The sequence below is a fragment of the Pusillimonas sp. ANT_WB101 genome, from assembly GCF_008369125.1.
GTDB lineage: Bacteria > Pseudomonadota > Gammaproteobacteria > Burkholderiales > Burkholderiaceae_B > Allopusillimonas.
On record NZ_VOAY01000001.1, the window covers coordinates 1549870 to 1607540 of the forward strand.

Sequence of the window (57671 nt, forward strand, 5' to 3'; positions counted from 1 at the left end):
GCCATGGCGCACCCCGATCCGAGCAAGGTATTGATCATCGGAGGCGGCGATGGTGGCGCACTCGAAGAGGTGCTTAAGTACCCCTCGGTCACTGAAGCCACCCTGGTCGAGCTTGACGGCCAGGTTGTCGAGATCGCTCGCGAGCACTTGCAGAGCATTAACCGAGGTGCGTTCGACGACCCGCGTGTCACCGCGCACATAGCAGATGGGGTTCAGTTTCTGGCGCAAACCCAGCAACGGTTCGATCTGGTTCTGCTTGATCTCACAGATCCCGACACACCTGCCGGTCCGCTGTATACCGAAGCGTTCTTCAAGGAATGCAAGCGGGTGCTGGCCCCCGGCGGTGCTGTTGTTTTGCACCTGGGTACGCCTTTTCATAATCCTGAACAAGTTAAACAATTAGCGGGCGAGCTGTCTGCGGTGTTTGATCAGGTACATGGATACGGCGTGCATATCCCCCTGTACGGCACCTACTGGGCGCTGGCCATTGCTTCAAACGAACTAAACCCACTGGCGCCCGGCCGCGACCAGATCCAGCAGCGTCTCACACAGCGCGGCATTGGTGATCTTCAGTATTACAACGCCGACATCCACGGCGCGCTGTTTGCCTTGCCCAATTTTTACAGGGCCTTGATGCCACAGGCCTGAGCAGGCCCTGGGCAGTTTAAAAAAAGCCCGCAGGCGCAATACCTGCGGGCTTAACAGCCTGATCCGCACACAGATCAGGCAGCACTGGCTGTCAACCGGTCAAAAACGCCGGTCGCTCGCGCTGCTATCGATTGGCATCAAAAAAGTCTTTAACCTCGCGTTCCGCCACTTCGCGGGTGCGGCCGTATCTTTCCTGGATCAGGCCTGCAAGCTGTTCGCGGTTGCCATTAATTTGAGTCAGCTCATCGTCGGTTAGATCACCCCAGGCGGCTTTTGCCTTGCCGGTAAGCTGTTTCCATTGTCCTTCCAGTGTGTCTTTATTCATATATACCTCCGTGTTTAGCTGAGCTTTTACCGTAGCCGGTTCAAGCAGAAGCCTCAAGCGCTAACTATCAACAAATGTAACAAAGGCGATGAAAACCCTTGAGGATCGGGCTACATTTCCTTAACACTCCTAGCGGTTTGTAACGGAGACATTACTGAATAATAGCTGTTAAACTGTATATACGAACAGTAATCAACACCCATAAACGGCTTATGCAGCCCTCGTGCGGCATTAATCCGGGTTTCCGTGCATGCGCCCACCTCCGCTAAGCAATCCCTGGTATTACCTTGATAACTTCGAGCGCGTGCTGCGCTGGGTGGCTGGTCGCTATGCCGATCTGTTGCTACCCGACGAACATGCATTTATTGCTCAGTTTCTGGCACTTGCACCAGGGTCTCGCGGCTTGCTGGTACGCATGATTATGCGCAAAGGGTTATTGTTTCGGGCCAGCAAACTTTCCTACACAGAAATCGGCGACCCCGGCCCGGCTGCGCATGCCCTCATCGACCATCAATGGCTAAACAATGACCCGCTCGTTACTGTTGATGAGCTATGCGGGCAACTTACCCGCAACGAAGTCATGGCAATGTTTGGTACAGCGCTAACGGCAGCAGGTGCGCGTAGCGCCAAAAAGCCCGAACAAATCGACGTGTTGTGCAGCCACTTTCCAGAAGCGCAACGTCACACGCAATGGCACAGTGTCCACCCAAGCAGCACCTTGCCACAGCTACGCCATGACACACTCTACGCACTTAGCCCGCACATAATCGCCCTGTGCGATCGTTTCAGGCTTATGTTTTTTGGCAATTTACGGCAAAGCTGGACAGACTTCGTGCTGGCTGACCTGGGGCTATATGTTTTTGAGCAGGTCAGTTTCCCGCCATCGGCCAGAGCCTTTCAGGCGCGTCAAGATATCGACGACTACCTTTATCTGCATTACTGTCGAGAACAATTTGACCAGGCCAGCAACAGCGAGCAACAAGACGCGCTTTTCCACGCATTGCCTAACGACGCCTACCAGAACGAATGGCTGGAAACACGCCGTGCCCGACTGCTGTATCACATGGGCAAGCACTATGAGCGCCAACAAAATTGGGCCAGCGCTGGGCAGTGCTATCAGCGTAGCAGCCACGCTGAAGCACGACAACGCCTGGTACGTGTGCTCGAACGTTCAGGGCAAAGCAACGACGCGCTCGCACTGGCTCAATTGTCGTTGCAGGCGCCGCACGACGAAGCCGAGCAGCAGCAAGTGCTACGCATGCTGCCGCGATTACTACGCCAATGCGGGCAGCCGGCAGCTGCCCCTAAACCTGCCAACATCACGCGCATCGACCTAGCGCTGCCGCTACATGCAGAAGGCCCGCGCGTCGAAGAGGCAGTAAGACAGCACTTGCACAGTGACGACGCGCCCGCGTTCTATGTCGAAAACACCTTGATCAACGCCCTTTTCGGGCTGCTTTGCTGGGACGCCGTTTTCGCTGCCGTACCAGGGGCTTTTTTTAACCCTTACCAGCGCGGGCCCGCCGACCTGCTGCGCAGTGGCTTTCACCAACGCCGCCAATCGCTGTTTGACGTATGTTTGGGGCAGCTTGATAACGAGCGTTACCTCGACACCATACGCAGCAATTTCGCTCGCAAGCAGGGCATACAGTCACCTTTCGTGGCCTGGCAAGCCATTAACCCGGCCTTGCTTGATCTGGCCTTGTCATGCATGCCACCGCAACACCTCAGGGTGGTGTTTGAGCGCCTGCTGCGTGATATACCCGGCAATCGTTCGGGCTTGCCCGACCTCATTCAGTTCTGGCCAAATCAGCAGCATTATCAGCTTATCGAAGTAAAAGGGCCTGGAGACCGGTTGCAAGACAACCAGATCCGATGGCTAAACTATTGCGCTGCGCACGGCATAGACGCCATGGTATGCCACGTTCAGCGAGTGGCAGCTTGAGCTATACCGTCTCTGTGCGTGCACTGTGCGAGTTTGCCGCCAGGCATGGCGACCTTGACCTACGCTTCACGCCATCACCCACCGCACTCGAAGGCATAGAAGGGCACGCGCTGGTGCGTGCCAAAAGGCCGGTCACGTATCAGTCAGAAGTGAGTGTGCAGGCAAACTGGGGTGCGCTTCTGGTGCGTGGGCGAGCCGATGGCTATGACGCAAGCGTGCCCCAGGTTGAAGAGATAAAAACCTATCGGGGCGACCTGAACAATATCCCCGACAACCACAGATCACTGCATCAGGCGCAAGCTCGCGTTTATGCCCATATGCTTTGCGAGCGCGACAGTCTGGCCGAAATACAGGTTGCCGTGGTCTATTACGACGTCGACCAGGGTCATGAAACAGTAGTGTCTGAAACCCTCAAGGCCGACTACCTGCAGCACTTTTTTGAATCGCTCTGCCGTTGCTTTGCCCAGTGGGCCGCGCAACAACTGGCACACCGAGAGAACCGGGATCTCTGGCTAGCTACACTGCGCTTTCCCCACGCAGCGTTCAGGCCGGGGCAGCGTCAACTGGCCGAACATGTGTACAAGGCTGCCCGCCAGCAACGCATGTTACTGGCACAGGCGCCTACCGGCATCGGCAAAACCATAGGCACGCTATTTCCCATGCTCAAAGCCTGCACACCTGAGGGCCTGGACAGGGTGTTTTTTCTTACCGCCAAAACCTCGGGACGACAGCTTGCCCTTGACGCCCTTACGCTGTTGATCAAAAACAATGGCAACGTTGACGACACGGCATGCACCACCTCAGCGCCGTCGGTGCGCGTGCTTGAACTAGTGGCACGCGAAAAAGCCTGCGAGCACCCCGACAAGGCCTGCCACGGCGCTTCGTGCCCGCTGGCACAAGGGTTTTATGATCGTCTGCCCGTGGCCCGGCAAGACGCCGCGCGCCACGGATGGCTCGACCAATCAAGCCTGCGTCGCATTGCGCTAAAACATAAAATTTGCCCCTACTGGATGAGCCATGATCTCGCGCAATGGGTAGATGTCGTCGTCGGTGACTACAACTATTACTTTGACAGCAGCGCCCTGCTCTACGGCCTGACCGAAAGCCGCCAATGGCGGGTTGGTTTGTTGGTTGATGAGGCCCATAACCTGCTCGAACGTGCCCGTACCATGTATAGCGCCAGCCTGAGTGCCAGTACGCTGCAAGCAGCAAAACGCACAGCACCCACTGAGCTGAAACGCAGCTTTTCTACGCTAACGCGAGCCTGGAACCTGTGCTGTCGCGATCAGGCCATGTCTTATCAAGCCTACACCGACATACCCGCCTCCTTCCATAAAAGCTTGATCAACTTCAGCTCGCGGCTTACGCAGTACGCCAACGCCCATCCTCTGGACCTGGGTGTCGAATTACAGCGGCTGCATTTTGATATTTTGCATTTCTTACGACTGGCTGATGTGTTTTCCAGCCACTCGGTATTCGACATTGATCTGGGCGCAGCGCCATCACCCACGGTGCCCCTGTCCGCCACCATAAGCCTGCGCAATATGATTCCAGCGCCGTTTCTGCAACCTCGCATCAACGCCAGCCACAGCAGCACACTTTTTTCGGCAACCCTAAGCCCCTGGGACTTTTACCGTGACACACTGGGCCTGCCTGAAGATGTCGCCTTTGTCGATGTGGAATCGTCATTCAATTCTGAGCAGCTGCAAGTAAAAATTGCACAGCACATTTCTACGCGCTACCACGACCGCAGTGCGTCACTGCTTCCGATAGCGCAGCTCATGGGCAAGCAGTATGCGGCCCAGCCTGGCAACTACCTAAGCTATTTCAGCAGTTTCGACTATCTGCGCAAGGCGGCCGAGGCATTTTCAAAGCACTTTCCAGATATCCCCGTTTGGTTGCAATCGCCAGGCATGGACGAAGCCAGCCGCCGGCAATTTCTGGATCGCTTTGTGCCAGACGGGCGTGGGGTAGGGTTTGCGGTGCTAGGTGGCGCATTTGCCGAAGGCATAGATTTGCCCGGCAGCCGCTTAATCGGCGTTTTTATCTCGACATTGGGCCTGCCCCAGATCAACCCGTTGACGCAGCAGCTCAAGGCCAGCATGGCCAACGCATTCGGCACCTCTCGCGCCTACGACTACGCCTTTCTTTACCCAGGCTTGCAAAAAGTGGTTCAGGCTGCCGGCAGAGTGATCAGGTCAGATACCGACCGCGGTGTGGTGTATTTAATTGATGATCGCTACAACCGGCCTCAGGTTCAGGCCCTGTTTCCGTCGTGGTGGAAAACAGAGGCCGTACCGGTCATAGAAGAAAGCCCCTAGGAAGGCTCAGGCCAGCCTGGGGGGCTTTTTCATCAGTAGATTTCACACTATGCATAAGCAGGTTTGCCGCCACGAGATGCGCCACGCCCACTCAAGCAGGCTTGCCGTTACGAGGCACGCCACACTTATTCAAGCAGGCTTGCGCCTACGGAGTGCGCCACAGGCCATTCATCTAGAAAACCCATCCTGCACGAACCTGCACACCATGATCGCGTGTGCTGCCTGCCATTTGGCCAGCATAATTCAAGCTAAAGCTGCTGCGTGCCGTGTTGGACCATGCAACACCCACCTCGGCGACCAACGCGTCTTGCGCCAAGGGCGTACCGCTGACGCGATAGGCATCCCCCGTCGCCAGCCTTAATTCACGCGACGGCTTACCGCCACTTAAGGCATGTCGCCAGCCCATGCCTGCCACGGCCTGCAACGCACCCGAAGTAGTGGTTTGCATATCCCATAAAGCACGCACACCCAGCGTCGAATAACCTACCTGGGAGCTGCTGCCACTCGCTTGCAGGCCTGCCGGGCTGTTCTTTTCAGTAAAGCCCTGTTGATGCAAATGCGTATAAGCCAGACCGGCGTAGGGTTCTAACGTGATCTGAGCAATAGGCTGGGCATAGGCTAACTCGGCAAATACCTGTGTGGATTGGGCATGAGCTCGGCTGCTTGCTGTGCCCCAGTCTGCATAGTTAAGGGAACGCCGGGTGTTTACGCTGTACCACGAGTACCCGACACCACCACGTAAAGACCACGGACCTGACTGCGCATTGCCATAGGCCAGAGCATGATAGCCATCGGCTTTTGCACTGTCTTCGCTGCGGCCTTTGAATTTAGAGTTTGTATAACCTACGGCCACACCGGCTTTAACGGTATCGGTTAGCAAGGTATCTACACCGAACAGCAGGCCTTGGGTAGAGCGGTTCAAGGCATAAGTATGAGCACTGCCCCCCAATTGCCCCCAGCTGCCCAGGGCCTGCCCCCACATGGCATGATCACCAGCAGATAACTGCAGGTCTGTGCCATTGCCATTCTGCCCGTATGTACCTGCACCAAGACGAACACGCGGGAAGGCAGTTCTGCGCAAACTGTCGTCTATATCCAGCAAAGCCGAAGCCGTCGACGCATAGATTTCGCCCGCCAGGGCATCGTAGAGCGCGGGCACACCGCTTGTAGTGCGCAAAACAACCAGCTCGTCATAGACCGAGCCACCTACGCCCTGGCTGTCTGCCGCCGCCGCCAGTGCACGCTGATTGGGTGACGTCGCTACGCTGGCAAACGACGTGGCATTGCGATGTACACCCAAAGTCATTGCCGCACCCGTGACAACCGGGGACAAATCAATGAACGCCCTGTGCAAATTGTCACCGGCGAAGGTGTTTCCGCTCCAGCTATCGGCTTCTATAAACGAGAAGGCCCGGCCAAGATGACTGGCGCGCAGCCCAATGACCTCAAGCTCACTGCCTGCCTGTATGTCGGCGTGACCTGTCACTTTCAAAACATCGCTGTCGCCGTTGGCACCCAGCTCAAGCTCAAACACAGAACCGGCATGCTGTGTGTAGTTACCCTTAACGGTAAGAGTGCCCACGGAGTTTCCCGGCGTGACCGCGCCATAGACTTCGGTGTTGCCCACAACCCCACTACCACCCAAAACGGCACCATGGCCTATGTGCAAGTGCGCCGAGCTTGCTATGGAACCATTTACCACCAGCTTGCCACCTACTATGGTGGTGTTGCCGGTATAGCTGTTTTGGCCCGTAAGGGTCAGCGTGCCTGCACCCGCCTTGCTCATGCCGCCCGTGCCGCGAATGTTGTTCCGCCAGACACTGTCGTACCCTTGGGTGTTGACCGAAAAAATAGGGTCGAACATGGCGCCAAACGTCATGTCATTAAAAACGACAGGGCCGTTAATGGACGTGCCCAAGTCCATCATGCCACGGCCGTAAATATCGCTGTCCGCCCATTCAGGCATGGAAGTGCGATCAGCGCTGGTAAGCATAATCTCAATCACCTGGCGCGCTGTCATATAAGGAAACGCTTCACGCATAACGGCAGCAGCGCCCGCAATCATGGGCGCAGCCATAGACGTACCATTGGCATAGCGGTAGCTTTCATAAGGTGCGGTAGACCACATCGCATCTGCCACACCTCCAGGGCCAAAAGAGTCACCACCCGGTGCGGCCATACACCACGCTTTCGCAGCACCGCACCAGTTACTGTACTTGGCGATTAGGCCTTGCGGGCCGGTAGCCACGGCCGCAATCAAACTGCCTTTCAGGCTGGAGAAATCAAACTCTTTGACTTCAGCCCAGCCCTCCGGATCAGAGCCGATTTCGCCCAAAAAAAGCGCAGGGCCATTGTCTGGGAGTTCGTCGAGAAACCGATATAAAGGCTTACCGGTTAAGGGGTCTGTATTTTCAGGCGTAATCAGCGGCAACATGCCATTACCAGTAGGGATAGCGGTATAAGCGCCAGGATGGTCCATACGCTCATTACCGGCTGAAAAAATCATAGCTACATCGGCATCCGCCAAACGCTGCAGCATAAGATATTCTTCATCCACCGCTGAGAACAAGGGCTGAAATTCCAACTGACCACGATATGGGACAGGAACGGCTGGATCTACGTCCCATAGCGTTGGAGGCCCATAACTGCCATTTAGAACTTTTGCGCCAGCCCGTATCGCCCGATCAAAAGCCCGCCGTAATTCGCCATCAGCAAAACTTGTCCGCAAAGGCAATACCGTGGCGTTATACGCAACGCCATGCATCTCTTTGCCATCTCGTGCCGCTGCCGCCAACCCTGCCACATGCGTACCGTGAAAATTAGAACCACTATCCAAGCCTGAATACACATCGCCAGCGCTAAAACCGGGCATATAGTTACGCATGTAAGGCGATACACGCCCGGCGAATTCTGAGTGATTTATATCCAGGCCTGAATCCACAATCGCAATAACAATGCCCTTTCCCGTATAGCCTGCTGCATAGGCATATTGCGCGCGTATCAGTTCCAGCCCATTGCTGCGTTTGAATTCAGGCGTGACGAAATCTTCAGGTGACTGTGCATAGGCAGTACACACCAGCAACGACAGCATCGCTATCGTGCCCCCCCTTTTGAACATACTCATTATTTTTTTATCTCAACTTAATTTTTTTTGAATTGAGGCCGTACTTTACTTTAATTTATTACGAGATAAAAGCAGAAGTTACTTAAACCTTTTACTGGAGAATACCTGGGTGCCTTCCTGCTGTTTGTCCCCAAAATGCGCCATGCTGGCTGCCTCCTGCCCTTGTTCCTGCGCCTTGTTCCTGCGCCTTGTCCCCGCGCCTTGTTCCTCTGTCTTGTTCCTCTGTCTTGTTCCTCTGTCTTGTTCCTCTGTCTTGTTCCTCTGTCTTGTTCACCTGCCTAGTGTCTTTGCTCGTGCCCGTTTGTCTACATGCGCTCAGACTCGTGCGCTTGCCCTTGTGTCCTTGGCCCCGTGTCCTTGGCCCCGTGCTCTCTGCTGCACACAGTTTCCTGACTGCATTGTTAACAGCCAGAACCTCACAAATACCGCAATCCCATCGACCATACTAGCAATGTGGTTCTCACCGGCTTTTGCTCTTGCTCTCCCTACAATCGTAGGACCATGCTTTTGTTGCCCGACGTGCCCAAGCAGTCGGGGGCAGGCAGGGCTTGTGAGCGATTGCGCTCACCCACACTCGAGCGACAACGCTCACCCAATTTTCTGAAAGGAAACCACTGTGTCCAGCGCTAACCCTGTTCCAATGTTTAACGAAGCCGTCTACCCGTTTGATGCACGCGGCGTCGCCAAGCGCTTCCGCCATGCTGCGATTTTCGGCGCGCTATCGGCGCTCCAACCTGGCGAAACCATGCGGTTCTGCAATGATCACGACCCACTTCCGCTGCTCCAGCAGTTGCAGGGCCATTTCGGCGATGCCATCCAAATTACCTATATCTCGCGCGAGCCAGGCGAGATTGTGATTGACTTCGGAATTGTTGCCTGAAAAAGCCCATAGTCTTACCTTGAGCCCACCATGGACCCTTGTCTGGCTGACGCCATACTTGAAGCCCGTGCGTTGGGCTTTAAAATTGGCCTGCACAGTGGCGGCACCCACCCCGAGCGGCTACGCAGCGTGCTGCCTATGCTCGACTGGATAGGCCTGGACATTAAAGCCGGCTTTGCCGACTATGAGCGCATTACACGCATACGCGACAGTGGCGTACCTGCATTAGCCTGCCTTAAAGAAGTGCTGGAAAGTGGCGTAGATTATGAATGCCGCACCACCGCGCATCCTGACCTGCTGCCCGAAAGCCAGCTTGATACGTTGGCCTGCACGCTGGCCGAAATGGGCGTGAACAATTATGCGCTGCAGGTGTTTCGATCTGTGGGCTGTAATGATGAAGCACTAAACGCCAGCGCGGTGCGCGACTACCCCAGTGCCGCGCTGGTACAACGCCTGTCGGGGCTGTTTCCCACTTTTACCTTACGTAAAACCTAAGCTTAAGTAACGTCTGATTTCTCAGACGCCAGACCATGCTGACCCCCGCTTTTTCCCGCGATGTCATGTCGCGGCTTTTTTGCCGGTTGTTCAACGCCAACGTGTACGCTTCGGCCAGCCTCTGAATACGAGAGGCTTAGCTTTTGAAACAAACTGGGTACATCAGTTGCGCGAGCGTCTAAACCCCGGCGGCATCGGCAGACGCTGCAGCAAGCCCTGGGGCAACATGCTGGCGGGCGTAAACACTGACATGTCGATGGCATCCAGCGTATTTTTTACCATCAGGCCCAGCTCAGTATCGCCTTCCATAGACAGACGCCGACTGAAAAACAGTGTATCGGGGTCTTCTTTGCGGTGTGCCATCAGCCAGAAATCACGCGTGCTCGCCGAGATGGTCAGAGCAACGTCACCACCAGGCTGCATGGCTGAGAACTTGCCATTGCGCCAGGTAAAGTCAAAGCCCACCGCAACGTCACGCGCCAATATGCGAAGTTTGCGGCCTTCGAGCGCACGCAGGGTGTCTTCGGGAAGATGCTTGGCGAGCGCCAGATTAAGCCCCGTCACAAACAATAGCGATCCGGGATAAGCCGGAAGTCGCGACAGCAGCTTGCCAGCCGCGGCGGGGAAAGCGTGTTCACCAGTGCTCATGTGCTTCTCTAACAAAAGGTTATCAGGCCACGTAATTAAACACAGCAAAATAATGGCAAGCACTTCCACCCAATACAAACAGGTGCCAGACGCCATGCCCATATCGCCACTTTTCGTCAGTGGCGTAAAAAATAATGCCGACGGTATAAAACAGACCACCAGCGGCGAGCCAGATGAAGCCGTCCCAGGTCAACGCGTTAATAAGCGGCCCAATTGCCACCACTGCCATCCAACCCATCAACACATATAAGATCAGCGACACTATGCGCAGGCCCTTGGCCAGCCAAATCTCCTGAACAATACCCAATATGGCCAGGCTCCAAATGGCGCCAAACAGCGTCCAACCCCATGTCCCGCGCAGGCTTACCAGCGCAAACGGCGTATAGCTGCCGGCAATCAGCAGGTAAATGGCGCAGTGGTCAAACTTGCACCAAATACGTTTGGCACGGCCACGCAGGCTGTGATACAGCGTTGACGTTAGATACAGGCTTAAAAGCATTGCGCCATAAATACTGAAGCTAACGATCTTCCATGGGTCGCCGGTGAGAGACGCCATCACGATAAGGGTCACGGCACCTATAGCCGCCAGCGCAGCGCCAACCAGATGGCTGATGCTGTTGAACTTTTCTCCGCGATACATACCTGTGCCTTTCGTTATGCAACCCGGTATTCAAGACCGGGTTTGCCATGCCAATACCCATTACAGGGGCCGGCCGGCATCAAGGGCATAATCTGGTCAAAGGCGGAAGACGTGGCAAGACTGCCCTGAATGGCCTGATGGAACAACGATATAACCTCGGCCGTGTGCTGTGATTGCGGGCTAATGCGCACTACATCGACGCCCTGGCCACGCAGGGCATCGACCTCGCGGATCAGGTTGTATACCAGCGCCGACTGGGTCTGGACACCATTGAGCACCAGAAAAGGCTGCCCTTCACGCGTGTTTAGCATTAAGCCATCTGGGTGATCCATACAAACATACTGGCAGTCATCTTTGGGAATATTGCGATTGCGTGCAGTAAAACAGCGGGCCGAAAACGCAAGCGGCATGCGACCATAGGCAAACACCTCAGTCTGCATGCCCTCGGGGCGGTCTTGTTGCAGTTCGGCCAGGCCGGCAGCGCCCATTTCGAGCGGCATCACCCAGCGCCTGGCACCCAGGTCAGACACAATGCGCAGCACCGGGCTGTTGTAAATATTAAGGAAAGGCCCAGCGACAAAGGGTAGCCCGTCCATACGGTTGACTGCACCCATATCATTGGCTTCGACCAGAAACTGACCATTTTCAGCGATCTTGCGCATGTCTTTCAGGTCTTTGCCAGACTCTAGCAATACCTGCGTAGAGAGCACCACTTCTTTGCCGGCGTCTGCCATCATCTGCGCGACTTCCAGCCAGTCTGGCAAGCGCAGTTCATGGCGGCGCGAACACACGGTTTCGCCCAAGTAGACGATATCGAATGGAGCCTGGCACATCGCTTCGTAAAACTGCAGCATGGTCACCCGCGACCAATAATACTGAACGGGACCCAGAGCGATCTTCATGAGTCACTCCTGATGGCCTGGGATTTTTTCATACTTTGCATCCTGTTGTTCACTGGCTGGCACAGGCCAGCACCCTACTTCGCCCCGACTCGGCATAGCCTTGCGGCCCACGGCCGCATTTAACGCATACGACCTACTTAAATGACGCGTGCCCGCATTACTTCCAGGGCCGGTGATACGCACCCAGCGTATGCTGCTGCCCTTCAGCCACCTTGTTTAACGCACTCATCCACACCGGCTTGACCGAGTAACGTGCGGCATTGGCCAGGCACTGATCTATGGCTTCGCGCCACACACGCGTAACTTGCGCGACATAAGCCGGACTGCGCTGACGGCCTTCGATCTTGACGGCGCGCACGCCAATTTGCGCCAATCGCGGCAACAATTCAAGCGTGTTCAGGCTGGTGGGCTCTTCGAGGGCGTAGTAGCTTTCTTGGGCCACATCAAAGCGCCCTTTACACAGCGTGGGGTAGCCGGCGTTTTCGCCATCGTCATAACGATCAATAAGCACACCGTTAAGACGCGACTCAAGCCCCTGTGGTGTTTCTTGCCAGCGCACCGCCTTGGCAGGCGAACACACCCCATGCGTGTTGGGTGACTCGCCTGTGGCATACGACGACAGCGCACAACGGCCTTCGACCATGACACACAGGCTGCCAAAACCAAACACTTCAATTTCGACCGGTGTGTTTTCAGCGAGCTGCTCTACCTGTGGCATGGAAAGTACGCGCGGCAATACGGCCCGCGATATACCAAAATGCTTGTGATAGAAATTGATGGCGTCGTGGTTGGTGGCCGAACCCTGCACCGAAAGGTGCAACCTCATGTGAGGATGGCGCTCACATGCATACTGCATGAGCCCCGGGTCAGCCACAATCATGGCGTCTATGCCAGAACCCGCCGCACGATCGACAGCCTCACGCCACATTTGCCAGCCTGAAGGCTGTGGGTAGGTATTTAGCGCCAGCAAGACCTTGCAGCCGCGCTCGTGTGCATACCGTATGCCTTCGTTGATGGTCTTCTCATCAAAATTGAGGCCAGCGAAATTACGCGCATTGGTGGCATCTTTGAAACCCAGATACACACAGTTTGCGCCATTGTCGACCGCTGCCTTAAGGGCAGGAAGACTGCCTGCAGGGCATACGAGCTCCATCTGCGGCTGATCTGCCGCAGATGCCGGAAAGTTTGTTTGCATGATTTACGCCGCTACTACTTAAATGCAATGAAATCGTTACAGAGATACGTGCTTAGGCAAGCGCCAGAGCCGGTTCAGCCTCATGCACTGTAGGCCTGGACACGACATTGAGTACAGGTTTAACACCGTTGAGCAGGTAGTCAGCGAGTTCACGCACCGAGCGAATGGCATTACCAAAGGGCAGCTTTTCAGAACCACGGAAAAACAAGCCACGCTCTATATCGCCCGCCAACGCGAAGGCAAGCCGCGTATCAATGCAAAACTGACCGTGCTTGGCAATGCCGTCACGCAAACCACACGAAACAAGGCAGTCAAAGCCAACCGTACACGGACGCTGTTTGGCGGCGCGCTGCAGTTTTTCTTCTCGTGCCAGATAGCTTGCAAGCCAGGGCGTGCGCACTGCGCGTGCAGGCAAACCTGCGACACTCATGAACGTAACGATGTCTTCGGGCCTGGCCTCAACCAGCACTTTCTTGAAATTGGGGTGTGCATCGCCTTCTTCGGTGACGGCAAACGCCGAACCCAGCTGCACGGCATTGGCGCCCATGCCCATCAGCAAACGCACCTGCTCGTGCGAATTAACGCCCCCGGCAGCGATAAGCGGGATATTTTCGCTTTCGAGGCCCAGGTCTTTGAACAGTTGACGAGTGCCCTCAAGCACATGCGGAAACGCAAAATTAGGATTATTCAGGCCTTCAGGCGTAGGCGCACCCAAGTGACCGGCTGCGTATTTGGGGTTTTCGATGACAATGGCGTCAGGCAATCTTTGCTTGCGCATCCACTTTTTGAGCACCAGCCCGATACCACGCACATCAGAAAGAATGGGGATAATGGCTACCTTCGAAAAGTTCGAGGTAAGTTCGGGCAGGTCTAACGGCAAGCCCGCGCCCACAACCACGGCGTCTGCGCCGCTTTCGCAGGCCTGGCGTACGTATGAGGCGTACTCGGACACGGCGCGCATGATATTTACACCGACCATGCCCTTGCCATTTGCCAGCTTGTGAGCGGCCTTTACTTCGCGATCGAGTGCCTCGAGGTTGGCCGCGTCAATCAGTGCCCTGTCCCGCGATTTACCAGTTTTTATCATGAGGTCGGGGTGATGGCGACGCAGATCGACGCTGGAGATGGTTCCGAACGCGTCGAGCGCTGCCACACTGCCGGCGAGCCTGTGAGCCGATACGCCCACCCCCATGCCACCTTGCACGATGGGTAACAGCGATTTGCCCTTAATCTTCAGCCGATCTAATACAGTCTGCAACACGATGAATGTCCTTACCAAATTTTTTGCACAATGGCGCAAGTGCCACTATGCAGGCAGTTGGCGCTTGATTCCTTAATTAATATCAAAGTTAAGGCGTTTAGACTAAGCCCTGTCTTACAATCGGGCATCTTTCACTCAACTCTGGTCCGGCAAGCCATGCAGCGCGCACTTTCCCTGAATAACTCTCCCGCACCAAGTGTTCCGCTGCGATTCATGTTCAGCACCCCTCTGTTTGTGCTGTTGGCTGCATTGCTGCTGCTGTGGACCGGCCCCATGGCGTTTGTTTCTCGCTGGACGCCACAGGCGCTGGCGCTGACGCATCTGTTTACGCTGGGCGCACTGGCGCATGCCATGGCAGGCGCCATGATGCAGATACTGCCTGTAGCCACCAACATACACATTCTTGCCCCACGGCTTACTGCCACCGTGGTACATATCGGGCTGGGCCTGGGCACACTGGCCCTGGTGGCGGCGTTTCTGGTTGGCACGCCCTGGCTGTACCACGTTGCCGTGGCGTTGCTGACCATTGCCTTGCTATGGCTTCCCACCGCTGTGGTGGGCGGCTGGTGGCGACATCGCAAAAACGCGTCTAAAGGTTCGGTTGAAATTCTGGCAGGTGTGCGGTTTGCGCTGGTTGCGCTGCTGGTCACACTGGTGATTGGCGCTTCGCTGGCCGGCCAGTTGGGTGCGTCGGTAACGCCCAACCGCGTATTTACTGATCTTCACGCCGCTTGGGGGCTGCTGGGCTGGATAGGCTTGCTGGTCATTGCCATGTCGTTTCAGCTTATCCCCATGTTTCAGGTTACCGAGCTGTATCCGAAGACCATTACGCGCTGGCTGACGCCAACAATTATCGTGCTGCTGCTCGCGCACACGTTTACGGTAATGGGCTGGGGCAGTGCCGACCTCGACATCATTGTGCAAATGCTTTTAATTGTGGCCTACCTGGTATTTGCCGGCGAAACCTTTTATTTGATCTGGACACGCAAACGGCCAGAGCCCGATGCCACCACCCTGTTCTGGCGCACCGCAATGATCTGCCTGGCGGCCTGTGCTCCCGTGTGGCTGGCACAGCAGCTAACAGGCACTGATATGTCGGTCACCCTTGCCGTGCTATTTATTGTGGGTTTTGCCTGGTCGGCGGTAAACGGCATGCTATATAAAATTGTGCCGTTTCTAACATGGTTTCATTGCCAGCGTGGCCTGCAGGTGGCATTGCCTTTCATCCCCAAGGTCAAGCAAATGATTCCAGACCAAAAGGCCAAACAGCAGTTTGTCGTGCATCTGCTGGCCGTATTGCTGCTTATCGCAGCCAGCTTGCAGGTTCCGTACACGGCACGGGCGGGTGCTCTGGTGCTATTGGTGTCAGCCGCCTGGCTGCTCATGCATATGCTGCACGCCTTACGGCTGCTGGTGTCAACCAAGCGAAAAATACGTGAAACGCTGGGGCAAGCCGCTCAGTCTTGATGGTTTTCCAGTGCAGCCCGGTCAGGGATAATAATTTCTCGCCCCTTGACCGTAATCAGCCCCCTGCCACCCAGGTCATGAAGAATGCGAGAAAAATGCTCAGGAGTCAGGTTTAGCCGCGATGCAATCACTGTCTTGCTGGTTTCAAGCCGGAAAGAACAATCATCTTGCTCGCACCCATGCTTTAACAAATAGCTGACCACACGATCGGTGCCCGAACGTAATGAATAGGCTTCCACGTCTTTCATCAAGCTGTGCAGACGCTGGCTGAGGCTAGCCAGCATCTTGCACGCAAACCCACTATCGTTTTCGATCTCTTGCATAATCGCGGCCCTGCTGACGTGCAGCAACAGCGAATCGACCAGAGCCTCTGCAGAGACCACATAGTCTTTGCCAAGAAACATCAGCGCTTCGCCAAAGCTGCCGCCCGGCCCGATCAGTCGCACGACTTTCTCACCACCAGTGGGAGAAACCAGCAGCAGCTTGACTTGACCATAAACAACCGAATGCTGCCCTAGGCAGGGGTCTCCGCGACGGAAGATCATTTCACCACGCGCGACCTTGACCTCGGTCGTGCCAGCCGCCAAACGGTCGAGCTCGGCCTCTGACACCTCGTTAAACAGGGGTAGTCTGCTTAGAAACTCTTGAACCCTTACTTTGCCCGTCGCCATATTGCTAGAATCCTCAGATGCGTCCATTATCTGACGCCAGTCCACAGGCACAGCCACGCACCCATAGTGACCAAATTACTGCTTAATGTCATCGGCACCATCGCCCTCATACTGGGCATTGTGGGCATTTTCGTGCCCTTGCTGCCGACGACGCCTTTTCTGTTGCTCGCATCTGCCTGCTATGTGCGCAGTTCTACGCGCATGAACAACCTGCTGATCGGCAACCGTCATCTTGGCCCATACCTAGTTGCCATCCAGACTGGCCAGGGCATACCGCTACGCTCCAAAATTGTGGCCATCGTGATGCTCTGGGCCTCGCTGGCGTTTTCTGCCTGGTACGTGCCGCTAAGCTGGGTACGCCCCTTGTTGCTTATTCCTGGCATAGGCGTTACCTGGTATCTGCTAAAAATGAAAACCGCCGGCAAAGAAACCAACCGCCCCCCTTCAGCCTAAATCTGTCAGGCCACTCAGATCAGTTTCGAGTAGGTCGACACCGTTGGCTGCCCCAGGTATTTGTCAAAGAGCATGCCTACGCCACGTACAAACATCCGGCCCTTGGCCGTAACATTTAGCACTCTGTCTGCCAGGACAATAAGCCCAGCCTCGTAAAATTGCGACAGCTTTGCCAGCTCCTGAGCAAAGTACTCTTCAAAAACAATGCCGTACTGTTGATCAAGCTTGGCAAAATCGAGTGGCATGCTGCACATCAGCGTCATAATTACGTCTCTGCGCAAGACATCATCGAATGAAAGCTCAAACCCACGCTCTGTAGGAAGCCGGCCTTCATCAAGCGCCTGGTAGTAGGCATTGACGCTGCGCACCGAGCCACTGTACGAGGCCCCCACTTTGCCGATAGCCGACACACCAAAGCCGATCAGATCACAGTCGGCCCGCGTTGTGTAGCCTTGAAAATTGCGATGCAGGCTTTTGTCGAGCCGTGCCAGATTAAGTTCGTCATCAGGTTTGGCAAAGTGATCCAGCCCAATATACACATAGCCGGCCTCAAGCAAACGACGGGTCGCCATCAGAAAAATCTGCAGCCTGGTCTCGGCGGAAGGCAGGTCTTCAGGCTGAATTAGCCTTTGGGCTTTGAAGCGTGTCGGAAGATGCGCATAGTTATAGAGTGCGATACGGTCCGGCGACAAGCGTACGATTTCATCCAGCGTACGGGCAAAACTGGTTAGCGTCTGTTTGGGCAACCCGTAAATGAGGTCGGCATTGATAGACTCAAAACCCGCGTCACGACTGGCCTTGAGTGCCCGCTCTACCATTTCTACGGGCTGAATGCGGTTTACCGCTGCCTGAACGTCAGGGTCAAAGTCTTGCACACCAAAGCTGGTGCGGTTAAACCCCAGCCCGGCCAGCATGGCCAGCGTCTTTTCGTTAACCGTACGCGGGTCGATCTCGACCCCCAGCTCGGCGTCAGGGGTAAATTCGAAATGCTGGCGCACGGAATTCATTAACCCTGTAAGCTCATCGGCAGTAAGAAAGGTAGGCGTGCCGCCCCCCAAGTGCAGTTGTTCGGTTTTGCGATCATTGCCCAGATAGCCTGCAACCCGCTCCATCTCTATATCAAGATACTGCAAGTACTTGGTGGTACGGCTATGGTCTTGTGTGATGACTTTGTTACAGGCACAGAAATAGCACAGCTGCTCACAGAACGGCAGATGAAAATATACCGACAACGGTGGATTGCTTGGCGCCGTAGCGCGGCGTGACAAATGGTCAATATACGAATGCTCGTCAAAACCCTGGTTGAAGCGGTCTGCCGTCGGGTAAGAGGTATAACGGGGGCCTGAGCTGTCAAAGCGGCGCACAAGCGCCTCAGAGAATTCAATATCAGGTAATGCGATGGCGTTGTGAATATTTAGTGGGTGATTGGCATCCATTGCCTTGCTCCATACAGGCCGATTTGCGCGACCCACGTTAATGCACCGCGCGCATGGCACGGACTATGCGTTATTGTGAAACCTATCCCGCCCCTACAGCTTGATCTGCATCAATTGAGAGAATAACGGTAGAAATTGACCGTAAAGCGTAATTTTCTGCCAGCTTACTAAAAGCTGACCAACTCACATTGTATTATTAAGCCTCCTCCCTGAATTTGCCGGCCCAGCTCACCCCCGATGTTGCTAGTACTCATTCTCGCCCTCCCGTTTGCAGGCAGCATTGTTGCTGCCCTGCTGCCTACTAACGCACAAAAGCTCGAAGCGTGGTTGGCCGGCGCAGTATCGGTTGTGTGCGCGCTACTGGTATTAAGTTATTTTCCGGATGTGGGCGACGGCCAAATGGTCAAAGCCACCGTGCCCTGGATACCCAGCCTCGGTGTTAACTTTGCGCTGCGCATGGACGGCTTTGCCTGGCTGTTTTCCATGATTATCACGGTCATGGGCGCGCTCATCGTGCTTTATGCCCGGTACTATCTTTCGCCGGCCGACCCTGTACCGCGATTTTTCTCATTCTTTCAGGCTTTTATGGGCTCGATGCTGGGGGTAGTGCTATCAGGCAACCTTATTCAGCTCGTCATTTTCTGGGAGCTCACCAGTCTCTCGTCGTTCATGCTCATCGGCTACTGGTACCACCGGCTCGATGCCCGCCGCGGCGCGCGCATGTCGCTCACTATTACCGGTGCAGGTGGTCTTTGCCTGCTGGCTGGCATGCTCATGCTGGGCCACATCGTAGGCAGTTACGACCTTGATACCGTGCTTGCCTCGGGCGACTTGATCCGCACTCACCCGTGGTATTTCACGATACTCATTCTGGTGGCCCTGGGCGCGCTCACCAAGAGTGCACAGTTTCCTTTCCATGTGTGGCTACCCAATGCCATGGCCGCTCCTACGCCAGTCTCGGCCTATCTGCACTCGGCCACCATGGTCAAGGCAGGTGTTTTCCTGCTCGCCAGGTTCTGGCCTGTGCTGGCGGGCACTGACGAGTGGATGTGGATCATAGGCGGTGCCGGCCTGTTGTCGCTAACGCTGGGTGCCTACGCGGCCACGTTTCAAACAGACATGAAAGGTGTGCTGGCCTATTCCACCATCAGTCACCTTGGGCTGATCACGCTGCTGCTGGGCATGAACAGCGCGGTTGCACTGGTGGCAGCTGTGTTCCACATGATTAACCACGCCACGTTCAAGGCGTCGTTGTTTATGGCGGCAGGCATCGTAGACCATGAAACGGGCACACGAGACCTTACCCGCCTGTCGGGGCTGTATCGAAGTATGCCCATTACCGCAACGCTTGCCATCGTGGCCGCTGCCTCGATGGCTGGCGTGCCGCTATTGAACGGGTTTATCTCCAAAGAAATGTTTTTCGCGGAAACCGTTGTGATGGGCGACAACTGGTTTAGTCACGTGGGGCTTCCTGCAGTTGCCGTCATTGCTGGTGCTTTCAGCGTGGCCTACTCGGTGCGATTTATCGCCCAAGTATTTTTCGGGCCGGCTCCGCGCGATCTCCCGCGTTCTCCGCACGAGCCACCCAAGCGCATGCTGATACCCAGCGCAATTCTGGTATTAACTTGCCTGGTCGTGGGAATATTTCCGCGTTACACGGTGGGGCCTTTCTTGCACAATGCCGTCATCAGTATTACCGGCAAGGCCACACCCTCCTACGATTTACGCATCTGGCATGGTTTCAACCTGCCATTGGCCATGAGTTTCGTTGCGCTGTTCGGGGGCATATTGCTGTTATGGCTGCTGCGTCACCGTCACCGCAAGCACCCTGGCGCAACGCCACTTATCTACAAGCTTGATGGCCGCCGAAGCTTCGAGCTACTGCTCGAAGGCATAGACCTTGCTGCCTCGTTTCTGCTCGACTGGACCCGCTCAGCGCGTCAACAGCCGCAAATTCTCATTATCGTGGCACTCACGTTTAGTGTTGCCATGCTGCCACTGTTGCCCGGCGGCTGGCTGCAACCCGAGGTTTATACACCCATCAACCCCTTTTTCCTGTTGATGTGGCTGGCTGGCGGTGCCTGCGCCATTGGCGCGGCGCGCAAGGCCAAATACCATCGCGGCATTTCGCTACTGCTTTCGGGTGGGGCTGGCCTGGTAACTGCGCTGACGTTCGCCTGGCTTTCAGCCCCAGACCTTGCTCTTACACAGTTGGCCGTTGAGGTGGTCACGCTTGTATTGCTGCTGCTTGGCCTGCGCTGGCTGCCGCCCCGTATCTACGGTGATGACGAGCCGCCGCCCTTGCAAAGCAAACTGCGGGCGTTCGTACGGCGTTTCCGCGATTTAATCATCGCTGTTATCGGCGGCACAGGCATGGCTGCACTCGCCTATGCTTTGCTCACCAGCCCTCATCCTTCGGGTATTTCATCGTTTTTTGTGGAGCAATCGCAGGCATTGGGCGGCGGTTCAAACGTGGTCAACGTTATTCTCGTCGACTTCCGCGCCTTTGATACGTTTGGCGAAATCACCGTGTTGGGCATTGTCGCACTAACGGTATACGCGCTGCTCAGGCGCTTCCGTCCGCCTCCCGAAAGCATGTCGCTGCCGCGCGCGCGCCGGCTCGAGCCTCGCAACGACAGGCTACTGGGTGAGTTTTCCGATCCAGACCCGCAGGCATCCGTACCAAACGGGGTTATGCGAGTGCCTGCCGTGCTGGTGCGTCTGCTGCTGCCCATGGCGGTACTTATTTCTCTGTATTTTCTGATACGCGGCCATAATCTGCCTGGAGGCGGCTTTGTCGGCGGCTTGATCATGGCCACAGCCATTATTCTGCAGTACATGGTTGGCGGCATTATCTGGGTCGAATCCCGGCCACGTATACATCCACGCTATTGGATCGCCATTGGTCTGCTGGCTGCGGGCATCACCGCTACCGCCGTGCTCTGGGCAAACAAGCCTTTTCTTTCAGCCATTACCCGTGACATAACACTCCCGCTGATCGGCCACGTACACCTCTCTAGTGTCTTGTTATTTGATATAGGCGTGTACATGCTGGTTGTGGGTGCCACGGTACTTATGCTGGTTGCCCTGGCTCACCAGTCACTCAGAATTCATCGCAAACCGGCGGCTAGCGCCATCCAACAAAGTGAGGGCCCCTGATGGAAGCCGTTCTTGCGCTGGCCATAGGCGTGCTTTCAGGCTCGGGGATCTGGCTATTGTTACGCCCCCGCACGTTTCAAGTGATTATGGGGCTGTCACTGGTGTCTTATGCCGTCAACCTGTTTATTTTTGCCATGGGGCGCATCACGCTTGATGCGCCGCCAGTTATTAATGGCAATTGGGGCGCAGACGCCAACCTCTATGCCGACCCCGTGCCGCAGGCACTGGTTTTAACCGCCATTGTCATTGGCTTTGCCACGACCGCATTGTTTCTGGTAGTGCTGTTGGCATCGCGCGGGCTTTCAGGCAATGACCACGTTGACGGAAGGGAGAACCGATCATCATGACCGGCTGGATGCAGCATCTCCCCATTATGCCCGTTGTCGTGCCGCTTATCGTCGGTGCGGTTATGCTTTTGTTCGACGAGAAGCACCGCCGGCTTAAACTGGCTCTAGGCGCTGGTTCGATCGCCGCCCAGCTTTTTGTCGGCATCATGCTGCTTGGCATGGCGTCGGGCTACATCTCCAGCGACTGGGATAACGGTGTCGGGGTCTATTTGCTCGGTGACTGGCCCGCTCCGTTTGGCATCGTGGCTGTGGTCGACCGGCTGTCAGCCATCATGCTGGTGCTTACTGCGGTGCTGGGTGCTGCCGCGTGGGTTTATTCCACTGCCCGCTGGGATCGCTCGGGGGTGCACTTCCACCCTCTATTTCAGTTTCAGCTCATGGGCCTGAATGGGGCCTTTCTCACCGGCGACCTCTTTAACCTGTTCGTATTCTTTGAAGTGCTGCTCGCTGCCTCGTATGGCCTCATGCTGCACGGCTCAGGCAAGGCACGAGTAGCCGCAGGCATGCATTACATCGTCGTCAATCTGGTGGCGTCATTTTTGCTTCTGATTTCGATTGCGCTCATTTACGGTATTACCGGCACCCTCAACATGGCTGAGCTTGCCATTCGTGCCGGCCTGCTCGAAGGTGGCCAGCGCCAGTTGTTTGAAACAGGCGCTGCCATTCTAGGTATAGCGCTACTTATCAAGGCGGCTGCCTGGCCGCTCAACTTCTGGCTGCCTGCCGCCTATGCCAATGCCAGCCCACCGGTCGGGGGCATTTTCGCCATCATGACCAAAGTGGGCATTTATGCACTGGTGCGTATAGGCTCTCTACTTCTGCCCACCGGCGCGCCTGCCGCATTTGGTGGCGAGTGGATGTTCCCGCTTGGCATGGCCACGATGGCGTTCGGCGCCATTGGCTTGCTGGCTGCACCGCAAATAGAACGGCAAGCGGGCTATTGCGTCATCATGTCCTCAGGCACATTGCTGGCCGCACTGGGCATGCCAGGCGTTACGCTTACCGGCCCGGCGCTGTTCTATCTGATTGTCTCGGTACTCACTATGGGTGCTTTCTTCATGTTGCTTGAAATGATAGAGCGCACGCAAACTTTCGGTGCTGACCTGCTCGCAGTCAGCCAGGAAGCCTTCGAGCTTGAAGACCCCGAGTCGCCTGATCAATCAGATGACGTTGTGGGGGTGGCCATTCCGGCAGCCATGGCCTTTTTGGGTATGGCGTTTATCGCCTGCGGCCTGCTGATCGCGGGTCTACCGCCACTGGCCGGCTTCGTCGCGAAATTTTCGCTGGTGTCTGCGGCGCTGCAAACCTCTTCTACCGACACGCCTTCCGTTGCCGCGTGGTCGCTTGTTGCTGGTATGCTGATATCGGGGCTGGTAGCCATTATCGCCTTCAGCCGCACGGGCATCCGCCTGTTCTGGAGCCCCGACGATACCAATACCCCAAGATTGCGCATCAGCGAGGCAGGGCCGGTAGGCGTGCTTGTGTTGTCTTGCGTTGCCCTGGCAATCTGGGCTGGGCCTGTTCTCAACTATTTGCAAGAAACTGCCGCCTATCTCGACCAGCCAGCGTCATACATCGATGCCGTCGTCAGCCAGAACCCCGTGCGCGACGTCACAAATGGAGGCAAACCATGATCCGCTTTTTGAATGCGCTGGTACTGCCTTTTTTGTTATTGGTGCTCTGGATACTGCTTAATGACAGTGTTGCGCCTGCCGACATCGCCATAGGAGCCCTACTTGCTCTGGCGTTGTCATGGGCGCTGCACGCGTCCCGACTGCGGCCGCTCCACGCACGCCCTCGACATCCACTGGTCATACTCAAGCTTGCCATGGCTGTTGCCGCTGATATTGCCAAATCTAATGTGGCTGTGGCCCGCATCATTATTTTGGGCCCACGTGCCAACGCGTCACCGGGCTTTATCGATATACCACTGCGTATCAAAGACCCACACGCACTTGCTGCCCTGGCCTGCATCGTCACTTACACGCCCGGCACCGTATGGGCCGATTACTCAGAAGAACACAATCTGTTAACGCTGCACGTACTGGACTTGCAAGAAGAAGCGTTGTGGCTGAACATTATTCAGCAATGCTACGAACGCCCACTACTGGAGATATTCGAGTGAACAGCATCGTTTATTGGGCCGCACTTTTCGCACTTGGCTGCTATACCGCAGGCATGGCAATAGCCGCCATTCGCCTGCTGCGCGGCCCCGCCTCACCCGATCGCGTATTGGCTCTTGATACCATGTATATCAACGGCATGCTTATCTTACTGGTGTTGGGGCTGCACCTAAACTCTTCCCTGTATTTTGATATTGCTCTACTGATCAGCCTGTTTAGCTTTGTAGGCACGGTGGCCATGGCTAAGTTCTTGCTGCGCGGTGAGGTCATTGAGCCATGATAGAAACATTGGTGTCCATCGTGGTAGCGTTGTTGCTGGTAATTAGCGGCTTGCTCACGTTAATTGGGTGCGCTGGCCTGCTCAGGCTGCCCACTTTTTTCTCGCGCGTGCATGCCCCAACCCTGGGTAACACCTTGGGCGTATTTGCCATTCTTCTGGCCACCATTTTGTATGTATTTGCATCTGATGGCAGGTTAATCGTGCATCCTATATTGATCACCGTGTTTCTGGTGATCACCTCACCCGTTACGTCTATTTTGCTGGTGCGCGCCGCCATTGTGCGCAAGCCACACGAAGTGGCGGCGCAAAAACAGGCCAAGGTTAATGTACATTCGACGGACACGGCTGCCAGCCATGACCATCAGCCCTCAAGCGATGCCGCTGACCAACCCGACACGATCAGGGCTAATCCGGCGATCAACGACGCACCCAGCACCAAAACTCAATAATTACATTTGCGGGTTGGAGACTCTCAGGCACGTGGTGCAGGTAACCGCCTGATTGCTTGGCTTGGCTTGGCTTGCTTGGCTTACCTTGCTTGGCTTACCTTGCTTGGCTTGGCTTACCTTGCTTGGCTTACCTTGCTTGGCTTACCTTGCTTGGCTTACCTTGCTTGGCTTACCTTGCTTGGCTCAGCTTGCTTGGTTCCTTGCTTGGTTCCTTGCTTGGTTATTTGGTCGATTGGTTGCTTCATTACTTGGCAGTTTGGTAACTTGGATTGCTTGGTTTGCCTCACTTACCTCACTTGCCTGGTTTGCTTCGCCCTGCTTGCCTCGCCTCGCCCCGCCTGCCTTGGGCTCACTTTTGGGGGCAGGCACGAAATGTGCTGACACAATCTGCGATGAGCCCTTTCCGTCGACTAGACAAGGAGTAAAAAAAACATGAAGCAACCTCACCCAACCTGCTCGAGCTACACCACATTAGTGCGCGCCGCGCTTATTGCCGCATGCGCCGCAGGTTATGCGCTATCTGGCAGCGCCTTGGCCGCGACCGATAGCGAAATCCAGGCTCAGTACCAAAATGACGTGGCGCGCTGCAATGCCGGTCAGACCAACCAGGACAAAGCCACTTGCCTCCAAGAGGCCGGAGCGGCTCGTGAAGAGGCCCGACGCCACCGCCTTACCGACGGCAATACCTCGTTCAAGCAAAACCAGCTTGACCGCTGCAAGGAACTGCCTGCGGATAAACAAGCAGACTGCGTCAAACTTATGACCAATCCGAACTCAACGGTAGCTGGCAGTGTGGACTCAGGCGGAGTGTTACGTGAAGAAACCTTTACGGTACCGGCCACACCCTCAACACAGGGGCCCACCAACGTTGAGGGCACGGTCGGTTCCACCGGGGCATCGAGTGTTTCAGGATCTTCGGGTGTTTCAACCCAGGGCAACATGTCGGGAAGCACTGTGCCGACGCCCGTCCCAGGCACCGGGATGAAGCAATAGCAGACAATCGATTTCGGCAGGCGTTGATAGTTGGTTGAACTGAGACGCCCACGCCCGTCTCTGACACTGGGATGGCGCAACAGTAGGCAACCGATTTCAGCAGGCGTTGATGGTTGAGCCGAGCCTCCACGCCTTGTTTCCTGATTCGATTGACACCACCGATTGCGGCAACCTCAAATTTGCTCGCTCTCGGTGGTTGCTTCGTCTCGCTAGCCACTGTCGGCCTCTGCACATTAGACCGGCGCATCAACGTCGGTCGAGCGCAGCCCTTTTTCGGTGAAACAATATCGAAAGAGTGAAACCTTTTTCCGGTGCAGTCGCTCTCTACCTCAACCGATACTTGCCACGGTGTGCCGGCAGCATTCGTGTAACCCGATGCGCCCCCTGCCATATTGTTATACGCCTCAAATGCCCTGGCCGGAACTGTGTCCTCAGACACCAGGCTCCTGAGAAAGCAAAACTCGCCACGTTGAGTCATTTAGATATTGGCAGTTATAGCTATATTTTTGTCATTTATGACAACAGACAAATAGCTAAACTGAAGATGTCCTCTGGTAACCCTGTCTTTTTAACGGCCGTTGAAGATAGCTATGCTATTCAGACAATTGAATACGCCATCTCATTGATTATTATGATCATATTTGGCCGACACAGCGTGTAGGGTAACGATCAAACGTTGTATGAGCAAACGCTGCAATGCCTCACGCCTCAATTGATCTAACCAGTATCAAATAGAATGGAGCCTTTGACGGCAAGCAGTATTACCATGATTGGATATAGCTGCAGATGCATAGGTTTCGCAAGTGCGAAAGCCAGCCCTGACTGCTGCGAATATGGCACAAAAGTGCGCTTACGCAGGCTCCACCCTGATGCAATAAGTATTATTGCGAATCGTTCGCATTAATGATACTATCCGGAACTTGCCAATAGCGGATTGTGCTTCCTGCTTACGGTCGTACAACCCATTTTTTACCGCTGGACCAATGTCGTTTCCTCGAGTTCAAGCAAATTCTCGCCACACCCTAACTAAAATTGTTGGGGCGTCGGCCGCTATAGGGCTGCATCTTGCCGTCTTGGCTGCCATTATTGCTTCCCCACCCAAAAGCCAGATTGAGCTTCCTGAATCAGTCGAAATCCGATTCGTTGAAATCTCTGACGATATCGTTGATGCCGCACCCTCTGAAGAGGAGGCAGAGGCCGATATCCCCGCTCCTGAGCAGTGGGAAGAGGTTATGCCCGAGCCCATCATCGAGCCCGAGCCTGTGATCGAGCCACAGCCTGAACCCGAGCCAGAACCCATCATCGAACCAGAGCCCACGCCTGAGCCTGTTATTGAGCCAGAGCCCGAACCTGAGCCCGTGGTCGAAAAGCCGGAACCCGAGGCCATAACGCCTCCACCTCCACCCAAGCCTAAGCCAGAGCCAAAGCCCAAGCCCAAGCCTAAACCACAGCCCAAGCCTAAACCCGTCGAAAAGCCGGTGTTCAAAGAGGCACCTGCGGCAGCACCATCAGGCAACGCCGCCACGCCTGCTGTGCCCAAGGCGCCGTCCAGGCCTGTTGATCCTAACCGACCACGCGTCATCGGCAGGGTTGACTACATGGGCAAACGCCCCATGCCCGAGTACCCGCGCATGTCTCAGCGCAGGGGTGAGCAAGGGCGTGTGCTGATCCGGGTGCTTATTGCGGCAGATGGTTCGGTGCTCAAAGCGAGTGTGCAGCGGTCCTCCGGTCACGACCGGCTCGATCAGTCTGCGTTGAAGGCCGCTCGTAGTGCCCGATTCAAGCCATATACAGAAAACGGCATCGCCTACCAGGCTCTCGCCGACATACCTTTTGATTTTGTTCTATAGGACCGACGAATGTTCGATTTACTCAATAGCGCATTGCACGTGCTCGCACAAGTAAGCGACACAGTGGCACAGGGCGCTGACGCCGTCATGCAGGGAGCCGATGCGGTAACGCAAGGGGCAGGCACTGTCGCACAGGATGCTGGCACTGCCTTGCAGTCGGGTGCCGCAGCAGCCCCGACCACAGCCGGCCCGTTGGCTGCAGAAGCAGCCCCAGACGGTATGCTTCACTTTATTTCGCAAAGCGACATGGTGGGCAAGTCACTGTTTGGCATTCTTGTATTCATGTCGCTGATCAGCTGGTATCTTATTTTCGTCAAGTCGTTTACCAACATGCGCGTGCATCGCCGTTCCAACAAGTTCTTGCGAGAATTCTGGGCTGCCAGCTCGCTCGACGAGGTCGAAAACGAGATCGCCACACATGGTGCCACCGAGCCTTTCGCCCATCTGGCCAGTCATGCCATTCATGCACAGAAGCATCACGCTAAATATGGAGCACTTAAGCTTGAAGAGAAAGGCTCAACCGGGGCTTTTGTCACGCGCACCATACGCAAAGTCATTGACGAAGAAACAGCCAAGTTCGAAAATGGCCTCACCGTGCTCGCCTCCGTCGGATCCACCGCCCCTTTTGTGGGGTTGTTCGGCACGGTGTGGGGGGTGTATCACGCCCTGGTCGGTATTGGCCTGTCAGTTGACGGCGTCACTATTAATCGTATTGCGGGCCCGGTCGGCGAGGCGCTGATCATGACGGGGCTTGGCCTCGCGGTGGCGATTCCGGCTGTGCTCGCCTACAACGGTTTTGTTCGCAGCAACCGAGTCTATCTGGCCAAGCTTGATGCATTTGCCCATGACTTGTTCACCTTTTTGTCTACCGGCCAACAGGCCTTCGAATGGAATGGCAAGGGTCGCCGCATGGCAGTTGCCACCAGCAAAGGAAACTAAATGGCATTCGGCAGTTTCAACAGCAAGGCGGGCAGTAGCACCGTCAATGAAATCAACATGGTGCCGCTTATTGACGTCATGCTGGTTCTTCTGGTTATCTTTATTATCACGGCCCCCTTGCTCAGTCATTCGATCAAGATCAACGTGCCGCAAGCCACCGCCCAGCCTGTCGAGCAAGATCCCATTACTATTGACCTCGCTGTCGATGCCGATGGTCTTATGTTCTGGAACGAACAGCCTGTGGCACCTGCTGATCTCAAACAACGCTTTGCCGCTGAAGCAGCCCATGACCCGCAGCCCGAGTTGCGTATTCGCGCTGATCTCAACACACGCTACGAGGTGCTTGCCCAGGTTATGAGCAGCGCCAAGGCAGCAGGGCTCAAACGACTGGGGTTCATAACTCGCCCCGGTACTGACGCCGCAGCACCGGCCAACGGAAAGGCTGAGCAACCAGCAGGTGCCGCCAAACCATAGGTCCATAGGTCCCAACACCGTAGTTTGCTATGTATTCAACTGCCCGTCAGGTTTGTAACTGACGGGCAGTTGGCTTTTAAGGGAGCGCCTTTCAGGCATCTTCAGGATAGAATCACGGTATGCGACTACTAGTAATTGAAGACGACGCCACATTGGGTCACGCCCTGCAAGAATTCCTTATCGAACAAGGCTACGCCGTTGACTGGCTTGCCGATGGCGATCAGGTGCAAAGTGCCGTTGCCGGCCAAAGCTATGACTTATTGCTGCTTGACCTTAACCTCCCGGGTACAGGTGGCCTTGATATCCTCCGCAGGCTTCGGGCCAGCAACGAACAGGTGCCTGTGCTTATTCTTACCGCTCGCGATGGTGTTGAAGATCGTGTCGCGGGGCTTGACGCGGGGGCTGACGACTACGTTACCAAACCGTTCGAGTTGGCCGAGCTGGCCGCCCGGGTTCGTGCCTTCGGACGCCGCCGTGCCGGGCAGGCTCAACCCACCATTGAGGCAGGGGCCCTAAGCTTTGACTCGGTCGGGCGTGAAGTACGTGTACATGGCGAGCGTCTGCCGCTTTCTGTACGCGAGCTGTCCGTACTAGAAATGCTTATGGCACGTGCAGGCCGGGTAGTTACCAAGCGGCAAATCGTTAACTCGCTATCTGCCTGGGACGCCGATTTCAGCGAAAACGCGGTTGAGGTCTATATTTACCGGCTGCGCAAGCGTCTTGAAGGCTCGGGCGCAACCATACAAACTGTACGCGGTTTTGGTTATCTTCTTGAAGCGGGCAGTGCAGACTAAAACCCCCAGTCCCAAACGCCGCGAAGGCCTGCTGCCCAAGGGTTCGCTTGCGCGCCATCTGGTTTGGCGTTTGCTTCCAGCCGTTTTTGTCCTGGTAAGCATAGACCTACTAGCAACCTGGCTCATTACACGCAAAATGAGCCTTCAAGAATGGCTTTTGCGTGATATTTTCTGGACCATGGTCATCAGCCAGGTTGTGCTGGTATCGGTATTCGCTTGGGTGCTGATCAAAGGTGTGCGTTCTGGGCTGGCCTCCATGAACAGGTTGTCCAGTGAGATCAGCCAACGCTCTATCGAAGATCTACAGCCCCTCGATGTGACCGGTCTGCCGGCAGAAGTGGCTCCGCTGGTCACTCATCTTAATGACTTGCTGTTGCGGCTTGATGATTCCATGCAGGCGCAAAAACGTTTTATCGGCCACGCGGCACATCAATTGCGTACACCGCTTACAGGGCTCAAGCTTGAATCTGAGCTTATGCTCACGCGTACCTTGCCTGACGATGTGCGTGACAGAGCAGAACGCATCAAGTCCGTAACAGATCGCATGATACGTCTGGGTCAGCAATTGCTGGTACTGGCACGTGTAGACTCTTCAACCCGGCCACAAGACAGCTTTAAACGCATGGATCTGGCTGAATGGGTACGCGAAACAGCGGCAGAATGGATCCCTTCTGTGCGCAGCACGTCTTTGGAGATACAGCTGGCGGCACCCCGCGAGCCCGTTTGGGTAGATATAGACCCCTTGCTGCTTGAAGAGCTACTGGGCAATCTTATCGATAATGCTGTGCGTTACGCAAAGGATGCCACGGTAATCAACCTGCGCGTCACGGCCAACCCGCCCACGCTGGCGGTCGAAGATAATGGCCAAGGCATAGCCCCCGAAGACAGCGCACATGTGTTTGAAGCGTTTTACCGATCAGCGCGGCCCGCCAACGATGGCTCAGGTTTGGGGCTGGCCATTGTGCGCGAAATCGCCCGCGCTCACGGTGCCTGGTGGGGGCTATCTACCAGGCCCGCGTTTGACGGCACGCGTATAACGGTAATTTTTCCGGGGCCGCGTATAGGCGCCAAGCTAACCCGCCAAGAATAAGTACAAGGCTGATCCGTTCACGTATCGTAACCAGGGTTGCGACGTTCAAGCCGACTCAACATCCCAGACCAAACGAGTGAAGCTTTATGGGCGCGGTCAGCGGCAGATTCAGTGTGTGCTCGGGCCTGAACCTCGTCTGGAATAAAGTTGAGCTCCGCACCTTGTGCCCTCACCTGTACAGTACATGCTGCTTCTAGCCTATGCATGTTCAAGAAAGCGAGCGGTATGCTCGACCCGACAGTGAGCAAACCATGGTTGCGCAAAATAAAGTAATTCTTGTCACCAAGATCGCGGACAAGCCTCGACTGCTCATCTGGATCAAGCGCAAAACCCTCAAAGTCATGATAGGCCAAGCTCGTATGAGCCACGTACGAGAATTGTGAAAGGGGAAGCAAACCCTTTTTTTGCGCAGAGACGGCTACGCCGTTGAGCGAGTGGGTATGCAACACGCATTTGGCGTCGTTGCGCGCTGCATGAATACAGCTGTGAATGATAAACCCAGCAGGGTTGATCTCATGTGGAGAATCACATACTTTACGACCCTGTAGATCAACTTTCACTAAGCTGGAGGCCGTAATATCCTCAAAGCCCATCCCGTAAGGGTTGATCAGAAAATGGTTCTCACCAGGCACCTTGGCGGTGACGTGCGTAAAGATGAGGTCATCCCAACCAAATAGGGCGACCAAGCGATACAGAGCTGCCAAGTCTCGACGAACCTTCCACTCAGCATCGTTAATGGATCTTCGTACGTCATCCGCAGTTTCCAAAAGTTCTTGCATTCTCTACTCCTTAATCGAGCCAGCGTCACGCCGCTCATAAAAAACCAAGCCCATCGGTCACCGTAGGATAACGGAAAACACAGTAGCTGCAGTAGGCAATGGAAGAGCCTTTGCTTTCATTGAAACAATAAGGCGCACCAAGCCATAAACTTGGCGCGCCATTAAGTTGTCAGGCGAGCTTCGTGAACTAGGCGGTTGCCATGATCTTATCGAGAGCCGCCTCTAGCGTGCCCACGGTGCGATCAATATTGTGCAATTTATCCAGCCCAAACAGGCCAAGACGAAATGTTTTGAAGTCTTTAGGTTCGTCGCACTGCAGTGGCACACCCGCAGCTGCCTGCAGGCCAGCCTCACTGAACTTTTTAGTAGAGTGAATACCGTCATCGTCGGTATAGCAAACAACGACACCCGGAGCCTCAAAGCCAGATGCGGCGACGCTTTTGAAACCGTGCTCGCGCAGAAGCGCCCGTACGCGCTGCCCCAACTGTTGCTGCTCTGCCTTCACCTTTTCAAGGCCATAGGCTTCGGTTTCAAGCATGACATTGCGCAAGGCTGTGAGTGCATCGGTAGGTAAGGTGGCATGGTAGGCATGGCCGCCCTTCTCATACGCTTCTATGATTTGCAGCCATTTGCGCAGGTCGCAGGCAAAACTGGTGCTGACAGTTTCGTCAATTCTTTGCCGCGCCAGTTCACTAAGCATGACCAGCCCGCAACACGCTGGGCCACTCCAGCCTTTTTGGGGCGCCGAAATCAAGATATCCACCCCGACTGACGGCATGTCTACCCAGACGGTACCGGAGGCAATACAGTCAAGCACAAACATGCCACCGTTGGCATGCACAGCCTCACCCACTTTGCTCAGGTAGTCATCGGGCAGCAATATGCCTGAAGCCGTCTCGACATGCGGCGCGAACACCATGGCAGGTTTATGCTCATTGATGGCAGCAACCACCTCGTCGATGGGTACCGGCGCATAGGCTGCCTGCCTGCCATCCTCTACAGGCCGCGCTTTAAGCACAATGGTTTCTGATGGGATGCTGCCCATGTCAAAGATTTGGCTCCAGCGATAACTGAACCAGCCATTGCGGATCACCATGCATTTTTTGCCGGTGGCAAACTGCCTTGCTACGGCCTCCATGCCGTAAGTGCCGCTACCGGGCACCACAATTGCCGAGTGCGCGTTGTACACCTCTTTCAGTATGCGAGAAATATCGCGCATTACGACTTGAAAGGCATTCGACATATGGTTGACTGCGCGGTCGGTGTAAACCACCGAGTACTCAAGCAAGCCTTCAGGATCAGTGTTGGGCAACAGGCTGGGCATGTTTGTCTCCGGATAAAAATCGGTCACCGCTTGACGGATCTGACAAAACTTAAGCCAGCCCGATGGCGATAAGGTCGTGAACGTGAGCCAGCTAACGGCCACGAGCACGGATTGCAAACCGCAACCCGTTTTGCGGACTACGCCTTGCGGTAAATACTTTGATAATACTCGCGTATGCGGGTCAGCAACCAGCTTCACCTAACGCAGTTGCCCGCGCAAGGCTGATTACGGACCTTAGGAAATCAGAATCATCACGTTTCCGCCAACTTAACATGACGGGAGACGTAAAACCAGACGCATCCAGCTCAACGTATACGACATCAGGTCGGTGCAGGCCTCGCACCGACGCTGGCACCAGGGCCACCCCCACCCCTGCCGCCACCAGACCAATGGCTGTCTGCAATTCGTTGACTTCCTGGACGACATTGGGTGTGTAGCCATTCTTATTGAATAAATCCAACAAGTGATCAGCGTAACTGGGACGGGGTTTCGCCGGGTACAAAATCAACGGCTGATCCAACATATCATCCAAGGAGAGTTGCGATCTGGACGAAAGAGGATGACTGACAGGCAAGGCGGCAATCAACGGCTCATCGATCAGCACCACACGCTCGACTTCGGCATCCGCAAGAAGAATGCGACCCAGACCGATGTCTATGCGCCCAGTTTTAAGGGCATCGAATTGCTGCAGCGTGGTCAGCTCTACCAGCCCAATCTCAACCTGAGGATCCAGCTCACGCAACTGCCGAATAAACTCTGGCATATAACCATAGAGCACAGAAGGAACAAACCCCAGCCCGAACCAGCGCCTGTCCTTCCTTCCTATACGCTGCGTGGCCTTCACCGTTTCGGCCAGTTTTTGTGAAATGTGACCTGTCTGATCTAAAAAATAACGCCCCGCCTCGGTCAGCCGAATGCCGCGCCCGACCCGTTCGAACAGATCTACCCCCAACTCCTCCTCAAGCAGCTTAATCTGCCGACTAAGCGGAGGTTGGGCCATGTGCAGCGACTGAGCTGCCTTGGTAAAACTGAGCAGCGTCGCCACTCTTTGAAAATAACGAATCTGCCTTAATTCCACGATGCATACCCAAAAAGTATTGATACCGATAAATATAGTCTTAGACAGCAGACAATGGCTACAGACATAATCAGGCCCATTACTACACACGATGGCGGCCAACTCAAGCGCCAAGGAGACCCGATTGAACTCAACAACAACTCGTTCCCAAAATAAAGACAAGCAAAGCACGACGTGGCTTAACCGTGGGAAAGGGGCACTGGCTGGCACCGCCCTTGTCGCTTCTGCCCTGCTTGCGCCAATGATCGCCTCGGTTGCGCATGCCGAGAGCTATCCCGAGCGGTCGATTTCATGGATAGTGCCGTTTCCTCCCGGCGGCGCCATGGATGCCATTGCGCGGGTGCTCAGCGAAAGCATGGGCGAAGACCTGGGCCAGAGTATTGTTGTCGAAAACAAGCCCGGCGCGGGTGGCAATATTGGCGCGTCATACGTGGCCAAGGCCAAGCCTGATGGCTATACCATTATGATTGTGGCCAACGGCATGGCGGTAAACCCAGCCTTGTACAAAAAGCTCAACTACGACCCCATCAACGATTTCACGCCCATTTCATTGCTCGCTGCCGTACCTAATATTCTGGTCACGCAGGCCAGTCGCAGCGACGTCAATTCAGTACAAGATGTGATCTCACAGGCCCGGGCCGAACCCGGCAAGTACAGCTACGCCTCGGCGGGCGTCGGCACATCGATCCACCTGGCAGGCGCGCTGTTTACCTACCTCGAGAAACTGGACATGCTGCATGTTCCGTATAAAGGCAGCGGGCCCGCCGTCAGCGATCTAATCAGCGGTCGGGTCGATTACATGTTCGACAGCATTACATCGGCCAAGCCTTATATTGATGCAGGCCGACTCAAGGCGCTGGGCATTACCACCGCCACCCGTTCTTCATCATTACCCGATTTGCCTACGCTTGCCGAAAGCGGGGTAGAAGGCTATGAACTGACGCCATGGTTTGGGACCTTTGCACCCGCAGGAACCTCGCCCGAGATCATTGAAAAACTGAATGCCTCCATGCTCAAAGCCATGCAGTCTGAAAAAGTTAAGAAAATTTTCGGTACCATAGGCGCTGAACCAATAGGTAGTACGCCTGAAGCCTTGCACGCTTATTTGTCCAACGAAACAGATAAATGGCAGAAAATTATCGCTGAAACGGGTATTTCGGCTAACTGAGCGGCTAACTGCTTTAAGCTTGAACGCTGTATGTTCAGGCTCTTGCAGAGCCCGCCATTAACACAGCAAATAGCAGACGCTTGAGCACTTATGCTGCTCAGGCGTCTACCCACACAAATTACCAGAGGTAGCTCTATGCTTTTTAAGGTTGAAATGACCGTCAACATGCCTGCCGACATGCCAGCCGAAGTCGCCGCAGAGATCAAGCAGCGTGAAAAAGATTACTCACAGACCTTGCAGCGCTCAGGTAAATGGCGACATATCTGGCGAGTAGTAGGTGAATATAAAAATATCAGCATTTTTGACGTCGACAGCAATGACGAGCTTCACACACTGTTAAGCGAGCTTCCGCTGTTTTCGTATATGACCATGCACATTACCCCCCTGTGCAAGCACCCTTCGGCCATCTAACCCTTCCCCCCCCTTCCATCGCAAGGTTTGATCCCATGACCACCGCCCACTTTGACAGCGATTATTTTCATTACACACTCGATGGCAAACGCGATGCACCGGTTGTCATGTTTTCCAACTCACTGGGCACCACAGAATCAATGTGGGCAGCCCAGACTGAGGCCTTGCGACAGAATTTCACCGTACTTACTTATGATGCGCGCGGGCATGGGGCTTCGATCGCTACCAAGGGCCCTTATACGCTGGAGCAACTGGGCAACGACGTGATCAAACTGCTGGATCATCTCAGCCTGAGCCAAGTGGCTTTTTGCGGGATCTCCATGGGTGGTGTGACGGGGCAATGGCTTGCCATTCATGCGTCACAGCGTATATCGCAACTAATTATCTGCAATAGCGCAGCAAAAATCGGCACACCTGAAGCATGGCAAGAGCGCGCCGACCTGGTGCGTTCACAAGGCATGGCGCCTGTTGCCGACGGTGCAGCGCCCCGATGGTTTACCGAGGCATTCGCCGCGTCGCAACCGTCAACCGTGTCATCACTGACTGATGCATTGCGCGCCACTAACCCGGAAGGGTATGCCTCGTGCTGTGAGGCCTTGGCTTATGCTGACTTGCGCGAAGAGATTGCAACCATCACCGCACCCACTCTGATTATTGCTGGCTCGCATGACCCCGTCACCACCACCGCCGATGCTGACTTCATGGCCAGCCGTATTGCTGGTTCCAAGCGAGTAGACCTGCTAGCCTCCCATCTTTCCAACATCGAGGCAAGCCAGGCGTTCAATCAGGCGGTGTTGCAGTTTCTGGTATAACACCGCCGGCGCGATGCGCCGACACGTTTCAGCTTATCCACAAATTCTGCCAGCAAGCATGTGCGTTCTACTGCGCGGCCTCGTTGGCAATGTCGTCGATCGATAATGTGTGAATCAACTCGAGTCCACCTGACAATGTTGTCTCATAATGTCTATTGATGAGGATATTATGAGCAGAACAAGATTTGCAGAAGCAACTTAATATTGCAGCGATAAAGCAGGTAGTGAAGGTATGACAGAAAAGAAGATAATTACCATTGCTGGTCCTAATGGCGCAGGAAAAACCACCTTTGCACGTTCTTTTCTGCCAGAAGAGGCACAATGCCCCCACTTCATCAATGCGAATTTAATTGCGGCAGGCCTGTCACCCTTTGCTCCTGAAGCGGCCGCCCTCAAAGCGGGCCGCCTCATGTTGAACGAAATTGCTGCGTTAGCAAAAAGAGGCGAGAGCTTCGCCTTTGAAACCACGTTGTCGGGTCGCAGTTATCTGCGTCAGATTACGCAATGGCGTAAGCTAGGCTATCAGGAAAGTTTATATTTTCTGGCTTTACCCAACGCCGAAGCCGCCATTAAACGAGTTGCTGAACGAGTTCAACAAGGCGGACATAACATTCTTGAACTTGTCATCCGCCGCCGCTTTGCGTCAGGATTGCGTAATATCGACCAATATTACAAACCTTTAGTGCATAATTGGGCAAAGTACGATAATTCGGGTCTAGAACCAGTGCTACAAGAATGGGGAGAAAACTCATGAAAACACCCGATATTTCCACCGCTAAAAACGCGGATTTACGCGCCTCGTTAGCCGCTTTACAAAGAGCTGCCAAATCAGCGCGTCAGACCGCAATTCAAACCGATACGGCCATTGTGGTTGTCAAAGACGGAAAGTTGATACGAATTCCCGCAGAAGAGCTTCGTAAAAACACAACCGCAGAACCTGGCTCCCTATAGGTCGGACACACCCGGTCAGGTGATGCTAACTTGTGGCGTGAGCGTATGGTGCACAGGCCATCTACGTTACTTACGCGTGTAAAACCGTATTTTATCTTCGTCCAGCGTGAGCCCCAGGCCAGGGCCTTCAGGCAACTTCAGAGAAAAATCGCTGTAATCCAATGGCTCGGCAAGAATATCGTCTTTAAGCAACAAGGGGCCAAACAACTCGGTGCCCCACTCCAGATCTTCTATAGTCGAAAACAGATGAGCCGCCGCCAGGGTAGATACAGACCCCTCCAGCATGGTGCCACCGTACAGCGCAACATCAGCCGCCTGCGCGATAGCGATCAAATCCTTTGCCGCATACAGACCGCCAGCCTGCTCAATCTTGATGGCAAACACATCAGCACAACGCTTTGCAGCCAGCACGAAACCATCTTCCGGGCCCTTTAATGACTCATCCGCCATGATAGGCAAAATGCCCAGTGCCGTTAGTCTTTGCAACCCGTCGATATTTTTCTCGTGCACAGGCTGCTCAATCAGCTCAACGCCAGCGTCAGCCAATGCCTGCAAATTAGACCTCGCCTGCGTTTCTGACCAGCCCTGATTAACATCAATGCGAATACTGACATCTGCCCCTAGTGCTTGCCTGATGGATGCAATATGCCGAATATCGTCTTTGGGCGAACGCAGGCCAACCTTGAGCTTGAATACATTATGTCGCCGGCTGTGCAGCATGTGCTCGGCCTCGCGAATATCTGTCTGGGTATCGCCACTGGCTAGTGTCCATGCCACCGGGATGTGACTGCGCACCGCGCCGCCAAACAGTGCAGCAAGTGGAACGCCGAGCACTTTGGCGTAGGCATCGCACACCGCTGTTTCAATGGCGCTTTTGGCGAAATAATTTCCCTTAATTGCCTTGTTGATCCTGCCGCGCAGCGCCAATGGCGACGCTATGGGCTGCCCCAAAATTAATGGCGCAAAATAGGTATCAATATTGGTTTTGATGCTCTCTGGGCTCTCCGGGCCATAGTTCAGCCCGCCTATAGTGGTTGCCTCACCTACCCCTTCTGTGCCGCCCGACGTGCGTATGCGTACAAGCACCAGGCTTTGATGCTGCATGGTCGCCACAGACATCTTGTGGGGCCGTATCGTTGGAATATCAACAATACAGGTGTTTACCTCGACTATTTTTTGATCCATCACGCACCCAGAGCTGGTTGTTCAAATACGCTCGAAGTATAGGTTGGCGCAGGTAGCCGGTCTAATATTGTTTAAGTTGCTGACGATACCTTTAAGGTATGCCATTCAGGTCGGCCTTTATGCGCGCAGCCCGAACTTGTTTCTGCTCGTTTCTTTTCGTGGCTGTAGCCTGCTTAATCGAACTATTGAGCTACACAACGGTTCCAAGCCTTCGAGTACGAAATCAGGTCAGACGCCCGTCAGATGCACGGTGCTGACAGTGTGCGCCAACCACCCGCAATCGGAGGGAATGTCAAACGGGATATGGCTTTAAACGGCATCTGATCGCTTTGATACTCAGCTTCTTGATTGCAGTTCGCTCAAGGGCCCTTTTGAAAAGACTCCAACTGCCGCCGTTCACGTTTAGTAGGCCGACCCTTGCGGTCTGGCATCGGCGTGGGTGCAAGTTTGTTCAGTTCAGCCTGCCGCGCACGCTCTTGGACGCTTTCAGGCGTTTCAGCATAGAGCAACTGAGCTTCGCTGGCAGGCCTGCGCTGTTCATTGAGCGCTAGCACGTCGACCTCCCACAACTGGTCGCCCGCGCGTATCTGCAACCTATCGCCCGCTTTGACCATTTTTGAAGGCTTGGCGGCGTAACCATTGAGCTTTACCTTGCCGCTGTCTATTGCCGTATTGGCGATACCACGGGTTTTAAAGAACCGGGCCGCCCACAGCCACTTGTCGAGACGCATGTAAATTTCCTGTAAACACCCATTCATTATGGCCCGAACAATGATAACTCTGCACGCTGAGTACACATCACGATTAGCGAATTACAGGTATTCAAACGTAAACCGTCTCCAATTCGCGCCTGATGACATCGATAATAAACTTCTGACGCTTCAGCGGCATTCTATCGATCACACTCGAAACACTCACCGCAAAAATTGGCGCACCAGTACGACGAAGAAGCGGCACGCCCACGCCCATAACACCAGGCACAGCTGCATTGCCTACCGCTGACCAACCACGCTCTCGAGTTGTCTGTATAAGCCTGCGCATCTGACTGCTCGACATGCCCCCAAAACGTGGAAGTTTTTTATCATTGGCAGTTAACACAAGGTCGATGTCCTCATCTGCCAGACTCGAAAGCAACGCGAGACCTGCAGCCCCTACACCCATGGGCTGCCGATAACCTATCGTTACCGTGAGAACCTGAACGGGATACGAGCCCAGTTCACGATGAACGCATAGAGAATCACCATCTTCCCGTCGAACCAGAAAAGACGAATCCCCCGTCTGCGCGCTGATACGTTGCAAAACCGGCTTTAGCCGCTCTATCGTACCGGCTATCGACGGCTGCACTGCTAAGCGTGCATGGTTAAAAACATACCGACGCTGCTCATCCGGCTCCAGCAAGTAGCCATGATCAATGAGGACATCCAGAAATCGATACACGCTCGTCCGCTGCACACCTGCCAGCCGGGCAATTTCCGTAACCCTCAAGCCTTCATCACCTGCATGACGCAACACGTCCATGATGTCCAAGCCTCGGGAAAATGTCTTGGGCCCAGCTGGTTCAGATTCTTTGGATAGCATATCTACTTTTAAATGTTCATATGTTGGACAGATTAAATACAAGAAAGCCTGATATGGCACTAGTATCTGTTGGAACAATTCTAATGATTGTTCATATTATAAACAAAGGAGACGACATGCCCCCCATCACTTTTATGTTGAGCCCAAGAAAACTGATGCTTGCTACGCTATGCATCGCTGTATCGTGGACAATGCTTTCGCCGGCGAACGCAGCATATCCGGAGAGACCGATCACCATTGTGGTTGGATACGCCGCAGGTGGTGCAACGGATATTCTTGCTCGTGTAGTGGCCAAGTCAATGGCGACAGAGCTTGGCGAGACAGTCATTGTCGAAAATAAAGCTGGTGCCAATAGCAACATCGGAGCAGAGTACGTCGCCCGAAGCAAGAAAGACGGATACACCATTTATGTAGGCACTATTGCTAATACCATCAATCGTGCTCTCTACGACAACCTTAGCTACGATTTTGTAAAAGATTTCGAGCCTGTGGGTTTGATGGCTACCATTCCGAATGTGCTGGTTGTCAATCCAAAACTACCTATTCACACGGTCGATGAATACATTCAATATGCCAAGAAACACCCGGGCGAACTCACCTGTGCATCTTCTGGCATCGGATCGTCCATCCACATGTCTTGCGAACTCTTCAAGATAAAGACTGGCACAAACATATTGCACGTTCCTTACCGAGGCAGTGGGCCTGCGGTGGCCGATCTGCTTGGCGGCCAGGTCGGTTCTATGTTCGACAATCTGCCATCATCCATTTCACACATTAACTCCAAAGCGCTTCGCCCCTTGGCTGTCACCACAGAGAAGCGAGTTCCTGCACTTCCAGATACACCAACGTTTGGTGAGTCTGGTGTCAAAGACTTCCTAGTGCAATCATGGTTTGGACTCTCTGTGCCCGCAGGCACGCCCGCAGAAATCGTAACGACTCTGAATACTGCGCTGAACCGTGCGCTTGAGTCATCAGACATAAAAACCACATTCAAGAAGAGTGGCTTCACGGCACCACAACAGCCAAACACTTCTAAAACAATGAAAGCATTCACGCAGTCAGAAATTGATAAATGGGCGAGCGTTGTCAAGGAAGCAAACCTCTCTGCGAACTGATCCCAAGACCCGCCGTCAACACTCATAAATAGAACCATTGATATGCTACCCATCGATTTCCTGCAACGTGCCATACGACTCTATCCTGACAATATTGCCATTGAAATTGTCACAAGTAAGATAACTTACCGAGAACTGGGTGAAGCTGTGAACGCGCTAGCCTGCGCATTGCAGAAGGCTGATCCCGACCCAGGAACTCGTGTCGCTATGTGCGCTGCGAACGCCCCGGCGTATATCGTGGGTATGCTGGCGATACTGACGGCGGGTAAAGTTTGGGTGCCTCTCAATTACCGCAGCACGGCACCCGAACTTGAACGCATTCTGGACGTTACAAAACCAAGCACCGTACTGGTCGATCAGGAAGGCGACGCCCTTCTCTCCACCTACAAGGGGCAAAAGATAGGGTTCGCCCAGTTTGATGAAATTACGAACCAGTATCGTGGTCAGATACCCGCGGTAACCGCTCGTGAAAGAGATGACACTCAGGCTATCAAATTTACCGGTGGCACTACAGGACTACCCAAGGGCGTCATGCAACCTTGCAGGGCCTGGATGGCAGGCATTGTCAATCAGATTGGCGGGTGGGACATCACAAAGGACGATAAGTTCGTTGTCTGCGCACCGATCAGCCATGGAACTGGCACTTACATACTGCCGATACTGGCACAAGGAGCAACACTGTTGCTCTGTACCTCTAGCGACGCCGACGATATCTTGTATGCGTTCGGAAACCAAGGCGGCACCATGACCTTCATGCCGCCTACGCTAATCTATAAATTAATGGCAATTTCGGGCGTGAACAGAACAAACTTCCCCAAGCTGCGCTTACTGATTTATGGAGGTGCACCCATGCCTGTGGAGAAGATCACCATGGCCCTGGACTTCTTCGGCCCAGTAATTGCCACGACCTATGGCCAAACCGAAGCGCCACAAATCGCAACGCTGTTACGGCCACATGAGCTGGCAAACACAGCCAACCAGGCTTCTGCAGGACGTGCCACGTGGTACTCGGACATCGCCATTGTTGCACCCGATGGCAGTGTGCTGCCGACAGGTGAAACTGGCGAAATCACCATACAGGGCGAACTCGTCATGACTGGCTACTGGAAGCTCCCGGAAAAGACGGCTGAGACCATCAAAAACAACCGTCTCCACACAGGTGATGTTGGCTATCTCGATGAACGAGGGTTTCTGTTTATCAAGGATAGGTTGCGCGATGTGATCATTACTGGCGGTTTCAATGTATACCCAATTGATGTAGAAGGGGCATTGTCGACGCATCCTGCTGTACACGAAGCATCTGTGTTCGGAATACCTGATGACAAATGGGGCGAAGCCGTCAATGCCGCGGTTCAACTCAAGCCCGGTCATTCCATCACAGAAGATGAACTCAAGGCTTTCGTAAAAGATCGGCTGGGCCCGGTTCATACGCCGAAAAAGATCCACTTCTACGAAAGTCTTCCACGATCCGCAGTTGGCAAGGTTCTTAAGACTGCCGTCAAAGAGCAAGCACTGAATATCGCATCGCGTTCTGCGAACCCTTTAAATAACTGACAATTCAAAGAGATAGACATGAGCCAGCCCACACCGACCACAGAACTCTGCTCTCACACCCTTACCGGCATGAACTATCGGGACAAAGACCTCGTAAATGAACTCATTGGCGAGCGTACTTTTTCTGATGTTATGTTTACCCAAATACTGGGGCACAGACCCCGCGCCGTCGATCTAAGAATTCTGGATGCGGTGATGATCACACTGATGGAACATGGCCTGACCCCAAGTGCCATTGCAACACGCCTGATCTACATGAGTGCTCCTGAGAGCCTGCAAGGGGCCGTGTCTGCAGGACTTCTCGCCGTTGGTAGCCAGTTTGTAGGGACCATGGAAAACTGTGCAGAACTGCTCGAACGCATCCTAGCATCTGAGGATATGAAGCAGGAAGCACGCAACATTGCAGAGTCATTCAAGGAAACCAGGGCACACCTTCCAGGTTTTGGGCACCACCTTCATAAACCCGATGATCCGCGTTCAATTAAACTGATTGCTCTGGCACAAAATGAATCCGAACTGCCGCAACGACATGTGAACGCCTTGCTGGTGCTCAACGCTGCCATCGATGATGTTTACGGCAAGCACATCACCATCAACGCAACCGGTGCTGTCGCTGCACTGCTGGGAGAGATCGGAGTCCCCTCCAAACTGATGCGAGGATTTGCCGTCATCTCACGCGCAGCCGGCCTTGTGTCCCATATAGCAGAAGAGCAACGCGTACCTAGCGGCCGTTTCATTTGGGACAACATTGACCACGCGATTCCGTACGTAAAAAATAGTACCGAGGGCTAAACGATGCGGCTTGATAACAAAACCGTATTCATCGGTGGCGCCGGCAGTAGCGCAACTGGCTGGAGTATCGGCAAGGCAAGCTGCGTGACGTTATCGCGCCTCGGAGCGCGGGTGGTCGCGGTAGATATCAACCCGGAGGCGGCAGAGGATGCTGCTGAAGAGGTTCGAAAAGCGGGCGGTATTGCTCTGCCGCTACAAGCCGACGTTACTGATATGGAGGCCATGGCAGATGCCGTTGCCCGAGCCAAAAGCGAGTTTGGCGGCATCGATGTATATATAGCCAATGCTGGCATTGGAAAAATCGGGGGCGTCGCCGAAACTGAGCCAAGCGATCTGGATAGAGTGCATCAGGTAAATATACAGAGTCTGCTGATCGGGAGCAAACTCATTATTCCCATCATGCTCGAGAAGGGAGGCGGTTCGATCGTTACCGTTTCATCTATTGCAGGCCTGCGCTATATTGGCTATCCGCATCTGGCATACAGCGTCACAAAGGCTGCGGTGATTCAGTTTACGCGTATGCTTGCACATGAATATGCAGGTCGAGGTATCCGTGCTAATACCGTCATACCCGGGCTGATCGACACACCCCGAATCCAGGCAAATGTCGCAAAAGCATTCTCAGTGGATGGTGATGCCGACGTCATGCGATCAAAGCGCAATGAGCAAGTGCCCATGAAGCGCATGGGCACAGCTTGGGAAGTCGCAAATGCCATTGCATTTTTAGCCTCGGACGATGCCTCGTACATTACCGGAACAGAGCTGACAGTCGATGGGGGTATCACGGGAAAATTCAGCTGACCCTTTGTGTGACGATAACCTGGCAGAGCCTCATCCTGTCCGTTCAAAGGGACGGGAGGCGCAACCTCTGACCATCTTTACAAAGCTCGCTGCCCACCCAATTACCGCAACCTGCCACCAAATCGGCCAAACACCAGTTTGAAAGCCGTGATCAACAATAGCCCCGCTCCAATGACCAATAAATACTCGCCCAAACGCTGCTGGTCGCTTAGCAAGTAATTGCTGCACAGACGAGTTGGTGAAATCAAAAATAGCCAGCCCAGGCGGAAAAAGGTGGCGATAAGTTCAAGCAGGAATACGCCTCTGACGATAAACCCTGCCTGTGGCCAGCTAATACCAAATGGCACGCCAATCAGCAGGGGTACGGAAATAAACTTGGCAATCATGGCCCATGGCTCGGCCACTGAGGCATCAAGCAGGCGCGGCAGCATCCAGGCCAGGCCGGAGATGCTTGTCAGTACCAACCCCGTCACGCCACCGTGGTTCCAATGTGCGATCCAGGATGGCAGATGCGGCGCCATCGCACGGCCCAAAAAATAGCCTATGGCTATCAACAGCGGAATCTGCACCAGCATCTGCCCGGTCATGGTGGCTTCTAACGTATGTCGCACAGGTGGAAGCAGCAACGTCAGGTAGGCAACTGCCACCAGGTGCAGATAATGGCGTGGCACGATCGCGCTCATTGGGCCATGCCCCGCGATATCACCTGAACAACGCGCGCCTGATCATCAGGGTCAACAATTTCAACAAGCCGCCCTTGTGGGTCGACAATTTGAATGGCGGCATTATGCTCGTAACCGCCGAGTTCGTCAGCGATGACAACAATGCCAAATGCCTTCTTGAGCCGATTTAGATCATTGTTATTTAACGGGCGCGCAGCAAGCCAGCCCGAACCTCGACTACCCGAACGTTGCAAGTACCCGGCAAGCTGGCTTGGCGTGTCGTTTTGAGGATCAAAACTAATACTGAGCAACTGCAGCTTGCCCGAAGCCAGTGCGCCTGCAAGGCTATCTTGAAGCTGCGCGAACTCGCTACCGAGCGCCAGACAGTAGCTGACGCAGCGCGTATAGATAAAGTCCACAACCAGCCACTTTCCGCGCATGTCGGCCAGGTTAATGCGCTTACCTGAATGCGTTTCAAGAGCCACAGCCGGCATTAGCTGGGGTGCCGCACGCACCTTCACACGTCTGGCCGTCTCGGTGGTAAAGGCCTGAAAGCTGTCGGTAAGGCCTGCAATTATTCCGCCGCCAACACCGAGCAAAACCAAACTAGCCAGTAGCGTGCGGAGCACCGACATCGGCCCGCTTTGTTGAGCCTGCATCAGAACTACTCCCAGGGTAACCATCGCCTGGCGCCCTTAGCAGGCCGAAAATAATACGCCCGGCGAACCACAGCATTGCCAGAATCACGAAAAGCGCAGCAATCGCGCCAAATTGATCGTTAGGAACCCATTGAGCAATGTGGGTGGCAAAACGGCGCGGCACACTCATGTGCCCGGCATTTAAAAAGGCCAGGGCAAATGCCATTGCACCCAGGGCATAGACAGTAAGGCTCACTTTATCCATGCCCTCATCATTAACCTTGTGGGCCCGGTTGCCGATAACATGAAACAACAACGCCAGAATCATCGGAAGCACGCCAAGCAACAAGTAAAAATGAAAATGCCCCGGTACCCACTGAGTATTGTGCATAACCAGATTGACGCTAATCGTGCCATCAATGATGGCAGGGACAATACCAGCAGCCCAGCCGAATACCGCCAAGACCATTAACCTGGATGGCATTTGCCATTGAATGTTGGAGCGATAAATATTGGTAAGCACACCATAGGCGGTCACCAAAAAGACCGGGAAGCCTGCGCCAAACGAAACAACCTGCCCCATAACGGCCAACCACCGCGGTTGGGCATAATCCATGAGTAAATGATGCGGGAACACGACAATAACGAACACCGTACTCACTGCCCATGACCACAGAAACGGCCGTGTGATCTTGTAAGGCTTGCCACTGTATCGACCCAGCAATTCATACACAGCGATCACACCCATATAAATGGTTGCGTTGATAACCATGTGGCCAAACCAATATATAAGGTTTTTGGCGAGCAGTGCATTGAGCGCCATTTCTGGAAAATATGCATTAACCAGGCTCATAACCAGCACCACGGCACCGGCAAGAATGCCCAGCGAGTTAGCGATAATTACCATGGTGCCTGCCACCACGGCCTTTGGGTGATCAGGGTTTATCTCACCCCTGAACAACCACTGCAGGCCCAGCCCCTTACCGAGGTTGCCATAAGTGCGAATAATGGCCGCTGCCGCATCCATATAAAACAGCAGCATACCGACGCCTATCAATAAATAGCCAACCATAAATAATGCGGCAGCATGAATGCTCCAGATGCCCATCGACTTGACTGGCAATGGATAGAGAAATGTCCACGCGCCCGCGTAACCACCAGCAAATACCGCAGCAATAATGGCCAGGGCGCCCAGCATAAAGAGCACGTAATTAGCTGTAAAAGCCCACACATGCAAACGGACGTACTTGCGCAGGAAAAACCACATGACAGCGAGCGTCCCCAAGCTCATGGTGCCAACCATACCTGCACCGTGCATGGTCAGTATTTGATAAAACAATACCGGCTGGTCGCCCAACCACTGAGCCTGCATCGAGCGCATGGTCAAGCCTAGCAGCATCATCAGCACGAACAGCACCAGTGCGGTAACCATATAAAGATTGAAGACGATGCGTTCACCACGCGGTAATTGCTCGTTTTCCGGGTATAGCGTAAGCGTGCTCATGCCCCACCCTCCTTGCTAGCCAAGACTTCAAATTTACTGATCATGCCGTGATGCGCCAGCCCGCAATATTCCAGACACAAAATCTGATAGGTACCGGGCTGCTTGAATGTGTGAAGGATTCTGTTTTCAAACCCAGGCATAGCCTGAGTTTGTACGACGATATGATTATCAGGGTCGTAAATGGCAAAGCCGTGATTAACGTCGGCACTGGTCACGCGAAACTCTATTGGCACACCCGCCTTGATTTGCGTTTCGCTAAGCTCCCACCGCCACTGATGGGCAACCACCTTGACCACCTGTGCGGCCTGCAGCGAGGCGTGTTGCTGGGGAATTGGAAAATGCCACAAGGTTTTGTAAGTGACGCCCACGCCTAGAACAAGCAAGGCAACAAACAGCCATCTCCGCAACACATCGAATGCCCTGTGTGCTTTTTTATATTGTGTGGCGTCTGCTGGCTTTCGAGCCTGGCTGATTACGTATAGAAACCCTAACGCAACCAGCCCCATGCCCGACAAGGTAATTAACCAGATCTGATTTTGAAGAATCACGATGCTCCCCCCTTTTAGTAGTAGGTCGCCGAAAAACTCTTCAATTGCAAGAGGTTAACACTCACTACCGACAATTGCTATCAGTAACCACCTCCTTCTTGCGCAAGATAATTTTTTTGGTTTTACTGCCTGAGAACGAATGAATTTCTACACAAATGTAGGGTTTCAATGGGCCCGAACGATTAAGCAGAAAAAAACCGCCAATGACGCTGAGGCTGACAGACCACGGATGTCTGAACATCAATGCTTGCTCATTGCAATGCGAATCATTATTATTACGAATGTGATGACAACGTAATAGATACGCCTGCCCCATCATGCTGAGCTCCTCCACGCTCCACGGTACGCCGCCTTCGTTGCGCACTATACCGTCCTGCAGTGCCGAGGCACTGTATAGGCAGCATCATCGCTGGCTTAACCACTGGCTGCGCAAGCGGGTTACCAGCCACGCAGACGCAGAGGAACTCGTTCAAGAAACGTTTTTGCGGGTTTTGTACGCGCAGTCAGGGCTGCAGGCAGATGGCCTACGTGAGCCCCGTGCCTACCTGGCCACCGTAGCAAACCGCCTGGTCGCCAACTTTTATCGACGCCAGTCTATTGAGCAGGCTTATGCCCAGGCGTTGGCATCCATGCCGGTCGACGTGGCCCCATCACCTGAAACCCAGGCGCTCATCAAAGAAGCCTTGCTCGAACTCGATCATATGCTCGACGGGCTGGGCCCCAAGGCAAAACAAGCGTTTTTGTTGGCACAGTTTGAAAACATGCCCTACGCTGAAATCGCGCTACGGCTTAATGTATCGCTGCGTAGCGTCAAGTATTACATTGCACGCGCCCTAACGCAGTGTTGTCGCCTGGCACCGTAAACCCGTCTTTCGTCATCGACCCATGGCTGCCTCTGCCCACGCCCCCTCTCTTTCTGACACCGTGCTGTTTGAGGCGGCCTATTGGTACGCCTGCTTACAGGCAGACACCGCAACCGCTGATGACCACAATCAGTGGTCAACATGGCTTGAAGCTTGCCCCACCCATCGGCAAGCCTGGGGTCGCATTCAAGAAGTGTTGTGCCAGCTGGATGACATGCCGCCGCATATTGCCATGCATGTGTTGACCCGGCAGCATCCGCGTGCTCGCACACCGCGACGCAGAAAGCCACCCTGACCTAATCCGCGACGCGCCAAATTTCTCTAAGACAGTCGAACGCGTTTTATCAAGAGCATTCAGCACTGATGGGTTGGGCTTCATGGCCTATGGGCGATCACATGCAAGGCAAACATTGACGCATCCACAATGCGATCGCAAGAAGTTCCTACAACAGCCGCTTCGGGGACAGGCAGGCAGAAGCAGAGGCCCTTGCCATCTCACAGACGGAACACGGTCAACGGTTAAAAAATTGTATCTTGGCGATACAGGCTTGCACTCTGGGTGTTGCCTGCGTGTCTCTATAGGCGAATACGTTTTATTCGATCTGGAGATTCAATGACTGCTTCCGCGTCCATGCACGTACCGCCCGGTCTTGCACAACCCATCTCAGTGCCACCGTTCAAGAGAAGCCTGATAGGGATTGCGCTGGCCGCCGGCTTAACCACGCATGCCAGCGTACAGGCACAAACGCAGCCCGCCGCCGATGCAATACCGGCGAGCTCTCAAAACGCTGCCACGCCCTCCGACGCAACAAGTAGCGCTGACAAGCCTGCCCCAAAAAAAGAGAGCGCCAAAACGCCCAGCCGCGTTGACCAGCTCGACCGCGTCATTATTACTGGCACTCAAGAAGAAGGGACGGCCCCCAACACCGGCTATACCGTACGCTCCACCCAGTCGGCCACCAAACTTGACCTGGCCCCTAAAGAAACGCCACAAAGCATCACTACATTCACGGCGCAGCGCATTCAAGACCAGGGCCTGCTGCAGCTGGATGAAGTGCTCAAACACACAACCGGCATCACGCTAGTTAGCGCTGGCGTGGCCGGCGCCGGACGCCAGCCCGTTTACGCCCGCACCTTTCCTGTGCGGGCGGTGCAAATGGACGGCATCATGGCCAGCAATTTTATTTTGTCGGGCGAAGGCGATGAAAGCATAGGCATGCAAGACACGTTTTTGTACGAACGCATTGATGTTATACGGGGTTCTACCAGCCTTACCGCAGGCTCGGGTGACCCGTCGGCCAGCCTGAACTTTGTGCGCAAACACCCTTATCGCGATCGCCATCTGCATGCTGCCGTCAAGGCGGGCAGCTGGAACACCCGGCGCGGGGAGCTTGATTTTTCTACGCCGCTTAACGAAAGCAAAAGCTGGCGTGCCCGCATCGCCACAGCCTATCAAAACGGCGATCATTGGGTGGACAGGGTCAACAACGACTCCAAGACCCTCTCGTTAATAACCGCCCTGGACATCAACGACAGCAACCGCATCAACCTGGGCGTGACGCATTACGATTTCAAGCTGCGCGGTGCTTCGCCGCATGGCATTACGCGTTTTTCTCAGATCGACGACGCCTGGCCTGAGGAGTTTAAATACCCTGAGTCAAAAGGCAAACCCAGGTACTGGGTGTACCCCACCTCCGAGGAAGAACGCAACTTCAACAATGCCACGCCGTGGTCCCGCACTCACCGCAAATACACCAATTTTTTCGCCAACTACGAGCATGATTTTTCGGATAACTGGCTGATCAGGCTTAGCTACAACCATGCCGATAATGTGGATGATCGCCTGTATGGCGAACTTGGCACCCGCTTTTTTGTACCGTGGGCCGACAAGGCCAATTACGTTGCTGACCGCAGGCACGGGCAGAACATCGTCAATGCTTTTGATGCGTATTTAAAAGGCACGGTAGAGGTGCTGGGAAGGCCGCAGCAGCTGGTGGTGGGTGCCAATTCCTATGATGTACGTCGCAAAATGTACGGCGGCTATGCCAAGATTACTGAACCCGTTTCGTCGCCTGACGTAATGGTGTTTCGTTGCCCGTATATGGCCATGGATACATGCGGCGACAGTCCTGAAAACCGAACAACACTCGGCTACCCCATCAGCGACTGGAACAAGGCAGGCGGCAACGTTCCTCCCGAGGTCTGGAAAGATGACGACATGTACACCTACAAGTACATTCATCATCTGCAACGACGCCAGACTGGCCTGTATTTTTCTACGCATTTACAACCGATAGCGCGTACGCACTTGCTGCTGGGCGGCCGCTGGGCGCGCGAAACCCAAAAGCCTGTCTACAGCACGTGCCACAACGGCCAGGTAGACCCCACCTGCGGGAAAGATAAGCCATACAAAGCCACCAGCAACCCAGACATACGCCCCAAATTCCTGCCCTATGTGGGCCTCGTGGTGGAGTTAACGCCCACAATTAACGCCTATGCCAGCCATACCACTACCTACATTCGCGACCAGAATTACGACAGCAATCGCCACTATTACACCAAGCAGTGGCTGCCGCCGATACGCGGTGTAACCCGCGAAGTTGGCCTCAAAGGTGCCTTCTTCGACAACCGGCTTGATGTGGCTGTTTCTTACTTCAAGATGGTGCAGAAAGACTTCCCCTTCTACACCATGCACGACGTTATCTACCGCACCAGTAACAGAGGCTTGGCTGACGGGTACAGAGTGTATGGCTATGAAATAAGCATGGCCGGGGACATTACGCCGCGCTGGAAGATATCGGCTGGCTATGTGCGCCAGCGTCAGATTAGCCCTGACTCTTACATAAACTATTCCATGGTCGACATGACCGATTTTATGGCCAGCTACCGTGCACCAGAAAAGACACTCAAGCTCTTTACCAGCTACAAGCTAAACCCAAAAATAACACTGGGCGCGGGCCTTAGATGGCAAAGCGCCACGCAGTCACAGTGGATTCCCCGTTACTACACACAAAGCGAAAAACAGCTGATGAAACAAGATGCTTTCGCCATTGTTGACGTCATGGCCCGCTATCAGTTCAACCCAAGGTTAAGCCTGGCTTTGAACATTAACAATGTGTTTGACAAAGTGTATTACCAGCATGAGCGCTCGTATATTTCAGGCGCGCCGCGCAATTTCTTGCTGACGGCCGCCTACAAGTATTAAGCCTAACTGCTGTGTAAGGCCGAATTAAGCCCTGCTGTCATAAACGCAGGCAAGAACCGGGCACCGCCACCTGGTGGGGGCGTCGGTACCGGCAAGCAATCATTGCCGGTTAGTGGCGATTTGCCGCAGCAACGGCATATCGCATAGTGCAATAGCAAATTTATTATTTAGGAGTTGTACCATGAAAAAATCTAGCATTTTTTCAAGCGCGCTCATAGTCTTGGGCGTTAGCGGTACCGCCTCGGCGGCATGGACCGACATTGACTTTAACAAGCCCGGCAACATTGATAACGCCCCTTATCTGGGCACCTTCAACTACAACGGCCAAACCTACGGCCCGTCCACCGCACTTAACGTTCCGGGACAGGCCAGCCCCACCATAGAAAGCAAGTTCGACCTGAAGCAGCTCAAGCCCTTCACGTTCTATGGCAAAGAACGGGACGACAGCACGGGGCATAACGACGTGGTCATTACCGCCAACACGGGCTCTGCCCAGGCTGAAGCCCCCGTTGTATATCGCTTTTACCGGCAAAAGCATTCTGCGGCCATCATCAACCTTTCTCGCGGCACAGAAGCACGGCACTTCGCCAAAGCCGTCGTAGGCGAAAAAACCGCAGCTGGCACCCTGGTCAATGGCACCTACAACTACAAAGGGGTTGCGTTCACGCACTTCCCGCGTGGCGACTTCAACTACCAGGTCAAGGTAACCGGCCCCAGCAGCGCCACCGGCGAGGGTTCGTTCAGTCTCAAAGGCCTGAAGATCCCGGCGCGCCAGTCCTACAACGGCCAAGATATTTACTTCGACATCAACCGCGGTACGCTTAATTCGACAGCACTGGCAGCGACTTCTGCCGGCCTTCGGTTCGACGGTAGCGTAACAGTAGCCGAGTCTGGCGTCTCCGACGCGAAGGCATGGAAGCATATTGATGGGGACCGAAGCAACCCAAGCTACAGACTGACCCTCTACGGCCCCAAAGGTGCTGAGATCGGGGGTGTGATTCAGGACCTTCCCTCCCGCGTAGGTACTGCTGCACTCATGGGTCGCAAGCAGTAATGCACCCTCAGTCGCCTCAGCATCTGCCGGGGCGGCGCTAACCGTTTTATCAACCATCGCACTGCACGGGTTGTTGCCGTGCAGTGCTTCGCTTTGTTAACGCGCGTTGCCCGCCACAAACCCGGCCGGTGCCGCTGTTTACGCTTACCGCTCTATGCTGCGATCACGCCTTCCCATTTTGCTGGCGACACTGACCACGCTTTTTCTCGCTGCGCTCCCGGCTATGCTTACTGCACAGCCACTGACAGGCCAGACGCTCACACCACCACGCCTGCTTGATGACCGACTTCAGGCTGACCCGCTGCGCCCGCTGATGACGCCTGCGCCGGCGCGCAAGCCCAGTGACCGGAGCCAGGCCCCGGTACCCGAACTGAATGACGAAGATCTGAAGGCAAGCGTGGCGCTTACCGAGCATATTCTGAACCAGGCCATGCTGCATGAAGACTGGAGCACACTGCAACGCATCATGCGGTTTTACCCCACCATGAGCGGCATCGATGTGGTGTTGCGGGATTACGTGCAAGGTGCGCTGTACCGTCACCATGGGCAATATGCAAAGGCTATTTCGCTTTACCGGCAACTTATCACGCAACACCCTGACCTTGACTACGTGCGGCTGGAACTGGGCCTTATGCTGATGGAAAACAAAGTATGGCGCGAGGCTGACCAGCAGTTTGCAAGGGTACAGCGGCAGGCGCTAGACCCCGATGCCCAGCATGACGTGGCCATGTATCGACACATGATGCAGCGCGAACAACAATGGCAGTTTCAGGCAGGTGTAGGGCTGGCACACAATAACAACATTAACGCGGCTAATAAAGATGCGTTTCTGCGCCTGCCCATCGCCGGGCCTGAAGGCTCAACGTTTTGGCTTCCCTTCGCCAAAAACCCTGACGCGCTGCCAGAAGCCGCCTGGGGCCTGAAGTACACCGCCTCCGCCCAGCGTGAGCAAAACCTGGGCGGCAATCACTTTTACACCCTGGCAGCCGAAGGCGATGGCGTTAACTACCGGCATCACAATGCGTATAGCGACCAGTCCATTACGCTGCGTGGTGGCTACAAGTATCAGGACGTGAGTACATGGTTTGCCGCCATGCCCCAGCTTGGTAAAGCGTGGGTGGGCGGCAAACCTTATCGGCACAGCCACGGGTTTGGCATCGAAGCCGGATACCGCCCCGACATGCCCTGGCAGTTCATGGGGTCTTTTCTATGGCTCAAGCGCGATTACGATGACCCGGACTATGACGCTTATGACGGACCATTAAGGGTTTATTCACTGGCCGCCATGCGCGCTTTTTCTCCCCAACTGATGGTGTATGGCCGCGCGGGCATGCAAAATGAATCCGCGCGATCAGGCGAGTATGCATCCCGCTTCCCCTGGCTTGAAGTGGGCGCATCCAGCACCCTGGGTAATGTCGTAGGCACTCGGCTTAGCCTTAAGTATGGGCATCGCCACTATAAAAAACCCTATGCCCTCTTCCTGTATACGCAGCGGCGCGACCGCGAAATTGAGCTGAACGCCACGCTGTGGAAACCGGGGCTGACACTGTATGGTTTCCAACCGCGTCTTTATGCCAGCTACAGCCGCCATCACAGCAACCTACCCATGTATGCGCGCAGCCAGACTGAGGTGGCGCTCATGTTCGAGAAGCGTCTGTAAGCACAAAACCCCAAGGTCGTTAGCGCAAACTGACACACGTATGTCTACGCTATGTGTGGCCCATTTCTATGAGCTACAGCTACAACCCCAATCATTGTGATGCCGCCTGCGCCAACAACCAGGCCTGAAAAGTTTGCAGGCCTGACATATGCGCTTTGTGTCTTGGATAAATAAAGTAATACGCCCCTTCTGAATACGTTTCTACCGGAAACAGCGCTACCAGGGTGCGCTGCTTCAGCTCTTCGCGTATCAGTATTTCAGGCAGTAATGCAATGCCCAGGCCCGCCAGAGCGGCTTCAGCCACCATAGAAAACAGATCAAACCGTGGCCCTGAAATGCCTGCGGGCTCGGGCAGGCCATGGGCCTCAAACCAGCGCGACCAGGCATTGGGCCGGGAGGCGGAATGCAGCAAAGGAAAGCCCGACAAGTCTTTGCGCTCGGCAGGCCTGCCAAAACGCTGCAGAAAGTCGGGGCTGCACACAACCACCTGGTTTTCTGTGGCGATCAGGCTGTAGTCACAATTGGGCCAGTCTGGTTTGCCGAAAATAATGCCGGCGTCCAGGCCGCTGCCCGCAAACTCGAAACGATCAAGCTGGGTGGAAAGGTTGAGGACGAGGTTTGGGTGATGCTGGGCCAGATGGCGTAAACGCGGCATAAGCCATCGTGTGGCAAACGTAGGCACAACGGCCAGTTTAAGAACGCCCCCGCCCTGCCGGACGGCATGCATTTCGCGTACCAGGCCTTCCATTTGATCCAGACACGGTGCCAGCCGCGCAGCGAGCAAGTCTGCTGCCGGTGTCGCGACAAGGCCACGGGCGCGTCTTTCAAATAGGTCTTGACCAAAAAACAGCTCAAGCGCCTTGATTTGCTTGCTTACGGCGCTTTGTGTCAAAGAGAGCTCATGCGCGGCTTCGCTAATGCTTAATCGTCGGTAAACGATTTCAAACGCAGCCAGCGCAGGCAGGGATGGGAAATGCGGTCTCATGGCTAAAGCTTAACGCATTCCAAAACGGAATACACAGGCTATTTTATTTCGCTTTACCCAGCGCGCACTATTTTCCATAATCAACCCTGAATACACATTTATTTTTATATTTAAGGCTTAACGCAATACCATGGCAAATACCGCAACACAACTTCATCAACTACTTTCCGCCTGTCTGGGGCTAAGCCAGACAGAACAGCTTTCTCGCTTGATGAGCATTCCTGCCGCATTCCAGAACAGCATAGCTGCCAACCCAGCCCCCGGCCAGGTGACCCGGGCGGAAATTGCGTTTTGCCTGAACATGATTCTGTTTCGCGACCTGCTGGAACGCGTGCCCGAAGGCAAAGCCTATACAGAAGATGTGTTGCAGCAACACGGTCAGGTATTTTTTGACCATGGCGCCGTACGTACGGTGGCCATTGAGCAGTGTGGTGCCCTGCCCGCTGGAGAAAAATCCATTACCCGTATTCTTGAGCCGCTGGGCTATCACCTATATGAAACTTACCCGCTGCCGCGTCTGAAAATGACAGGTCGCTCATACGTGCATAAAGACCTGCCTGAAGACATGCCGCAGTTTTTCTTGAGCGAGTTGCATGTAGATCAGTTTTCAGAAGCCTTCCAGCAAGCTACCGCACGAGTGGTTAGCACGTCTACCGACCCGCTCGACGCCACCCACCTTGCGTCGCTGCAAACACTCAGCCAAGAAGGATTACTGGCCTTTGATGAGGCCGTAGCACTGCTTTTGGCCATGACACGCTGTTTTGCCCGCCAGCATGCCACCCCGGCACTTTCCGACTACGAGGTCTTGAAAAACGAGTCTCAGGAAATGGCGTGGATCTGCACCGAAGGCAATGCGTTCAATCACGTCACCGACCGTGTCGCCGACGTACACGCCCTGACGCTAGAACAGCAGGCGCTTGGTCGTTCGATCAAACCTCAGGTTGAGGTGGCAGCACGCGGGTCAGTAAGGCAAACCGCATACCGCGCCGCACAAGTTGACCGCGTGTTTCGTACGCCAGAAGGCTGTGTGGTCATGCAAGTACCAGGTTCGTTTTACGAATTTATTTCACGCGATCGCGTTCCTGCCAACGGCAATGACGAAAAGCTGGACCTGGGCTTTGACAGCGGCAATGCGACTGCCATCTTCAAGATGACGTCGGTAGAAGACAGTACTGTTTGCTGAAGCCGATTGTTATTCGTATCTCCGCCGCGCCTGCGTGCCCGCTTCGCCGACTGCAGCCGCTCTCTGCAGCGGTTGAGCCGATAGGCGGGCCAGCCAACTCGACCGTAAACACACTTAATTAAAAGGACGACAACATGTCTGGCAATCATTTGATGGAAACTTATGCACGTGCTCCCCTGTCATTTAGCCATGGCATGGGCGTTTACCTGTACGAAGAAAACGGTCGTCGTTATATGGACTTGACCAGCGGCATAGGCGTGAACAACCTCGGCTATGGCCACCCCAAGGTGCTGGATGCGCTGAACCAGCAAGCGGCAAAGTTGTGGCACATCTCGAACAACTTTCGCATACCGCAGCAAGAACAACTTGCAGACCGCTTGTGTTCGGCAAGTTTTGCCGACCGCGTGTTTTTCTCGAACAGTGGCGCAGAAGCCGTTGAGTGCGCGCTAAAGCTGACGCGTCGCTACTTTAATGTCTCGGGCAAGCCTGAACGTTGGCGCACCATTGTGTTTGACGGCGCCTTTCACGGGCGCACTTTGGCCACGATTATGGCGGGCGATGGCGAAAAATACCGCGAAGGTTTTGAGCCACATATGGACGGCTTTGATCGCGCCGAATTCGGCAACATCGACTCGGTTCGTAATCTTATTCAAGACAGTACCGCTGCCATTCTCATTGAACCTGTTCAGGGAGAAGGCGGCGTACGCGCGGCCAGCACCGAGTTTATGCAAGCCTTACGCCAGCTCGCGGACGAGCACGGGCTGCTGCTGATTCTGGATGAAGTGCAGAGCGGCAACGGCCGTACGGGCAAGCTGTATTGCCATGAGTGGTCAGGTATTAAGCCCGACATCATGGTCACCGCCAAAGGCCTGGGCAACGGATTTCCAGTTTCAGCCTGTCTGGCTACCGAAG

At 54.6% G+C, this 57671-nt stretch carries 55 protein-coding genes (2 of these 55 only partly in view); 35 read left to right on the forward strand and 20 right to left on the reverse strand.

The window, feature by feature from the left end; genetic code table 11:
• Positions 1–648, forward strand: partial view of a polyamine aminopropyltransferase gene (speE, locus tag FQ179_RS06975; protein WP_149396484.1) — the 3' portion only. Its footprint begins 594 nt before the window's first position; only the last 648 of its 1242 coding nucleotides appear in the window; its start codon lies off the left edge, out of view; the stop codon is at positions 646–648.
• A 124-nt stretch (positions 649–772) separates the two neighbouring features.
• On the opposite strand, the gene FQ179_RS06980 is transcribed toward speE, so the two are convergent.
• Positions 773–973, reverse strand: coding sequence for a CsbD family protein (locus tag FQ179_RS06980; protein WP_149396485.1), 201 nt, complete (start codon positions 971–973; stop codon positions 773–775).
• A 250-nt stretch (positions 974–1223) separates the two neighbouring features.
• Here FQ179_RS06980 and FQ179_RS06985 point away from each other — a divergent pair, with 250 nt between their 5' ends.
• Entirely contained in the window at positions 1224–2918 is a 1695-nt protein-coding gene (locus FQ179_RS06985; RefSeq protein WP_149396486.1) for a VRR-NUC domain-containing protein, read from the forward strand.
• On the forward strand, positions 2915–5239 hold the full coding sequence (locus FQ179_RS06990; protein ID WP_255474864.1) for an ATP-dependent DNA helicase: 2325 nt from the start codon (positions 2915–2917) through the stop codon (positions 5237–5239). Before FQ179_RS06985 ends, FQ179_RS06990 begins: the two co-directional genes overlap by 4 nt.
• Positions 5240–5411: 172 nt before the next feature.
• Here the strand turns inward: FQ179_RS06990 and FQ179_RS06995 are convergent, their stop codons facing one another.
• Positions 5412–8363 carry an autotransporter domain-containing protein gene (locus tag FQ179_RS06995; protein WP_149396488.1) on the reverse strand — a complete coding sequence of 984 codons (2952 nt, stop codon included), beginning with the start codon at positions 8361–8363 and terminating at the stop codon, positions 5412–5414.
• A 640-nt stretch (positions 8364–9003) separates the two neighbouring features.
• Here FQ179_RS06995 and FQ179_RS07000 point away from each other — a divergent pair.
• Both FQ179_RS07000 and FQ179_RS07005 read left to right on the forward strand, forming a co-directional pair.
• Complete coding sequence (locus tag FQ179_RS07000) at positions 9004–9243, forward strand: DUF2249 domain-containing protein (RefSeq protein ID WP_149396950.1); 240 nt, start codon at positions 9004–9006, stop codon at positions 9241–9243.
• A 30-nt stretch (positions 9244–9273) separates the two neighbouring features.
• Positions 9274–9738 carry a hypothetical protein gene (locus FQ179_RS07005; RefSeq protein WP_149396489.1) on the forward strand — a complete coding sequence of 155 codons (465 nt, stop codon included), beginning with the start codon at positions 9274–9276 and terminating at the stop codon, positions 9736–9738.
• Positions 9739–9900: 162 nt separating this feature from the next.
• Here the strand turns inward: FQ179_RS07005 and FQ179_RS07010 are convergent, their stop codons facing one another.
• The 5 genes from FQ179_RS07010 to FQ179_RS07030 all read right to left on the reverse strand — a co-directional run bounded on the left by FQ179_RS07010 (position 9901) and on the right by FQ179_RS07030 (position 14384).
• The gene (locus tag FQ179_RS07010) at positions 9901–10386 is read right to left on the reverse strand and encodes an SCP2 domain-containing protein (RefSeq protein ID WP_149396490.1); all 486 of its coding nucleotides are present in this window, start codon (positions 10384–10386) and stop codon (positions 9901–9903) included.
• Positions 10387–10408: 22 nt separating this feature from the next.
• Positions 10409–11026 carry a hemolysin III family protein gene (locus FQ179_RS07015; protein ID WP_149396491.1) on the reverse strand — a complete coding sequence of 206 codons (618 nt, stop codon included), beginning with the start codon at positions 11024–11026 and terminating at the stop codon, positions 10409–10411.
• A 14-nt stretch (positions 11027–11040) separates the two neighbouring features.
• Positions 11041–11928: a U32 family peptidase gene (locus FQ179_RS07020; protein ID WP_149396492.1), complete on the reverse strand. Its 888-nt coding sequence runs from the start codon at positions 11926–11928 to the stop codon at positions 11041–11043.
• Positions 11929–12085: 157 nt separating this feature from the next.
• Positions 12086–13123 (reverse strand): peptidase U32 family protein, encoded by a 1038-nt coding sequence (locus FQ179_RS07025; RefSeq protein WP_255474865.1) that lies wholly within the window; start codon positions 13121–13123, stop codon positions 12086–12088.
• 52 nt (positions 13124–13175) lie between these two features.
• The gene (locus tag FQ179_RS07030; protein WP_149396493.1) at positions 13176–14384 is read right to left on the reverse strand and encodes a nitronate monooxygenase family protein; all 1209 of its coding nucleotides are present in this window, start codon (positions 14382–14384) and stop codon (positions 13176–13178) included.
• 213 nt (positions 14385–14597) lie between these two features.
• On the opposite strand from FQ179_RS07030, the gene FQ179_RS07035 reads away from it, so the two are divergent.
• The gene (locus FQ179_RS07035; RefSeq protein WP_255474866.1) at positions 14598–15851 is read left to right on the forward strand and encodes a hypothetical protein; all 1254 of its coding nucleotides are present in this window, start codon (positions 14598–14600) and stop codon (positions 15849–15851) included.
• On the opposite strand, the gene FQ179_RS07040 is transcribed toward FQ179_RS07035, so the two are convergent.
• Positions 15842–16522 (reverse strand): Crp/Fnr family transcriptional regulator, encoded by a 681-nt coding sequence (locus FQ179_RS07040; RefSeq protein WP_149396952.1) that lies wholly within the window; start codon positions 16520–16522, stop codon positions 15842–15844. The two genes, FQ179_RS07035 and FQ179_RS07040, sit on opposite strands and share 10 nt — an antisense overlap.
• A 66-nt stretch (positions 16523–16588) precedes the next feature.
• Between FQ179_RS07040 and FQ179_RS07045 the strand changes: the two genes are divergently transcribed.
• Positions 16589–16975 carry a YbaN family protein gene (locus FQ179_RS07045; RefSeq protein WP_149396495.1) on the forward strand — a complete coding sequence of 129 codons (387 nt, stop codon included), beginning with the start codon at positions 16589–16591 and terminating at the stop codon, positions 16973–16975.
• 14 nt (positions 16976–16989) lie between these two features.
• Here FQ179_RS07045 and hemN read toward each other — a convergent pair whose 3' ends face one another.
• The gene (gene hemN, locus FQ179_RS07050) at positions 16990–18411 is read right to left on the reverse strand and encodes an oxygen-independent coproporphyrinogen III oxidase (protein WP_149396496.1); all 1422 of its coding nucleotides are present in this window, start codon (positions 18409–18411) and stop codon (positions 16990–16992) included.
• A gap of 237 nt (positions 18412–18648) precedes the next feature.
• Between hemN and FQ179_RS07055 the strand changes: the two genes are divergently transcribed.
• The 12 genes from FQ179_RS07055 (at position 18649) to FQ179_RS07110 (ending at position 30909) form a co-directional block, all read left to right on the forward strand.
• Complete coding sequence (locus tag FQ179_RS07055; protein ID WP_149396497.1) at positions 18649–21570, forward strand: monovalent cation/H+ antiporter subunit A; 2922 nt, start codon at positions 18649–18651, stop codon at positions 21568–21570.
• On the forward strand, positions 21570–21917 hold the full coding sequence (locus FQ179_RS07060; RefSeq protein WP_149396498.1) for a Na+/H+ antiporter subunit C: 348 nt from the start codon (positions 21570–21572) through the stop codon (positions 21915–21917). The genes FQ179_RS07055 and FQ179_RS07060 overlap by 1 nt, the downstream gene beginning before the upstream one ends.
• Complete coding sequence (locus tag FQ179_RS07065; RefSeq protein ID WP_149396499.1) at positions 21914–23551, forward strand: monovalent cation/H+ antiporter subunit D; 1638 nt, start codon at positions 21914–21916, stop codon at positions 23549–23551. The genes FQ179_RS07060 and FQ179_RS07065 overlap by 4 nt, the downstream gene beginning before the upstream one ends.
• Entirely contained in the window at positions 23548–24042 is a 495-nt protein-coding gene (locus FQ179_RS07070; RefSeq protein ID WP_149396500.1) for a Na+/H+ antiporter subunit E, read from the forward strand. The genes FQ179_RS07065 and FQ179_RS07070 overlap by 4 nt, the downstream gene beginning before the upstream one ends.
• Entirely contained in the window at positions 24039–24320 is a 282-nt protein-coding gene (locus FQ179_RS07075) for a K+/H+ antiporter subunit F (RefSeq protein ID WP_149396501.1), read from the forward strand. The genes FQ179_RS07070 and FQ179_RS07075 overlap by 4 nt, the downstream gene beginning before the upstream one ends.
• Positions 24317–24769: a monovalent cation/H(+) antiporter subunit G gene (mnhG, locus tag FQ179_RS07080; protein WP_149396502.1), complete on the forward strand. Its 453-nt coding sequence runs from the start codon at positions 24317–24319 to the stop codon at positions 24767–24769. Before FQ179_RS07075 ends, mnhG begins: the two co-directional genes overlap by 4 nt.
• A gap of 432 nt (positions 24770–25201) precedes the next feature.
• Complete coding sequence (locus FQ179_RS07085; protein WP_149396503.1) at positions 25202–25762, forward strand: hypothetical protein; 561 nt, start codon at positions 25202–25204, stop codon at positions 25760–25762.
• Positions 25763–26745: 983 nt separating this feature from the next.
• The gene (locus FQ179_RS07090) at positions 26746–27612 is read left to right on the forward strand and encodes an energy transducer TonB (RefSeq protein ID WP_149396504.1); all 867 of its coding nucleotides are present in this window, start codon (positions 26746–26748) and stop codon (positions 27610–27612) included.
• Between the two features lie 9 nt (positions 27613–27621).
• A complete protein-coding gene (locus FQ179_RS07095; RefSeq protein WP_149396505.1) occupies positions 27622–28551 on the forward strand; it encodes a MotA/TolQ/ExbB proton channel family protein in 930 nt (309 codons plus the stop codon).
• Positions 28552–29025 carry a biopolymer transporter ExbD gene (locus FQ179_RS07100; RefSeq protein WP_149396506.1) on the forward strand — a complete coding sequence of 158 codons (474 nt, stop codon included), beginning with the start codon at positions 28552–28554 and terminating at the stop codon, positions 29023–29025. It abuts the gene before it with no gap.
• A gap of 119 nt (positions 29026–29144) precedes the next feature.
• Positions 29145–29819, forward strand: coding sequence for a response regulator transcription factor (locus FQ179_RS07105; RefSeq protein WP_149396507.1), 675 nt, complete (start codon positions 29145–29147; stop codon positions 29817–29819).
• Positions 29809–30909, forward strand: a complete 1101-nt coding sequence (locus tag FQ179_RS07110; RefSeq protein WP_255474867.1) for a HAMP domain-containing sensor histidine kinase — start codon at positions 29809–29811, stop codon at positions 30907–30909. The genes FQ179_RS07105 and FQ179_RS07110 overlap by 11 nt, the downstream gene beginning before the upstream one ends.
• A 17-nt stretch (positions 30910–30926) precedes the next feature.
• Here FQ179_RS07110 and FQ179_RS07115 read toward each other — a convergent pair whose 3' ends face one another.
• The 3 genes from FQ179_RS07115 to FQ179_RS07125 all read right to left on the reverse strand — a co-directional run bounded on the left by FQ179_RS07115 (position 30927) and on the right by FQ179_RS07125 (position 34090).
• Entirely contained in the window at positions 30927–31688 is a 762-nt protein-coding gene (locus tag FQ179_RS07115; protein ID WP_149396508.1) for a class II aldolase/adducin family protein, read from the reverse strand.
• Positions 31689–31875: 187 nt separating this feature from the next.
• Positions 31876–33012: an aminotransferase class V-fold PLP-dependent enzyme gene (locus FQ179_RS07120; RefSeq protein ID WP_149396509.1), complete on the reverse strand. Its 1137-nt coding sequence runs from the start codon at positions 33010–33012 to the stop codon at positions 31876–31878.
• A 181-nt stretch (positions 33013–33193) separates the two neighbouring features.
• Entirely contained in the window at positions 33194–34090 is an 897-nt protein-coding gene (locus FQ179_RS07125) for a LysR family transcriptional regulator (protein ID WP_149396510.1), read from the reverse strand.
• A gap of 241 nt (positions 34091–34331) precedes the next feature.
• On the opposite strand from FQ179_RS07125, the gene FQ179_RS07130 reads away from it, so the two are divergent.
• The 5 genes from FQ179_RS07130 to FQ179_RS07150 all read left to right on the forward strand — a co-directional run bounded on the left by FQ179_RS07130 (position 34332) and on the right by FQ179_RS07150 (position 37432).
• Positions 34332–35258, forward strand: a complete 927-nt coding sequence (locus FQ179_RS07130; protein WP_149396954.1) for a tripartite tricarboxylate transporter substrate binding protein — start codon at positions 34332–34334, stop codon at positions 35256–35258.
• Positions 35259–35393: 135 nt separating this feature from the next.
• A complete protein-coding gene (gene catC / locus FQ179_RS07135; RefSeq protein ID WP_149396511.1) occupies positions 35394–35669 on the forward strand; it encodes a muconolactone Delta-isomerase in 276 nt (91 codons plus the stop codon).
• A gap of 35 nt (positions 35670–35704) precedes the next feature.
• The gene (gene pcaD / locus FQ179_RS07140; RefSeq protein ID WP_149396512.1) at positions 35705–36481 is read left to right on the forward strand and encodes a 3-oxoadipate enol-lactonase; all 777 of its coding nucleotides are present in this window, start codon (positions 35705–35707) and stop codon (positions 36479–36481) included.
• 232 nt (positions 36482–36713) lie between these two features.
• Positions 36714–37235, forward strand: coding sequence for a zeta toxin family protein (locus FQ179_RS07145; RefSeq protein ID WP_149396513.1), 522 nt, complete (start codon positions 36714–36716; stop codon positions 37233–37235).
• On the forward strand, positions 37232–37432 hold the full coding sequence (locus tag FQ179_RS07150) for a hypothetical protein (protein ID WP_149396514.1): 201 nt from the start codon (positions 37232–37234) through the stop codon (positions 37430–37432). The genes FQ179_RS07145 and FQ179_RS07150 overlap by 4 nt, the downstream gene beginning before the upstream one ends.
• A 66-nt stretch (positions 37433–37498) precedes the next feature.
• Here FQ179_RS07150 and FQ179_RS07155 read toward each other — a convergent pair whose 3' ends face one another.
• The 3 genes from FQ179_RS07155 to FQ179_RS07165 form a co-directional block, all read right to left on the reverse strand.
• Positions 37499–38617 carry a muconate/chloromuconate family cycloisomerase gene (locus FQ179_RS07155; RefSeq protein WP_149396515.1) on the reverse strand — a complete coding sequence of 373 codons (1119 nt, stop codon included), beginning with the start codon at positions 38615–38617 and terminating at the stop codon, positions 37499–37501.
• 359 nt (positions 38618–38976) lie between these two features.
• Complete coding sequence (locus tag FQ179_RS07160) at positions 38977–39348, reverse strand: RNA-binding S4 domain-containing protein (RefSeq protein ID WP_255474868.1); 372 nt, start codon at positions 39346–39348, stop codon at positions 38977–38979.
• Between the two features lie 91 nt (positions 39349–39439).
• A complete protein-coding gene (locus FQ179_RS07165) occupies positions 39440–40195 on the reverse strand; it encodes an IclR family transcriptional regulator (protein ID WP_149396517.1) in 756 nt (251 codons plus the stop codon).
• Between the two features lie 116 nt (positions 40196–40311).
• Between FQ179_RS07165 and FQ179_RS07170 the strand changes: the two genes are divergently transcribed.
• Genes FQ179_RS07170 through FQ179_RS07185 form a run of 4 tightly spaced genes read left to right on the forward strand, consistent with a single transcriptional unit; the run spans position 40312 to position 44457 of the window.
• On the forward strand, positions 40312–41310 hold the full coding sequence (locus FQ179_RS07170) for a Bug family tripartite tricarboxylate transporter substrate binding protein (RefSeq protein ID WP_370459841.1): 999 nt from the start codon (positions 40312–40314) through the stop codon (positions 41308–41310).
• A gap of 42 nt (positions 41311–41352) precedes the next feature.
• Positions 41353–42864, forward strand: a complete 1512-nt coding sequence (locus FQ179_RS07175; protein WP_149396518.1) for a class I adenylate-forming enzyme family protein — start codon at positions 41353–41355, stop codon at positions 42862–42864.
• An 18-nt stretch (positions 42865–42882) separates the two neighbouring features.
• On the forward strand, positions 42883–43656 hold the full coding sequence (locus FQ179_RS07180; protein WP_149396519.1) for a citryl-CoA lyase: 774 nt from the start codon (positions 42883–42885) through the stop codon (positions 43654–43656).
• 3 nt (positions 43657–43659) lie between these two features.
• Positions 43660–44457 (forward strand): SDR family NAD(P)-dependent oxidoreductase, encoded by a 798-nt coding sequence (locus tag FQ179_RS07185; protein WP_149396520.1) that lies wholly within the window; start codon positions 43660–43662, stop codon positions 44455–44457.
• Positions 44458–44558: 101 nt separating this feature from the next.
• Here FQ179_RS07185 and FQ179_RS07190 read toward each other — a convergent pair whose 3' ends face one another.
• The 4 genes from FQ179_RS07190 to FQ179_RS07205 are packed head-to-tail and all read right to left on the reverse strand — an operon-like array spanning position 44559 to position 47809.
• Positions 44559–45140 carry a hypothetical protein gene (locus tag FQ179_RS07190; protein ID WP_149396521.1) on the reverse strand — a complete coding sequence of 194 codons (582 nt, stop codon included), beginning with the start codon at positions 45138–45140 and terminating at the stop codon, positions 44559–44561.
• Positions 45137–45754: an SCO family protein gene (locus tag FQ179_RS07195; RefSeq protein ID WP_149396956.1), complete on the reverse strand. Its 618-nt coding sequence runs from the start codon at positions 45752–45754 to the stop codon at positions 45137–45139. The genes FQ179_RS07190 and FQ179_RS07195 overlap by 4 nt, the downstream gene beginning before the upstream one ends.
• Positions 45726–47261 (reverse strand): cbb3-type cytochrome c oxidase subunit I, encoded by a 1536-nt coding sequence (locus FQ179_RS07200; protein WP_149396522.1) that lies wholly within the window; start codon positions 47259–47261, stop codon positions 45726–45728. Before FQ179_RS07200 ends, FQ179_RS07195 begins: the two co-directional genes overlap by 29 nt.
• Positions 47258–47809: a cytochrome oxidase gene (locus FQ179_RS07205; protein ID WP_149396523.1), complete on the reverse strand. Its 552-nt coding sequence runs from the start codon at positions 47807–47809 to the stop codon at positions 47258–47260. The genes FQ179_RS07200 and FQ179_RS07205 overlap by 4 nt, the downstream gene beginning before the upstream one ends.
• 317 nt (positions 47810–48126) lie before the next feature.
• Here FQ179_RS07205 and FQ179_RS07210 point away from each other — a divergent pair, with 317 nt between their 5' ends.
• From FQ179_RS07210 to FQ179_RS07230, 5 genes are all read left to right on the forward strand, one after another.
• Positions 48127–48672: a sigma-70 family RNA polymerase sigma factor gene (locus FQ179_RS07210; RefSeq protein WP_149396524.1), complete on the forward strand. Its 546-nt coding sequence runs from the start codon at positions 48127–48129 to the stop codon at positions 48670–48672.
• A gap of 22 nt (positions 48673–48694) precedes the next feature.
• Entirely contained in the window at positions 48695–48967 is a 273-nt protein-coding gene (locus FQ179_RS07215) for a DUF4880 domain-containing protein (protein WP_149396525.1), read from the forward strand.
• 318 nt (positions 48968–49285) lie between these two features.
• The gene (locus FQ179_RS07220) at positions 49286–51877 is read left to right on the forward strand and encodes a TonB-dependent siderophore receptor (protein ID WP_149396526.1); all 2592 of its coding nucleotides are present in this window, start codon (positions 49286–49288) and stop codon (positions 51875–51877) included.
• A gap of 181 nt (positions 51878–52058) precedes the next feature.
• Positions 52059–52931: a hypothetical protein gene (locus tag FQ179_RS07225; protein ID WP_149396527.1), complete on the forward strand. Its 873-nt coding sequence runs from the start codon at positions 52059–52061 to the stop codon at positions 52929–52931.
• A gap of 154 nt (positions 52932–53085) precedes the next feature.
• A complete protein-coding gene (locus tag FQ179_RS07230; protein WP_255474869.1) occupies positions 53086–54591 on the forward strand; it encodes a surface lipoprotein assembly modifier in 1506 nt (501 codons plus the stop codon).
• Between the two features lie 91 nt (positions 54592–54682).
• Here FQ179_RS07230 and FQ179_RS07235 read toward each other — a convergent pair whose 3' ends face one another.
• Positions 54683–55576, reverse strand: coding sequence for a LysR family transcriptional regulator (locus FQ179_RS07235; protein ID WP_149396528.1), 894 nt, complete (start codon positions 55574–55576; stop codon positions 54683–54685).
• Between the two features lie 211 nt (positions 55577–55787).
• Between FQ179_RS07235 and FQ179_RS07240 the strand changes: the two genes are divergently transcribed.
• Complete coding sequence (locus FQ179_RS07240) at positions 55788–56759, forward strand: DUF1338 domain-containing protein (RefSeq protein WP_255474915.1); 972 nt, start codon at positions 55788–55790, stop codon at positions 56757–56759.
• 134 nt (positions 56760–56893) lie between these two features.
• On the forward strand, positions 56894–57671 hold the 5' portion of the coding sequence (locus FQ179_RS07245) for an aspartate aminotransferase family protein (protein WP_149396530.1). It continues 401 nt past the right edge of the window; only the first 778 of its 1179 coding nucleotides appear in the window; it begins with the start codon at positions 56894–56896; its stop codon lies off the right edge, out of view.

Bases quoted from the DNA above. Each gene is read 5' to 3' on its own strand.
- FQ179_RS06980 (WP_149396485.1), bottom strand. From the start codon at position 973: ATGAATAAAGACACACTGGAAGGACAATGGAAACAGCTTACCGGCAAG.
- FQ179_RS06985 (WP_149396486.1), top strand. From the start codon at position 1,224: ATGCGCCCACCTCCGCTAAGCAATCCCTGGTATTACCTTGATAACTTC.
- FQ179_RS06995 (WP_149396488.1), bottom strand. From the start codon at position 8,363: ATGAGTATGTTCAAAAGGGGGGGCACGATAGCGATGCTGTCGTTGCTG.
- FQ179_RS07000 (WP_149396950.1), top strand. From the start codon at position 9,004: ATGTTTAACGAAGCCGTCTACCCGTTTGATGCACGCGGCGTCGCCAAG.
- FQ179_RS07005 (WP_149396489.1), top strand. From the start codon at position 9,274: ATGGACCCTTGTCTGGCTGACGCCATACTTGAAGCCCGTGCGTTGGGC.
- FQ179_RS07010 (WP_149396490.1), bottom strand. From the start codon at position 10,386: ATGAGCACTGGTGAACACGCTTTCCCCGCCGCGGCTGGCAAGCTGCTG.
- FQ179_RS07015 (WP_149396491.1), bottom strand. From the start codon at position 11,026: ATGTATCGCGGAGAAAAGTTCAACAGCATCAGCCATCTGGTTGGCGCT.
- FQ179_RS07020 (WP_149396492.1), bottom strand. From the start codon at position 11,928: ATGAAGATCGCTCTGGGTCCCGTTCAGTATTATTGGTCGCGGGTGACC.
- FQ179_RS07025 (WP_255474865.1), bottom strand. From the start codon at position 13,123: ATGCAAACAAACTTTCCGGCATCTGCGGCAGATCAGCCGCAGATGGAG.
- FQ179_RS07035 (WP_255474866.1), top strand. From the start codon at position 14,598: ATGTTCAGCACCCCTCTGTTTGTGCTGTTGGCTGCATTGCTGCTGCTG.
- FQ179_RS07040 (WP_149396952.1), bottom strand. From the start codon at position 16,522: ATGGCGACGGGCAAAGTAAGGGTTCAAGAGTTTCTAAGCAGACTACCC.
- hemN (WP_149396496.1), bottom strand. From the start codon at position 18,411: ATGGATGCCAATCACCCACTAAATATTCACAACGCCATCGCATTACCT.
- FQ179_RS07055 (WP_149396497.1), top strand. From the start codon at position 18,649: ATGTTGCTAGTACTCATTCTCGCCCTCCCGTTTGCAGGCAGCATTGTT.
- FQ179_RS07060 (WP_149396498.1), top strand. From the start codon at position 21,570: ATGGAAGCCGTTCTTGCGCTGGCCATAGGCGTGCTTTCAGGCTCGGGG.
- FQ179_RS07065 (WP_149396499.1), top strand. From the start codon at position 21,914: ATGACCGGCTGGATGCAGCATCTCCCCATTATGCCCGTTGTCGTGCCG.
- FQ179_RS07070 (WP_149396500.1), top strand. From the start codon at position 23,548: ATGATCCGCTTTTTGAATGCGCTGGTACTGCCTTTTTTGTTATTGGTG.
- mnhG (WP_149396502.1), top strand. From the start codon at position 24,317: ATGATAGAAACATTGGTGTCCATCGTGGTAGCGTTGTTGCTGGTAATT.
- FQ179_RS07085 (WP_149396503.1), top strand. From the start codon at position 25,202: ATGAAGCAACCTCACCCAACCTGCTCGAGCTACACCACATTAGTGCGC.
- FQ179_RS07090 (WP_149396504.1), top strand. From the start codon at position 26,746: ATGTCGTTTCCTCGAGTTCAAGCAAATTCTCGCCACACCCTAACTAAA.
- FQ179_RS07095 (WP_149396505.1), top strand. From the start codon at position 27,622: ATGTTCGATTTACTCAATAGCGCATTGCACGTGCTCGCACAAGTAAGC.
- FQ179_RS07100 (WP_149396506.1), top strand. From the start codon at position 28,552: ATGGCATTCGGCAGTTTCAACAGCAAGGCGGGCAGTAGCACCGTCAAT.
- FQ179_RS07105 (WP_149396507.1), top strand. From the start codon at position 29,145: ATGCGACTACTAGTAATTGAAGACGACGCCACATTGGGTCACGCCCTG.
- FQ179_RS07115 (WP_149396508.1), bottom strand. From the start codon at position 31,688: ATGCAAGAACTTTTGGAAACTGCGGATGACGTACGAAGATCCATTAAC.
- FQ179_RS07120 (WP_149396509.1), bottom strand. From the start codon at position 33,012: ATGCCCAGCCTGTTGCCCAACACTGATCCTGAAGGCTTGCTTGAGTAC.
- FQ179_RS07130 (WP_149396954.1), top strand. From the start codon at position 34,332: ATGATCGCCTCGGTTGCGCATGCCGAGAGCTATCCCGAGCGGTCGATT.
- catC (WP_149396511.1), top strand. From the start codon at position 35,394: ATGCTTTTTAAGGTTGAAATGACCGTCAACATGCCTGCCGACATGCCA.
- pcaD (WP_149396512.1), top strand. From the start codon at position 35,705: ATGACCACCGCCCACTTTGACAGCGATTATTTTCATTACACACTCGAT.
- FQ179_RS07145 (WP_149396513.1), top strand. From the start codon at position 36,714: ATGACAGAAAAGAAGATAATTACCATTGCTGGTCCTAATGGCGCAGGA.
- FQ179_RS07150 (WP_149396514.1), top strand. From the start codon at position 37,232: ATGAAAACACCCGATATTTCCACCGCTAAAAACGCGGATTTACGCGCC.
- FQ179_RS07155 (WP_149396515.1), bottom strand. From the start codon at position 38,617: ATGGATCAAAAAATAGTCGAGGTAAACACCTGTATTGTTGATATTCCA.
- FQ179_RS07160 (WP_255474868.1), bottom strand. From the start codon at position 39,348: ATGCGTCTCGACAAGTGGCTGTGGGCGGCCCGGTTCTTTAAAACCCGT.
- FQ179_RS07165 (WP_149396517.1), bottom strand. From the start codon at position 40,195: ATGCTATCCAAAGAATCTGAACCAGCTGGGCCCAAGACATTTTCCCGA.
- FQ179_RS07170 (WP_370459841.1), top strand. From the start codon at position 40,312: ATGCCCCCCATCACTTTTATGTTGAGCCCAAGAAAACTGATGCTTGCT.
- FQ179_RS07175 (WP_149396518.1), top strand. From the start codon at position 41,353: ATGCTACCCATCGATTTCCTGCAACGTGCCATACGACTCTATCCTGAC.
- FQ179_RS07180 (WP_149396519.1), top strand. From the start codon at position 42,883: ATGAGCCAGCCCACACCGACCACAGAACTCTGCTCTCACACCCTTACC.
- FQ179_RS07185 (WP_149396520.1), top strand. From the start codon at position 43,660: ATGCGGCTTGATAACAAAACCGTATTCATCGGTGGCGCCGGCAGTAGC.
- FQ179_RS07190 (WP_149396521.1), bottom strand. From the start codon at position 45,140: ATGAGCGCGATCGTGCCACGCCATTATCTGCACCTGGTGGCAGTTGCC.
- FQ179_RS07195 (WP_149396956.1), bottom strand. From the start codon at position 45,754: ATGTCGGTGCTCCGCACGCTACTGGCTAGTTTGGTTTTGCTCGGTGTT.
- FQ179_RS07200 (WP_149396522.1), bottom strand. From the start codon at position 47,261: ATGAGCACGCTTACGCTATACCCGGAAAACGAGCAATTACCGCGTGGT.
- FQ179_RS07210 (WP_149396524.1), top strand. From the start codon at position 48,127: ATGCTGAGCTCCTCCACGCTCCACGGTACGCCGCCTTCGTTGCGCACT.
- FQ179_RS07215 (WP_149396525.1), top strand. From the start codon at position 48,695: ATGGCTGCCTCTGCCCACGCCCCCTCTCTTTCTGACACCGTGCTGTTT.
- FQ179_RS07220 (WP_149396526.1), top strand. From the start codon at position 49,286: ATGACTGCTTCCGCGTCCATGCACGTACCGCCCGGTCTTGCACAACCC.
- FQ179_RS07225 (WP_149396527.1), top strand. From the start codon at position 52,059: ATGAAAAAATCTAGCATTTTTTCAAGCGCGCTCATAGTCTTGGGCGTT.
- FQ179_RS07230 (WP_255474869.1), top strand. From the start codon at position 53,086: ATGCTGCGATCACGCCTTCCCATTTTGCTGGCGACACTGACCACGCTT.
- FQ179_RS07235 (WP_149396528.1), bottom strand. From the start codon at position 55,576: ATGAGACCGCATTTCCCATCCCTGCCTGCGCTGGCTGCGTTTGAAATC.
- FQ179_RS07240 (WP_255474915.1), top strand. From the start codon at position 55,788: ATGAGCATTCCTGCCGCATTCCAGAACAGCATAGCTGCCAACCCAGCC.